This window comes from Pseudomonas sp. BE134, assembly GCF_031456105.1.
GTDB lineage: Bacteria > Pseudomonadota > Gammaproteobacteria > Pseudomonadales > Pseudomonadaceae > Aquipseudomonas.
This window is the reverse complement of record NZ_JAVDUA010000004.1, coordinates 57,672-115,342: the sequence shown is the minus strand read 5'-3', so window position 1 is coordinate 115,342 and position 57,671 is coordinate 57,672. Positions and strand designations below refer to the sequence as shown.

The 57,671-nt window shown below is 58.5% G+C and carries 51 protein-coding genes and 1 pseudogene (1 of these 52 only partly in view); 18 read left to right on the top strand and 34 right to left on the bottom strand.

The window, feature by feature from the left end; all coding sequences use genetic code 11:
- Positions 1-503 precede the first annotated feature (503 nt).
- Positions 504-1,082 carry a PadR family transcriptional regulator gene (locus J2Y56_RS05380; protein WP_007944899.1) on the top strand — a complete coding sequence of 193 codons (579 nt, stop codon included), beginning with the start codon at positions 504-506 and terminating at the stop codon, positions 1,080-1,082.
- Positions 1,079-1,864, top strand: coding sequence for a siderophore-interacting protein (locus J2Y56_RS05375; protein ID WP_007944897.1), 786 nt, complete (start codon positions 1,079-1,081; stop codon positions 1,862-1,864). Before J2Y56_RS05380 ends, J2Y56_RS05375 begins: the two co-directional genes overlap by 4 nt.
- A gap of 96 nt (positions 1,865-1,960) precedes the next feature.
- Here the strand turns inward: J2Y56_RS05375 and J2Y56_RS05370 are convergent, their stop codons facing one another.
- Positions 1,961-2,617, bottom strand: a complete 657-nt coding sequence (locus J2Y56_RS05370; protein WP_310349071.1) for a Pr6Pr family membrane protein — start codon at positions 2,615-2,617, stop codon at positions 1,961-1,963.
- A 2-nt stretch (positions 2,618-2,619) separates the two neighbouring features.
- Complete coding sequence (locus J2Y56_RS05365; protein WP_007944895.1) at positions 2,620-2,850, bottom strand: VF530 family DNA-binding protein; 231 nt, start codon at positions 2,848-2,850, stop codon at positions 2,620-2,622.
- Positions 2,851-3,133: 283 nt separating this feature from the next.
- On the opposite strand from J2Y56_RS05365, the gene J2Y56_RS05360 reads away from it, so the two are divergent.
- The 3 genes from J2Y56_RS05360 to J2Y56_RS05350 all read left to right on the top strand — a co-directional run bounded on the left by J2Y56_RS05360 (position 3,134) and on the right by J2Y56_RS05350 (position 8,018).
- Complete coding sequence (locus J2Y56_RS05360) at positions 3,134-4,516, top strand: carbohydrate porin (protein WP_310349068.1); 1,383 nt, start codon at positions 3,134-3,136, stop codon at positions 4,514-4,516.
- 213 nt (positions 4,517-4,729) lie between these two features.
- The gene (locus tag J2Y56_RS05355) at positions 4,730-7,138 is read left to right on the top strand and encodes a glucose/quinate/shikimate family membrane-bound PQQ-dependent dehydrogenase (protein ID WP_310349065.1); all 2,409 of its coding nucleotides are present in this window, start codon (positions 4,730-4,732) and stop codon (positions 7,136-7,138) included.
- A 502-nt stretch (positions 7,139-7,640) separates the two neighbouring features.
- Positions 7,641-8,018, top strand: a complete 378-nt coding sequence (locus J2Y56_RS05350; protein WP_310349063.1) for a DUF6124 family protein — start codon at positions 7,641-7,643, stop codon at positions 8,016-8,018.
- Positions 8,019-8,142: 124 nt separating this feature from the next.
- Here J2Y56_RS05350 and J2Y56_RS05345 read toward each other — a convergent pair whose 3' ends face one another.
- Positions 8,143-8,328: a hypothetical protein gene (locus J2Y56_RS05345; protein ID WP_007944891.1), complete on the bottom strand. Its 186-nt coding sequence runs from the start codon at positions 8,326-8,328 to the stop codon at positions 8,143-8,145.
- Between the two features lie 392 nt (positions 8,329-8,720).
- Between J2Y56_RS05345 and J2Y56_RS05340 the strand changes: the two genes are divergently transcribed.
- Positions 8,721-10,346, top strand: a complete 1,626-nt coding sequence (locus J2Y56_RS05340; protein ID WP_007944890.1) for a glucan biosynthesis protein D — start codon at positions 8,721-8,723, stop codon at positions 10,344-10,346.
- 209 nt (positions 10,347-10,555) lie between these two features.
- Here J2Y56_RS05340 and J2Y56_RS05335 read toward each other — a convergent pair whose 3' ends face one another.
- The 3 genes from J2Y56_RS05335 to J2Y56_RS05325 form a co-directional block, all read right to left on the bottom strand.
- Positions 10,556-11,662: an NADH:flavin oxidoreductase/NADH oxidase gene (locus tag J2Y56_RS05335; protein WP_007944889.1), complete on the bottom strand. Its 1,107-nt coding sequence runs from the start codon at positions 11,660-11,662 to the stop codon at positions 10,556-10,558.
- A gap of 200 nt (positions 11,663-11,862) precedes the next feature.
- Positions 11,863-13,572, bottom strand: coding sequence for a single-stranded-DNA-specific exonuclease RecJ (recJ, locus tag J2Y56_RS05330; protein ID WP_007944887.1), 1,710 nt, complete (start codon positions 13,570-13,572; stop codon positions 11,863-11,865).
- A 66-nt stretch (positions 13,573-13,638) separates the two neighbouring features.
- Positions 13,639-14,181: a YaeQ family protein gene (locus J2Y56_RS05325; protein WP_007944886.1), complete on the bottom strand. Its 543-nt coding sequence runs from the start codon at positions 14,179-14,181 to the stop codon at positions 13,639-13,641.
- A gap of 147 nt (positions 14,182-14,328) precedes the next feature.
- Here J2Y56_RS05325 and J2Y56_RS05320 point away from each other — a divergent pair, with 147 nt between their 5' ends.
- Positions 14,329-15,528: a CaiB/BaiF CoA-transferase family protein gene (locus J2Y56_RS05320; RefSeq protein ID WP_007944885.1), complete on the top strand. Its 1,200-nt coding sequence runs from the start codon at positions 14,329-14,331 to the stop codon at positions 15,526-15,528.
- A gap of 196 nt (positions 15,529-15,724) precedes the next feature.
- Here J2Y56_RS05320 and J2Y56_RS05315 read toward each other — a convergent pair whose 3' ends face one another.
- From J2Y56_RS05315 to ffh, 11 genes are all read right to left on the bottom strand, one after another.
- Positions 15,725-16,012: a DUF3509 domain-containing protein gene (locus tag J2Y56_RS05315; RefSeq protein WP_007944884.1), complete on the bottom strand. Its 288-nt coding sequence runs from the start codon at positions 16,010-16,012 to the stop codon at positions 15,725-15,727.
- A gap of 162 nt (positions 16,013-16,174) precedes the next feature.
- Complete coding sequence (locus J2Y56_RS05310; protein ID WP_310349059.1) at positions 16,175-17,527, bottom strand: transporter substrate-binding domain-containing protein; 1,353 nt, start codon at positions 17,525-17,527, stop codon at positions 16,175-16,177.
- A gap of 119 nt (positions 17,528-17,646) precedes the next feature.
- Positions 17,647-19,056, bottom strand: coding sequence for a threonine synthase (gene thrC, locus J2Y56_RS05305; protein WP_150781633.1), 1,410 nt, complete (start codon positions 19,054-19,056; stop codon positions 17,647-17,649).
- Positions 19,057-19,159: 103 nt separating this feature from the next.
- Complete coding sequence (locus J2Y56_RS05300) at positions 19,160-20,464, bottom strand: homoserine dehydrogenase (RefSeq protein ID WP_007944880.1); 1,305 nt, start codon at positions 20,462-20,464, stop codon at positions 19,160-19,162.
- Between the two features lie 133 nt (positions 20,465-20,597).
- Complete coding sequence (gene dsbC / locus J2Y56_RS05295; RefSeq protein ID WP_007944878.1) at positions 20,598-21,329, bottom strand: bifunctional protein-disulfide isomerase/oxidoreductase DsbC; 732 nt, start codon at positions 21,327-21,329, stop codon at positions 20,598-20,600.
- Positions 21,330-21,524: 195 nt separating this feature from the next.
- The gene (gene xerD, locus J2Y56_RS05290) at positions 21,525-22,421 is read right to left on the bottom strand and encodes a site-specific tyrosine recombinase XerD (protein ID WP_007944877.1); all 897 of its coding nucleotides are present in this window, start codon (positions 22,419-22,421) and stop codon (positions 21,525-21,527) included.
- A 144-nt stretch (positions 22,422-22,565) separates the two neighbouring features.
- Positions 22,566-22,916: a 50S ribosomal protein L19 gene (gene rplS, locus J2Y56_RS05285; RefSeq protein WP_003175895.1), complete on the bottom strand. Its 351-nt coding sequence runs from the start codon at positions 22,914-22,916 to the stop codon at positions 22,566-22,568.
- 45 nt (positions 22,917-22,961) lie between these two features.
- Positions 22,962-23,714, bottom strand: coding sequence for a tRNA (guanosine(37)-N1)-methyltransferase TrmD (gene trmD / locus J2Y56_RS05280; RefSeq protein ID WP_007944874.1), 753 nt, complete (start codon positions 23,712-23,714; stop codon positions 22,962-22,964).
- A 2-nt stretch (positions 23,715-23,716) separates the two neighbouring features.
- Entirely contained in the window at positions 23,717-24,253 is a 537-nt protein-coding gene (rimM, locus tag J2Y56_RS05275; protein WP_007944873.1) for a ribosome maturation factor RimM, read from the bottom strand.
- 5 nt (positions 24,254-24,258) lie between these two features.
- Positions 24,259-24,510, bottom strand: a complete 252-nt coding sequence (gene rpsP / locus J2Y56_RS05270) for a 30S ribosomal protein S16 (protein ID WP_007944872.1) — start codon at positions 24,508-24,510, stop codon at positions 24,259-24,261.
- A gap of 250 nt (positions 24,511-24,760) precedes the next feature.
- A complete protein-coding gene (ffh, locus tag J2Y56_RS05265) occupies positions 24,761-26,137 on the bottom strand; it encodes a signal recognition particle protein (protein WP_007944871.1) in 1,377 nt (458 codons plus the stop codon).
- Positions 26,138-26,332: 195 nt separating this feature from the next.
- Between ffh and J2Y56_RS05260 the strand changes: the two genes are divergently transcribed.
- The 3 genes from J2Y56_RS05260 (at position 26,333) to J2Y56_RS05250 (ending at position 29,871) form a co-directional block, all read left to right on the top strand.
- The gene (locus tag J2Y56_RS05260; RefSeq protein WP_310349054.1) at positions 26,333-27,145 is read left to right on the top strand and encodes a cytochrome c biogenesis protein CcsA; all 813 of its coding nucleotides are present in this window, start codon (positions 26,333-26,335) and stop codon (positions 27,143-27,145) included.
- 12 nt (positions 27,146-27,157) lie between these two features.
- Complete coding sequence (locus tag J2Y56_RS05255) at positions 27,158-28,393, top strand: transporter associated domain-containing protein (protein WP_007944868.1); 1,236 nt, start codon at positions 27,158-27,160, stop codon at positions 28,391-28,393.
- Between the two features lie 161 nt (positions 28,394-28,554).
- Positions 28,555-29,871, top strand: a complete 1,317-nt coding sequence (locus J2Y56_RS05250; RefSeq protein WP_310349052.1) for an MFS transporter — start codon at positions 28,555-28,557, stop codon at positions 29,869-29,871.
- Positions 29,872-29,977: 106 nt separating this feature from the next.
- Here the strand turns inward: J2Y56_RS05250 and purT are convergent, their stop codons facing one another.
- The 5 genes and pseudogenes from purT to J2Y56_RS05225 form a co-directional block, all read right to left on the bottom strand.
- On the bottom strand, positions 29,978-31,159 hold the full coding sequence (purT, locus tag J2Y56_RS05245; RefSeq protein WP_310349049.1) for a formate-dependent phosphoribosylglycinamide formyltransferase: 1,182 nt from the start codon (positions 31,157-31,159) through the stop codon (positions 29,978-29,980).
- A 99-nt stretch (positions 31,160-31,258) separates the two neighbouring features.
- Positions 31,259-31,721 (bottom strand): annotated as a pseudogene (locus J2Y56_RS05240) (preQ0 transporter).
- A 216-nt stretch (positions 31,722-31,937) separates the two neighbouring features.
- Positions 31,938-32,153 carry a DUF1289 domain-containing protein gene (locus J2Y56_RS05235; RefSeq protein ID WP_007944860.1) on the bottom strand — a complete coding sequence of 72 codons (216 nt, stop codon included), beginning with the start codon at positions 32,151-32,153 and terminating at the stop codon, positions 31,938-31,940.
- Positions 32,150-32,674, bottom strand: a complete 525-nt coding sequence (locus J2Y56_RS05230) for a gamma carbonic anhydrase family protein (protein ID WP_007944857.1) — start codon at positions 32,672-32,674, stop codon at positions 32,150-32,152. Before J2Y56_RS05230 ends, J2Y56_RS05235 begins: the two co-directional genes overlap by 4 nt.
- A 63-nt stretch (positions 32,675-32,737) precedes the next feature.
- A complete protein-coding gene (locus J2Y56_RS05225) occupies positions 32,738-33,337 on the bottom strand; it encodes a CoA pyrophosphatase (protein ID WP_007944856.1) in 600 nt (199 codons plus the stop codon).
- 146 nt (positions 33,338-33,483) lie between these two features.
- On the opposite strand from J2Y56_RS05225, the gene J2Y56_RS05220 reads away from it, so the two are divergent.
- Entirely contained in the window at positions 33,484-34,035 is a 552-nt protein-coding gene (locus J2Y56_RS05220; protein ID WP_007944855.1) for an NUDIX hydrolase, read from the top strand.
- Positions 34,036-34,081: 46 nt separating this feature from the next.
- On the top strand, positions 34,082-34,585 hold the full coding sequence (locus J2Y56_RS05215) for a murein L,D-transpeptidase family protein (RefSeq protein ID WP_007944854.1): 504 nt from the start codon (positions 34,082-34,084) through the stop codon (positions 34,583-34,585).
- A 90-nt stretch (positions 34,586-34,675) separates the two neighbouring features.
- On the opposite strand, the gene J2Y56_RS05210 is transcribed toward J2Y56_RS05215, so the two are convergent.
- On the bottom strand, positions 34,676-34,987 hold the full coding sequence (locus tag J2Y56_RS05210) for a YqfO family protein (RefSeq protein WP_310349047.1): 312 nt from the start codon (positions 34,985-34,987) through the stop codon (positions 34,676-34,678).
- 20 nt (positions 34,988-35,007) lie between these two features.
- On the bottom strand, positions 35,008-38,904 hold the full coding sequence (gene purL, locus J2Y56_RS05205) for a phosphoribosylformylglycinamidine synthase (RefSeq protein WP_310349044.1): 3,897 nt from the start codon (positions 38,902-38,904) through the stop codon (positions 35,008-35,010).
- A 274-nt stretch (positions 38,905-39,178) separates the two neighbouring features.
- Between purL and mltF the strand changes: the two genes are divergently transcribed.
- A complete protein-coding gene (gene mltF, locus J2Y56_RS05200) occupies positions 39,179-40,639 on the top strand; it encodes a membrane-bound lytic murein transglycosylase MltF (RefSeq protein ID WP_310349043.1) in 1,461 nt (486 codons plus the stop codon).
- Positions 40,640-40,771: 132 nt separating this feature from the next.
- Here mltF and pdxJ read toward each other — a convergent pair whose 3' ends face one another.
- The 8 genes from pdxJ to lptF form a co-directional block, all read right to left on the bottom strand.
- The gene (gene pdxJ, locus J2Y56_RS05195) at positions 40,772-41,515 is read right to left on the bottom strand and encodes a pyridoxine 5'-phosphate synthase (protein WP_007944849.1); all 744 of its coding nucleotides are present in this window, start codon (positions 41,513-41,515) and stop codon (positions 40,772-40,774) included.
- A gap of 47 nt (positions 41,516-41,562) precedes the next feature.
- Positions 41,563-42,252, bottom strand: coding sequence for a DNA repair protein RecO (gene recO, locus J2Y56_RS05190; protein WP_310349040.1), 690 nt, complete (start codon positions 42,250-42,252; stop codon positions 41,563-41,565).
- A 171-nt stretch (positions 42,253-42,423) separates the two neighbouring features.
- Positions 42,424-43,326, bottom strand: coding sequence for a GTPase Era (gene era / locus J2Y56_RS05185; protein WP_007944847.1), 903 nt, complete (start codon positions 43,324-43,326; stop codon positions 42,424-42,426).
- Complete coding sequence (gene rnc, locus J2Y56_RS05180; RefSeq protein WP_027924885.1) at positions 43,319-44,008, bottom strand: ribonuclease III; 690 nt, start codon at positions 44,006-44,008, stop codon at positions 43,319-43,321. Before rnc ends, era begins: the two co-directional genes overlap by 8 nt.
- 184 nt (positions 44,009-44,192) lie before the next feature.
- Positions 44,193-45,047, bottom strand: coding sequence for a signal peptidase I (gene lepB / locus J2Y56_RS05175; protein WP_007944845.1), 855 nt, complete (start codon positions 45,045-45,047; stop codon positions 44,193-44,195).
- A 5-nt stretch (positions 45,048-45,052) separates the two neighbouring features.
- Positions 45,053-46,852, bottom strand: coding sequence for a translation elongation factor 4 (gene lepA / locus J2Y56_RS05170; protein ID WP_007944844.1), 1,800 nt, complete (start codon positions 46,850-46,852; stop codon positions 45,053-45,055).
- A gap of 170 nt (positions 46,853-47,022) precedes the next feature.
- A complete protein-coding gene (gene lptG, locus J2Y56_RS05165) occupies positions 47,023-48,084 on the bottom strand; it encodes an LPS export ABC transporter permease LptG (protein WP_310349037.1) in 1,062 nt (353 codons plus the stop codon).
- Positions 48,077-49,195, bottom strand: coding sequence for an LPS export ABC transporter permease LptF (lptF, locus tag J2Y56_RS05160; RefSeq protein ID WP_310349035.1), 1,119 nt, complete (start codon positions 49,193-49,195; stop codon positions 48,077-48,079). The genes lptG and lptF overlap by 8 nt, the downstream gene beginning before the upstream one ends.
- 308 nt (positions 49,196-49,503) lie before the next feature.
- Here lptF and J2Y56_RS05155 point away from each other — a divergent pair, with 308 nt between their 5' ends.
- The 4 genes from J2Y56_RS05155 to J2Y56_RS05140 all read left to right on the top strand — a co-directional run bounded on the left by J2Y56_RS05155 (position 49,504) and on the right by J2Y56_RS05140 (position 52,621).
- Entirely contained in the window at positions 49,504-50,994 is a 1,491-nt protein-coding gene (locus J2Y56_RS05155; RefSeq protein WP_007944840.1) for a leucyl aminopeptidase, read from the top strand.
- 60 nt (positions 50,995-51,054) lie between these two features.
- Positions 51,055-51,483 carry a DNA polymerase III subunit chi gene (locus tag J2Y56_RS05150; protein ID WP_007944839.1) on the top strand — a complete coding sequence of 143 codons (429 nt, stop codon included), beginning with the start codon at positions 51,055-51,057 and terminating at the stop codon, positions 51,481-51,483.
- Between the two features lie 8 nt (positions 51,484-51,491).
- On the top strand, positions 51,492-51,881 hold the full coding sequence (locus J2Y56_RS05145; protein ID WP_007944838.1) for a hypothetical protein: 390 nt from the start codon (positions 51,492-51,494) through the stop codon (positions 51,879-51,881).
- A 512-nt stretch (positions 51,882-52,393) separates the two neighbouring features.
- Positions 52,394-52,621 (top strand): hypothetical protein, encoded by a 228-nt coding sequence (locus tag J2Y56_RS05140; protein ID WP_310349031.1) that lies wholly within the window; start codon positions 52,394-52,396, stop codon positions 52,619-52,621.
- A gap of 615 nt (positions 52,622-53,236) precedes the next feature.
- Here J2Y56_RS05140 and J2Y56_RS05135 read toward each other — a convergent pair.
- Positions 53,237-53,533 (bottom strand): hypothetical protein, encoded by a 297-nt coding sequence (locus J2Y56_RS05135; protein ID WP_310349029.1) that lies wholly within the window; start codon positions 53,531-53,533, stop codon positions 53,237-53,239.
- A gap of 566 nt (positions 53,534-54,099) precedes the next feature.
- On the opposite strand from J2Y56_RS05135, the gene J2Y56_RS05130 reads away from it, so the two are divergent.
- Positions 54,100-56,946 (top strand): valine--tRNA ligase, encoded by a 2,847-nt coding sequence (locus tag J2Y56_RS05130; protein WP_007944837.1) that lies wholly within the window; start codon positions 54,100-54,102, stop codon positions 56,944-56,946.
- A 238-nt stretch (positions 56,947-57,184) separates the two neighbouring features.
- Here J2Y56_RS05130 and J2Y56_RS05125 read toward each other — a convergent pair whose 3' ends face one another.
- Positions 57,185-57,671, bottom strand: the final stretch of a protein-coding gene (locus J2Y56_RS05125; RefSeq protein ID WP_310349025.1) for an RHS repeat-associated core domain-containing protein. It continues 2,888 nt past the right edge of the window; 487 of the gene's 3,375 nt are visible here — the last part of the coding sequence; its start codon lies off the right edge, out of view; its stop codon occupies positions 57,185-57,187.

Genomic DNA, 57,671 nt, shown 5'->3' with positions numbered 1-57,671 from the left:
TGAGTACCTGTCTTTTCAAAGGATTGGGCGCGGGAAAGTTAGAACAAGCGAATACCATACAGTGAGGCGATGCTGAATTCGCTTAACTTTCAACGCCAGAGAATGATCGGCCAATCGCCAGAGAAAGTAAGTACGTAAGTTCCGAAGCACATGTAGTAACAATGACTTTCTAACAGCAGGAAAAAAGACAGAAAAACACTAATTACGCTGTATAGCCCTCAGATAAATACTACACACAGTTCTAGCTAAAAAGACACACAGACGATAAACCATCAACTTTCCGTAAGATCAATACTACTAACACACTCAAAGCCCCATGATAAGTATAGAAACTTACAGAGTTAGTTTTATTACTCTAAAAGAGTGACATTCTTGTCCGTCCAATCCTCACGTGCTGCTTCCCTTCAGGCCCTCCTCGACCCTCGACCGTTCGTCCAGCTCCCTTGCTTTCGCCTTAAGATATATCTTAAGTTGTATCTAAACACGACGAGAGAAGACACAAAATGAGAGACCATCATTCCCATCGAGAGCACAACGACAACCGCGATGGCTTCGAAAAACGCCCAAGCCCCGGCCGTGAACGCGGCGGACGCGGACCACGGGTGTTCGCCCCCGGCGACCTGAAACTACTGCTGTTGGCACTGATCGCCGAACAGCCCTGCCATGGCTATGACCTGATTCGCCAGATCGAAAGCATGTTCGACGGCGCGTACAGCCCCAGCCCTGGCGTGATCTACCCGACCCTGACCTTTCTTGAAGAAAGTGAAATGATTCTGGGCGACGCCGAGGGCGGCAAAAAACGCTACAGCGTCACCGACGCCGGACGTCTGTCGCTGACCGAGCAAGCCATTGCGCTGGACGGCGTGCGAATGCGCATCGAAGTCAGCAAGCGCTCGCTACGCGGTCATGACCGTCCGGCCGAGATCCACGAGGCGGTGCACAACTTGCGTCACGCCTTGCAGATGCATCACGGGCGCTGGAGCCCGGAAGAAATCCTGCGGGTCCGCGACCTGCTCAACAACACTGCAAAAGCCATTGTCGACGGCCCTGCCGTTCAACCTTTTCAGGAGAAAGCCGAATGACTGAAGTGATCGTGCAATCCATCCACCGAGTCATGCATGAGATCAAACGCCGGCGCCTGGAAGTATTGCGCGTGGTAGACCTGACGCCGCGCATGCGCCGGATCACCTTGGGCGGGCCGGAATTGGCCGGCTTCGTCAGCCTCGGCACCGACGACCACGTCAAACTGCTGTTCCCGCAAAACGCGGCGGAACAAGCGGCGCTGGAAACCTTGGTGCTCGGCGCGGGCAAAGACAACGGGCCGATACCGACGATGCGCGATTACACACCGCGTCGCTACGACCTCGACACCCTGGAACTGGACATCGATTTCGTGTTGCACGGCGACGGCCCTGCCTCAACCTGGGCCGAGCAAGCCAGGCCAGGTCAGTTCCTGCACATCGGCGGACCACGCGGCTCGATGATCGTGCCGGACATGTTCGACAGCTACCTGCTGATCGGCGACGAAACCGCCCTGCCCGCCATCGCCCGGCGGCTTGAAGGACTCGCGGCGAATCGCCGTGCGCTGGTGATTGTGGAAGTGGAGAACGGCGCCGAGCAGCAGCTTCTGGAAAGCGCGGCGCAGATCGATGTTATCTGGGTACTGCGCGAAGGGGGCAAGGACAACCTGCTGACCACCGTCAAGCAACTGCAAGTGCCGAGCGGCAATCTGTACGCGTGGATAGCGACCGAGAGCAAGGTGTCGCGGCAGATACGTCGGGTATTGCTCGATGAGCACAATCTGAATGAGCAGTTCGTCAAAGCCGTCGGCTACTGGCGGCTGGATGACAGCGAAGAGGAGTGACAGGCCCCAAGGCCCCTTCGCGAGCAGGCTCACTCCCACAGTTAATCGCGGTCTAATGTGGGAGCGAGCCTGCTCGCGATGGCGATAGCTCAGCCGCTACAAACCTGAAGTATTTACACGTCGTCCAAGCCACTGATCCAGCCCGATCAACACAAGAGCAATGAGAATAAACCCCGCCAACAATCCCCCCGCATTCACAAACACCTGTGGATAACCCAGCTTGTCGACATCCATGAATGGATAGGGATAAACCGCCAGCTGATGCCCACGCCACAACACAAACGCGAAGTACACCAGTGGATAAATGACCCACAGGCCAACGTGACGTACCTGTAACGTGCCTTTGGGCACACACACCCACCAATACGCCAGAAACAGCAGCGGCGTGATGTCGTGCATCAACTCGTCAGCCAGAAACTGCCAGCCTTCGGGATGCCATAAATGTCGCAGCAACACGCTGTACGCCAGCCCCACCACGGTGATGCTCACGGCAATCGCGCTGCTGACCCACGGTTTTAGAAAAAAGCGTCGCGCCGCTGATTCGCGGGATGTCCACTCACAGGTCAATACCGTCGCCACCAACGTGTTGGTCAGCACCGTGAAATAACTGAAAAAGCTCACCACTCCACCGATCAGACTGGCTTCCAGGCTCCAGCGCGAATAGAGAATCAAGTACAGCTGAATGGCCAGTCCGAACCAGCCCAGCAGCGCCGCAACGGCAACAAAGCGACGCCTCGCAGCCGAGCCCGGCATGTTCAGACCGGTCGCTTGGTGCGCATCAATTTGACGTACAAGCGCTCGACCTTTTCCCGGGCCCACGGGGTTTTACGCAGGAACGTCAGGCTCGACTTGATGCTCGGGTCGCTCTTGAAGCAGCGGATATCAATGCGTTCGGCCAGCCCCGACCATTCGTAATGTTCAACCAGGGCGTTGAGGATCTGTTCCAGCGTCACGCCGTGCAGCGGGTTGTTGTTCTGTTCGGTCATGCAGGGCCTTCGAGCGATGTAAGGAGTGGGAAGCCGCGCACCTTAGCCGAGGGTGTGATCGGGTGGAAGCGCTCTGTGCGCTATCTCTTACTGTAGGCGACCTTGATAAGACTGGCGCCCGGCACTGTTACCGAATCTGAAATGAACCATGTCAGTAAAAGCCCTTTCTCTATTTGTAACAGAACATTATCCTTGCGCCCGCCAAGCTGAAACGCTTCCGCACACTGCTTCACGCCTGCTGCAATCCGTTTTATTTCCTGAAAAAGACCCGAATTTCTTCTCTATGCCTTACTTTCAAACTTCGCGAGACAGCGCTGTCTGCACGACTGTTGCCAGCCGAAAATTCCTGGCCCTGATCGGTGGGTTCGCCACACTGGGCCTCGCCACCTGCACCCACGCGGCTCCCGCTTTCAATAGCGAGTCACCGTGGATGCTCGGCGACTGGAACGGCACACGTACTGAACTCGCGGAAAAAGGCTACGACTTCAATGTCGATTACACCGGCGAAATGGGCAGCAATCTGCACGGTGGCTACGACCACGACCGCACCGCGCGCTACAGCGACCAGTTCGCCTTCGGCACACACCTGGACTTGCAGAAAATCCTCGATTGGGACGATGCCGAATTTCAGCTGACCATCACCGAACGCAATGGCAATAACATCAGCAACGACCGCATCAACGATCCGCGTGTGGGCGGCTTTACCTCGGCCCAGGAAGTGTGGGGCCGTGGACAGACCTGGCGCCTGACGCAGATGTGGTATCAGCAGAAATTCTTCGATCAGCAACTCGACATCAAGGTCGGTCGCTTCGGTGAAGGCGAAGACTTCAACAGCTTCCCCTGCGACTTCCAGAACCTGGCGTTCTGTGGCTCTCAGGTCGGTAACTGGGTCGGTGGCATCTGGTACAACTGGCCCGTCAGCCAGTGGGCGATGCGGGTCAAATATCACCTCACACCGCAGTTGTATGCGCAGGTCGGCGCCTATGAGCAAAACCCGTCGAACCTGGATCGCGACAATGGCTTCAAGCTCAGCGGCAGCGGCACCCAGGGCGCGATTTTGCCGGTGGAACTGGTGTGGTCGCCGAAGGTTCATGACCTGCCCGGCGAATACCGCGTCGGCTATTACTACAGCAACGCCAACGCCACCGATGTCTACAAGGACAACAACGGCCAGCCTGCCGCGCTGAGTGGCGAGGCGTATCGCAGTGCATCGAGCAAGCACGGCGAGTGGCTGGTTATTCAGCAGCAAGTGACCAACATCGCCAGCGATCACTCCCGTGGCTTGAACGTGTTTGCCAACGCCACGATGCACGACAAGAAGACCAACGCCATCGACAACTACGTTCAGGCTGGCGTGGTCTACAAAGGCTGGTTCGATGCGCGCGCCAAAGACGACATCGGCTTCGCCCTGGCCCGGGTTCACGTCAACCCGGCCTATCGAAAAAACGCCGAAGCGACCAATCAGGCGCACGCCGTTTACGACTACGACGACCCGTCGTTCCTGCCACCGCAAGACACCGAATACAGCGCCGAACTCTATTACGGCGTGCACGTGACGAACTGGCTGACCGTGCGCCCGAACCTGCAATACATCCGCCACCCCGGTGGCGTGGACCAGGTCGATGACGCACTGATTGGCGGGATCAAGATCACCTCGTCTTTCTGAAGCAAACACAAAACCTGTGGGAGCGAGCCTGCTCGCGATAGCGATATATCAATCGACATCAATGTTGAATGTTAAGCCGCCATCGCGAGCAGGCTCGCTCCCACAAGGGACTGCACCAACCGAACACTTTTTTATATGAACCATGCCCGCACAGGATCGTCATCTACAGTGACCTTGCACGGGACAACTTGAAACGTCACGGAGAACCACACTATGAGCACTGATGGTGCTTTGAGTCGAAGCCGCCTGTTACCGACCCTGCTCGGCATCCTGCTTCTGCTAATGGGCCTGGCCATGTTGGCAGGCGGGATCAAGCTGAGCATGCTCGGCGGCTCGCTGTATTACCTGCTGGCCGGTATCGGCCTGACGCTGACCGGCGTGCTGCTGATACTCGCCCGCCGCGCCGCGTTGGGCCTGTACGCACTGGTGCTGTTCGCCAGCACCGTGTGGGCTTTGTGGGAAGTCGGCCTCGATTGGTGGCAACTGGTGCCGCGCCTGGCGATGTTGTTTGCGCTGGGCCTGGTCATGCTGCTGCCGTGGTTCCGTCGTCCGCTGCTGCGCGAAGGCGCTGCCCCGATCGGCACCGGCGCCTTGAGCGTCGCCGTGGTAGTGGCAGGCGTGGCCGCGTTGGCCAGCCAGTTCACCAACCCCGGTGAAATCAAAGGCCAACTGGACCGCGACAGCGTGCCGGGCATGACCAACACCGCACCGGCCATGCCCGACGGTGACTGGAACTCCTACGGCCGCAGCGCTCATGGCGATCGTTACTCGCCCCTGGCGCAGATCACTCCAGAAAACGTTCACAAGCTGGTTCCGGCCTGGACCTACCGTACCGGCGACCTGCCGGGCCCGAACGATCCGGGCGAGACCACCGCAGAAAACACCCCGTTGAAAGTCAACGGCATGCTCTATGTGTGCACGCCGCACAGCCAGGTGATCGCGCTGGATCCGGACACGGGCAAGGAAATCTGGCGTTTCGATCCGAAGCTCTCCACGCAAAACGCGGCGAACTTCAAGGGTTGGGCACACATGACCTGCCGTGGCGTGTCGTATCACGATGACGCCGCCTACGCCTCCGAGCAAAGCCCGACCGGCAGCGCCAGCGCCGCCGTCGAGAATGCCTGCCCACGCCGTATCTTCCTGCCAACCGCCGACACCCGCCTGATCGCCCTCAACGCCGACACCGGCAAGATGTGCGAAGACTTCGGCGACAAGGGCCAGGTTGATCTGCGCGCCAACATTGGCGGCTTCACGGCCGGCGGTTACTACTCCACCTCGCCTCCAGCGGTCACCAAAGACCTGGTGGTGATTGGCGGTCACGTCACCGATAACGTGTCCACCGACGAGCCAAGCGGCGTGATCCGCGCGTTCGACGTGCACACCGGCAAACTGGTGTGGAACTGGGACAGCGGCAAGCCGGACGACACCACACCGATTGCCGAAGGCCAGACCTACACCCGCAACTCGCCGAACATGTGGTCCATGTTCGCCGTCGATGAAAAACTCGGCATGCTCTACCTGCCGATGGGCAACCAGACCCCGGACCAGTTCGGTGGCGATCGCACCCCTGAATCGGAACTGCACGCCGCCGGCCTGACCGCGCTGGACATCGCCACCGGTAAAGTGCGCTGGCACTTCCAGTTCACCCACCATGACCTGTGGGACATGGACGTCGGCGGCCAGCCCACCCTGATGGACCTGAAAACCGCTGACGGCGTGAAGCCGGCGGTGCTGGCGTCCACCAAGCAAGGCAGCATTTACGTGCTGGACCGCAGCACCGGCGAAGCCATCGTGCCGATCAACGAAGTGCCGGTGCCACAAGGCGCTGTCGCCGGGGATCACACCTCGCCAACCCAACCCAAGTCCGACCTCAACCTGATGCCGCCTCCACTGCAAGAACGCGACATGTGGGGCGTCACACCGTTTGATCAACTGATCTGCCGGATCGACTTCAAATCCATGCGCTACGACGGCCCGTTCACGCCGCCATCGCTGCAAGGCTCCATCGTTTACCCAGGCAACTTCGGCGTGTTCGACTGGGGCGGTATCTCGGTTGACCCGGTGCGTCAGATTGCTTTCGTGAACCCGAGCTACATGGCGTTCAAATCGAAGATGATCCCGGCCGCCGAAATCGCCGCCCAAGGCCCGCGCAAAAGCGAGACCGAAGGCGTACAGCCAAACAAAGGCGCACCTTATGGCGTCGTCCTCGAAGCCCTGCTGTCGCCAATGGGCCTGCCGTGCCAGGCGCCGGCCTGGGGCTACGTGGCAGCGGTTGACCTGACCAACGCCAAAGTCCTGTGGAAACACAAGAACGGCACCGTGCGCGACAGCTCACCGGTTCCGATCCCGTTGAGCATGGGCGTACCGAGCCTGGGTGGCACCTTCACTACAGCTTCTGGCGTTGGCTTCCTGAGCGGCACTCTGGACCAGTACCTGCGCGCCTACGACGTGAAAAACGGCAAGCAGCTGTGGGAAGGACGCCTGCCGGCCGGCGCGCAAACCACACCGATGACCTACACCGGCAAGGACGGCAAGCAATACGTGCTGGTTGTTGCGGGCGGTCACGGATCGCTGGGCACCAAGCAAGGTGACTACGTGATTGCTTACAAACTGTCCGAGTAAGATTTAGCGGCGGTTAAAGCAAAGGCGACGCCTGCGAGGGGGTCGCCTTTTTTGTGGCCACTGGATTTCCCGCCACACCACCCGTCCCCTGTGGGAGCGAGCCTGCTCGCGAAAGCGGTGTGCCAGCCACCATTCATGTTGAATGTTAAACAGCCTTCGCGAGCAGGCTCGCTCCCACAATTTGATCGAGGTCGGCCTGAAAATTCGGTGGATGTCCTACAGCCGTGGCGATTTTTGAGGAGGATTCCGACAGGTACTGTCGGTTGTTGTGTCAGAAGGCCAAGAGCTAGGCTTTGCCCGTCGCTGCAAATTCAGCGACCGGGTTTGGTCGCCCAGGTTTAGAATGGCGCACTTTTCGTGCTTGCTTCATGGCGAGCTGTGCGTGGGAGGGCTTCGGCCCTGCCGGGTTCCATTCCCTGGTCGACCAACCCGCGTACGGTTTGCCACCCAACTGCTTGGTCGCAGTCGTGGCGAACTCTCTACCTTCGAATGGAGCTTCACCATGATCAAAGAAACACCAAATCCCCCGGAAACCGACGACGTTTCCCCCTACGAATCCATCGATTCCAAAAAATTCCACGACGCCGCCGAGCGCGCACTGAATCACTACCTCAATCCCGCCGCGCTCAAATCACCGCCCACCCGCAAACCCAGCACGATGTTCATGCTCGCACCGGATCTCAAAGACGAAGACCTGTTGGCCCACACCTGCGAATCGCTGGCCCAGGCCAGTGTGATGGCCAGCAACTTCGCCGCTTATCTGGAAGGCCCGCATCGCAACACCGCCATGGCGATCCAGCAGATCGTCATGCTGGCCGAACTGGCGGTGAACCGGATGCTGGATAACCTGGAATTGCCGAAAGCTACGCCACACCGCTAATCCCTCAGCAGCATTTACCATTCAAGATCATGGGCACTTGCAGTTGAAGGCAGGGTAAAAGATGAAAAAGGGGCAGACTTCACAGTCCGCCCCCGGCTTTCCAACAAGACTTGATCTCAAACCCTCAAAACCGCGAAACACTGCGCATCGCATCCACCAGATACCGCATCGCAATCCGGTCGCTCTCCGACAGCTCTCGATACCTTTCCAACAACTTCATTTCGTCTGGATTGAGTCGGCGCCTTCGCCGGCCGCTTGCCAGGCAAGGTAAGAGGCCTAACATTTCGGTGATGCCTTGTACTTTCGTCATCGACGATGTCCTTTTATACGTTCGAGAAAACTTCAAAAACCGCATCGCCCTCTCCTTTTTGTTTGTCGCCGGCCTTAAGGGCAGAAGCCGGTCATGAGCACAGGATAGAAACTATCCGCGCGCTGAAAAGCGGTTTTTAGAGTAATTAGTCAAAAAAAGCAGAAATGCCCTATAAATCAGAAAGTACTGTCGGAAAAATTAACCGAAATGTCTTGTTTCATTGCCGCACTGCCAAAGTGCTACCAATCATTTTTTGTCAGCAACCGAACGGTTTAAGCTAATTGGCATCTCTTTAAAGTCCGTTGCGTTTGGTCGAAGGCATGTCCGAACCGTTATTTTTGATCCAGCACGTGCCAGGAACGGCGCGGGATTGCTCACGACAGGTTGTACTTATGCATCGCAGGAATTTGCTCAAAGCGTCCATGGCTATTGCGGCCTACACCGGTTTGTCGGCCACCGGCCTGCTGGCCGCCCGTGCCTGGGCGGGCAACGATACTGCGGATGGCGAGGCCCAGGCGTTCGATTTTGAAGCGCTGAAGATTCAAGCCAGGCAACTAGCCGGCAACCGCTATCAGGACACCAAACAGGTGCTGCCGCCGACGCTGGCGACCATGACGCCGCAGAATTTCAACGCCATCCGCTACGATGCGAATCACTCGCTGTGGAAGGATTTGAACGGTCAGCTGGACGTGCAGTTTTTCCACGTCGGCATGGGGTTCAAGCAGCCGGTGCGCATGTACAGCGTCAATCCCAAGACGCGTCAGGCGCGGGAGGTGCATTTCCGCCCTTCCCTGTTCAACTATGAAAGAACCACGGTCGACACCAAGCAGCTCGCGGGTGATCTTGGATTTTCCGGATTCAAGTTGTTCAAGGCCCCGGAGCTGGACCGGCACGATGTGTTGTCCTTCCTCGGCGCCAGTTATTTCCGTGCGGTGGATAACACCGGGCAATACGGGCTGTCGGCACGCGGGCTGGCGATTGATACGTACGGCAAGAAGCGCGAGGAGTTTCCAGACTTCACCAAGTTCTGGTTCGAGACACCGGACAAGGACAGCACCCGCTTTGTGGTCTATGCCCTGCTGGATTCGCCGAGTGCCACCGGCGCTTACCGCTTCGACATCGATTGCCAGGCCAACCAGGTTGTCATGGGTGTCGATGCCCATATCAACGCGCGTACCGCCATAGAGCAATTGGGCATCGCGCCGATGACCAGCATGTTCAGCTGCGGTACCCATGAGCGGCGCATGTGCGACACCATTCACCCGCAGATCCACGATTCGGATCGTCTGGCGATGTGGCGCGGTAACGGTGAATGGATCTGCCGCCCGCTGAACAACCCGGCGACCCTGCAATTCAATGCCTTCGCCGACACCGATCCAAAGGGTTTCGGCCTGGTCCAGACCGACCATGAGTTCGCCAGCTATCAGGACACTGTCGACTGGTACAGCAAGCGCCCGAGCCTGTGGGTAGAACCTACAACCGCGTGGGGCGAAGGCTCTATCGATCTGCTGGAAATTCCTACAACCGGCGAGACGCTGGATAACATCGTCGCATTCTGGACCCCGAAAAAACCGGTGCTGGCCGGGGATTCCCTGAATTACGGCTACAAGCTCTACTGGAGCGCGCTGCCACCAGTCGGCACGCCGCTGGCGCGGGTCAACGCGACCCGTTCGGGCATGGGCGGCTTCACTGAGGGCTGGGCGCCGGGCGAGCATTACCCTGAGGTATGGGCGCGGCGCTTTGCGGTGGACTTCACCGGTGGTGGTCTGGATCGCTTACCGGAAGGTGCCGGGATTGAGCCGGTGGTGACGTGCTCCAACGGACAGGTGAAGGACTTCAACGTGTTGGTGCTGGATGACATCAAGGGTTACCGCATTACCTTTGACTGGTTCCCGACCAATGATAGCGTCGAGCCGGTGGAGCTGAGGTTGTTCATTCGGACCAATGACCGCACATTGAGCGAGACCTGGTTGTACCAGTATTTTCCGCCGGCGCCGGACAAGCGTAAGTACACCTGATAGTCATTGGGTGCCTGGGCTGGCCCCTTCGCCAGCAGGCTAGCTCCCACAGTGGATCGCCATAAGACACAGATTTTGTGTATGACAAAGATCAACTGTGGGAGCTAGCCTGCTGGCGATGGGGCCGGTCCAGTATTACAAAAATACCGGCCAAAAATCACAAAAGCCCCGATCACAACGATCGGGGCTTTTTGTTTTCAGAGCCTCACTCAGTCACGCAAATCCGACTCATGAATCGGCTGTTCCCGGTGCGTCGCCCGCTGGTACTGCGCCGGCCAGATCGCCTTGCGCCCTCCCAGATCATCATCGGCATGCAGCGGCCAATACGGATCACGCAACAGTTCCCGCGCCAGGAAGATGATGTCCGCCTGGCACGTGCGCAAGATATGCTCGGCCTGGGCCGGTTCGGTAATCATGCCGACCGTGCCTGTGGCAATCCCCGACTCCTTGCGCACGCGCTCGGCGAAGCGGGTTTGATAACCGGGGCCTGTCGGAATTTCGGCATTGGCCGCCGTACCGCCTGACGAAACGTCGATCAGGTCCACGCCCAACGCCTGGAGGCGTCGCGCCAGCTCAACGGTTTCGTCCGGGTTCCAGCCGTCTTCCACCCAATCGGTAGCCGACACCCGCACGAACAGCGGCAGCTCTTCAGGCCACACCGCACGCACCGCTTCGGTGACTTGCAGCACCAGCCGAATGCGATTCTCGAACGAACCGCCATATTGATCGCGTCGCTGATTGCTCAGCGGTGATAGAAATTGATGCAACAGGTAACCGTGGGCGGCGTGTATTTCGACCACTTTGAAACCGGCTGTCAGTGCGCGCTTGGCCGAATCAACAAAGGCCTGAACGACCTCAGCGATCTCGCTTTCATCGAGTTGTCGTGGGTGGGTGTGCTGCGGGTCAAAGGCAATCGTCGACGGGCCCACCGGCACCCAGCCGCCGTCTTCGGGTTTGACGCTGCCATGGTTGCCGAGCCACGGCCGATGGGTGCTGGCTTTACGCCCGGCATGTGCCAACTGGATACCGGCCACGGCGCCCTGTGCAGCGATAAAGCGCGTAATGCGTTGCAGGGGTTCGATCTGTTCGTCGTTCCACAGGCCGAGGTCCTGGGCGGTGATGCGCCCGTCGGCGGTGACTGCCGTGGCTTCGGTAAACACCAGGCCGGCGCCGCCGACCGCGCGACTGCCGAGGTGAACGAGGTGCCAGTCATTGGCCAGCCCATCGACGCTGGAGTACTGGCACATTGGGGAAACCGCGATACGGTTGAGCAGGGTCAATTGACGCAGGGTATAGGGTTCAAGCAGCAGACTCATGGGTCACCTCTCGTATCAGTGGGCAGGCTCCAGGGTTCTGTTTGAAAAGTCGACGAGTGACAGGAAAAAGACGCAGCACCCGCCCCCGCGGGCAAAAAATTCGACAAGACGTCACAAGGATAATCAAGCAGTGATTAGAGCCTAGTCGACATCGGGGAGATGAGGGAGGGTTCCTGGGATATTTGGCGTCAGGGAGATCGCTATCGCGGTTCGATGTGGGCAATCATTAGCTGCACGGTTTCGTTACCGCGAAACTCGTTGAGGTCGAGTTTGTAGGCCAGTTCCACCCACTTGATGGTCGGGTTCGGCCAGATTTCGCGGTCGATGCCGAAGGCGATACCGTCTAGTTTCACCGAACCGCATTCGCTTTTTAGCACCACTTTCAGGTGACGTTCGCCGACGACACGCTGCTCGACCAACTGGAACACGCCATGGAACAACGGCTCGGGAAAGTGCTGCCCCCATGGACCGGCATGACGCAGGGCGCGGGCCAGTTCGAGGTGGAACTCTTCGACCGCCAGCGTGCCGTCCGACAGCAGGCGCCCGGTCAGGTCTTCTTCGCGCAATTGCCGGCGCACTTCCGCGTCGAAGGCCTCGGCGAACAGCGGAAAATTCGCTTCCGGCAGAGTCAAGCCAGCCGCCATGGCGTGGCCGCCGTATTTGCTGATCAGGTTGGGATGCTGCGCCGCCACCACGCTCAACGCATCGCGAATGTGGAAACCCTGTACCGAACGCCCCGAGCCCTTGAGCAAGCCATCGCCGGCATCGGCAAAGGCGATGGTCGGACGGAAATAGCGCTCTTTCATACGCGAAGCGAGGATACCGATGACACCCTGGTGCCACTCGGGATCAAACAGACACAAACCGAACGGCATCGACTCGACCGGCAAATCCTTCAGTTGCGCCAGCGCTTCACGCTGCATGCCCTGCTCGATGGATTTGCGGTCCTGGTTCATGCCGTCGAGTTGCACGGCCATTTCCCGCGCCATCCCCGTGTCGTCGGTGAGCAGGCACTCGATGCCCAGGCTCATGTCGTCCAGGCGCCCTGCTGCGTTCAGGCGCGGGCCGACAATGAAGCCCAAATCCGTGGAAGTGATACGGGCATGATCACGCTTGGCCACTTCAAGGATGGCCTTGATTCCCGGCCGGGCACGTCCGGCGCGAATCCGCTCCAGGCCCTGGTGCACCAGAATCCGGTTGTTGGCATCCAGCGGCACCACATCTGCAACACTGCCCAGCGCGACCAGATCCAGCAACTCGCCGATGTTCGGTTGCGGCTTGCTTTCGTACCAGCCGAGGCTGCGCAGTCGGGCGCGAAGGGCCATCAGCACATAGAAAATCACCCCGACGCCGGCCAGCGCCTTGCTCGGGAAGTCGCACCCTGGCTGGTTTGGATTGACGATGGCATCGGCCAGCGGCAATTCATCGCCGGGCAAGTGGTGGTCGGTGACCAACACGTTGAGGCCGGCCTTTTTCGCCGCCGCCACGCCTTCGACACTGGAGATGCCGTTGTCCACGGTGATCAGCAATTGCGGCGTGCGGGTCAAGGCCACTTCGACGATTTCAGGCGTCAGGCCGTAGCCGTACTCAAACCGGTTCGGCACCAGATAATCGACGTGAGCCGCGCCCAGCAGGCGCAAACCCAATACGCCCACGGTACTGGCCGTCGCACCATCGGCGTCAAAGTCGCCGACGATCAGAATGCGCTGGCGCTGCTCCAGCGCCGTCACCAGCAAATCCACGGCGGCTTCAATGCCCTTGAGCTGCTGAAACGGAATCAGCCGCGCCAGGCTCTTGTCCAGTTCCGCCTCGGTCAGCACGCCCCGCGCCGCGTACAGGCGGGTCAGCAGCGGCGGCAGATCACCGAGAAATGGCAGGGTGTCGGGCAACAGGCGAGGTTCGATGCGCATGGGGTGACAGGTGCTTCTCTTGAATACGTTGGATAAAACCGAGTGAAACGGGACTGCAGCGATTGATCAGCCGCGTTCGCCGCTCAACCATTGCAACTGGACTTCGTGCTGACCACGATCGTCGGTGACGAAAATCGTCCCTTCACTGATCATCACGTCCCACTTGATTACCCGTGGCATGTCTTTGGCCAGGGTTTCCAGCACTTCCTGCGGCACGGCAGCAATGTGCACGTTTTTCAGGTTTTTGATGGCCGGGATCACTTTGGTTTCCCAGACGCGCAAGCTGCCGTAAGCCAGCAGGCTGGTGCGTTCGGTGCGACGCGAGCACCAGGTCAGGCGATCGGCGTCTGGCTGGCCGACTTCGATCCAGTGCAGGACGCGGTCGTCCAGGCTCTTTTCCCACAAGGCGGGTTCATCCACGTCCGACAGACCACGGCCGAATGACAGCTGCTCGTTGTACCAGAAGGCGTAGGCCAGCAGCCGCACGGTCATGCGTTCTTCGGTTTCCGAAGGGTGACGGGCGATGGTCTGCTTCACGGTCTCGTAAACGCTGCGGTCGAGGTCGGTGAGGTTCAGTTCAAACTTGTAGGTCGTGGACGGCTGGGCCATGAACGGGCTTCTTGATACGGGGAAAGGCGGCAAGTCTAACCGATGCTGTAGGTAATCATCGAACTGAAGGCGATTCTGCTTGCTCGTCTGACGTTCGGCTATGTTAAAACGGCGTATTCGCCCAGCCTTTGTCCTACAGGATCCCGCATGCCGCTCTCCGGAAAACCACTCTCAGGTCTGAAAGTCATTGAATTGGGTACCCTGATCGCCGGGCCGTTTGCCTCGCGCATTTGCGGTGAGTTTGGCGCCGAAGTGATCAAGATCGAATCCCCCGACGGTGGCGATCCGTTGCGCAAATGGCGAAAGCTGTACGAAGGCACCTCGCTGTGGTGGTTCGTTCAGGCGCGTAACAAAAAGTCCCTGACCCTGAACCTGAAACACCCCGACGGCCTGGCGATTCTGAAAAAGCTGCTCAGCGAAGCGGACATCCTGATCGAGAACTTTCGCCCTGGCGTCCTGGAAAAGCTCGGCCTGGGCTGGGAAGTCCTGCATGCATTGAACCCGAAGCTGGTGATGGTGCGCCTCTCCGGTTTCGGTCAGACCGGGCCGATGAAAGATCAACCCGGTTTTGGCGCGGTCGGTGAATCCATGGGTGGCCTGCGCTACATCACCGGGTTCGAGGACCGGCCACCGGTGCGCACCGGAATTTCCATCGGCGACTCGATTGCGGCGCTCTGGGGTGTGATCGGCGCACTGATGGCCCTGCGTCATCGCGAAGTGAACGGCGGTCTCGGCCAAGTGGTCGACGTGGCGCTGTACGAAGCAATCTTCGCGATGATGGAAAGCATGGTGCCGGAGTTCGATGTGTTTGGTTTTATTCGCGAACGCACCGGTAACATCATGCCGGGCATCACGCCCTCCTCGATCCACACCAGCGCCGACGGCAAACATGTGCAGATCGGCGCCAATGGCGATGCGATTTTCAAACGTTTCATGCTGATCATCGGCCGCGACGACCTGGCCAATGACCCAGTGCTGGCCAGCAATGACGGGCGTGATGGCCGTCGCGACGAGATTTATGGGGTGATCGACCGCTGGGTCAATTCGCTGCCACTGGACACGGTCATCGAACGGCTGAATCAAGCGGACGTCCCGGCCAGCCGGATCTTCAGCGCCGAAGACATGTTCAGCGATCCGCAGTACCTGGCCCGGGAAATGTTCCTGCAGGCCAAGCTTCCGGATGGCAAGGATTTCAAGATGCCGGGTATTGTGCCGAAACTCTCTGAAACACCTGGCACTTCAGAATGGGTCGGGCCGCAACTCGGTGAGCACAACGCACAAGTGCTCCAGGAACTTGGCTATGACGCGCTGCAAATTGCACAATTGCGCAAAGATGGGGCTATCTAAGCTCAAGCGCTGATTCTGCGTTACGGCCAATCGCAGGCAAAAAGAAACCCCGAGAAGTGGGGAGACGACTCGGGGTCAAACGTGGCCTACATAAAGACCCGTAGCAGCAAGCTACAAGCACCGGAGCACAATGCTTGATCCTGCTGTTGTAGGGTCTGACTGACTTTGTCGCGGGATGGTTCCCACAAAAATCACTTCAATTTCGGCTGGCCAGGATTTTGTCCTGAGCCGCATTACGCAATGCCGCGATGACACAGGGCTCCAGCCGTCCTTCGGCAATGAGTACGTCGCGGTGCAATCCGTCGACGACGTCGGTCAGCAGACGTTTGTCGGTCAGCTGCGCTTGATTGAATGCGCGTTCGACGACAATCGCGCCCGTCGTATTCTTCAATGTCACCAGGCATTCACCCTGGGCGCCCGACGGAGTCAGCGTGACCTGATAGGGGCTCAGCGCCTCTACGAGCAATAGACTAATACTTTCCATCTCGATCACCACTCAATAGTCCGAAAACAAAGTGCCTGGGGTCTGCTCACCATTAATGACCACTGGCCCGAGAAGAAAGTTCTGGATTTCAGGTGCAGGCGCGTCGGCGCCTCTGGTTGATAGAGCATGCACGGCGAAGATGACAAGGAGAAAACAAAGGCTTCACTCTCCTCGTCGCCGACTTCTGTCGGTCCAGCCTCCCAATAAACCTCGCAATTGGCCGTCGGCGCTGTAGAACGGCACAGTCCATTGGTAAACGTTCCTGACGCCATTGTGAAACAACAAATGACGCTCAATGAACCGGGGTTGGCGCGTGGCGAGCTGGACGGTAAATTCGGCATGCAGAAGTTCGGCGGTCGCCTTGGGCAGAAGGTCGAGCTCGATCAGCTGTCGCCCCTGAACCTGATCAAAACGGGTCGACAAGCCTTCCTCATAACTCTTGTTGCAAATGACCATCCGCCCTTCCAGGTCACGTACAAACATCGGGTCGGGCATCGCGTCCATCATCGCCTGCTGGAAGGCCAGTTGATCGCTGAGACTTTTCTCGGCCTTCAGGCGATGCTGGATCAGTACCGTCAGACGTCGATTCCAGAGCAAGGACAGCAGGCCGAACACGCTGACTATACAAATGCCCCAACACCCCCACTGGGTGAACCGTTGCCATCCAGTCGGCTCACGCACCGGGCCGATCCCGTTGAGCCACTTCGAGCGAATGGCACGCAACTCGGCAGGCGGAAACGCCTCGAGCGCCTTGTTGAGGACGCTGAGCAACTGCGGCTGACCTTTGCGTATTGTCAGGTAGTCCGCTTCCCATTTGCCCTCCACCGTACGCCCCACCTTGAGTTGTCCCGACGGGTAGAGCTGCGCGCCGGTTTCATTTTCGATGGTGGCGTAGGCATCTCCGCTCTCGACCAAGGCCCTGGCCTCGGCGTACGTTTTGACCGAGCGTAGCTCGATGGAGGGAAAGTCACGACGAATCACCGGCTCCAGCGCATGCCTGGCCGGCAGCACCACCACCCTTTTCATCAGTTGCTCCAGAGACTGGATCTCAGGCAAACCCGCCCGTCCGACAAATACCCACCCCGCTCCTCCGAATGCATGACTGAAATCCAGGAACGTCTTGCGTTCGTCGTTCATCGCCAGCGTCGTGCTCATGTCCGCCGCGCCACTCTCCAGCCTCTCAAGCAATTGGGCGGTGGAAAACGACTCCTCATGAATAAACTGCAACCCCGTCATCTCACCGATGCGATTGAGGAGGTCATTGTTCAAACCGCTCCATTGACCGTGCTCATCCTTGAACAGATACAGCGGATATTGAGTCGACGCGACGATGATTTGCGGGTTTTCGGCCATCCATTTTTTTTCTTCGGCATTCAGCTCAATCATCACGCCAATGACAGAGCCCTTTGCCTCGGAAATCGCCAATTGTGCCGACAGCGCCGTTTGAATAAAGCCGATGGCGCTGACTAAAAACACCCAGCACACAGCTGGTTTGAACCCTCTACAAAACCACATTGCCACTTCCTTCGTGATCAACTCACCCTTTCCTCACGGGCGAAAACGCTACAAGTGTGGCACGCAGAAATGAGAAAGCCCGTCAGGAGACGGGCTTCAAAATGTGACAGCTTTTACGGTTACAGCGGCTTGCCGCGGTTGCCATGCTGACTGACAAAGGCCTGCACGGCTTTCAGGTCGTTTGGCAACACGGTGCAACGCTCATCTCTCTCAAACAAATCAGAAAGATGTGCAGGGAGCTCAAGCGCTTTTCCTACGCCAGCCTTCTCCACTGCGTCCGGGAATTTGACTGGATGCGCGGTGCCGAGAATCACCATTGGAATATCCAGGCTGCGACGGCACTCGCGTGCAGCTTTCACGCCGATGGCCGTGTGAGGGTCCAGCAGCTCGCCGGTTTGCTCGTACACCTCGGCGATGGTTTCGCAGGTTTGCACGTCGTCCACGGACAGCGAATCAAACAGTTTGCGGGCTTCGGTCCAGCGCTCCTCTTCGACGCTGAAACCACCACCCTGTTTGAAGCTGTCCATTAGCCCGGCAATCGCCGCGCCATTGCGACCGTGCAAGTCGAACAGCAGGCGTTCGAAGTTCGACGACACCATGATGTCCATCGACGGCGACAGCGTGGCGTGCAGGGTTTCCTTGACGTACTGGTTGCCGCTCATGAAGCGGTGCAGGATGTCGTTGCGGTTAGTGGCGACGATCAACTGGTTGATCGGCAGGCCCATGTTGCGCGCCAGGTAACCGGCGAAGATGTCGCCGAAGTTGCCGGTTGGCACCGAGAACGATACCGAACGCGCCGGGCCTCCGAGCTGCAGGGCGGCGTGGAAGTAGTAGACGATCTGGGCCATGATCCGCGCCCAGTTGATCGAGTTCACCGCGACCAGACGCGTACCTTTGAGGAAGCTCTGGTCAGCGAAGCTCGCCTTGACCATTTCCTGGCAGTCATCGAAGTTGCCATCGATGGCGATGTTGTGGATGTTCTCGCCGAAAATGGTGGTCATCTGCCGACGCTGCACTTCGGACACGCGGTTGTGCGGGTGCAGGATGAAGATGTCGACGTTTTCGCAATGCTTGCAGCCTTCGATGGCGGCCGAACCGGTATCACCGGAAGTCGCGCCGACAATCACCACACGCTCGCCGCGCTTTTCCAGCACGTAGTCGAGCAGGCGACCGAGCAGTTGCAGGGCGAAGTCTTTAAACGCCAAGGTTGGGCCGTGGAACAGTTCCAGCACCCACTCGTTGCCGTTCAACTGACGCAGTGGCGCTACGGCGTTGTGCGAGAACACACCGTACGTTTCTTCGAGAATCTTTTTGAAATCGGCATCAGGGATGCTGCCGGTCACGAACGGGCGCATCACCCGGAAGGCCAGCTCGTGATATGGCAGGCCGGCCCAGGAAGCGATTTCTTCCTGGGTGAAACGTGGCAGGTTTTCCGGGACGTACAGACCGCCGTCTGTGGCGAGACCGGCCAGCAGGACGTCTTCGAAATTCAGGGCCGGTGCCTGGCCGCGGGTACTGATATAGCGCATTTTTTCAAACCTTCGGTTTGAGCCTCAAGATTCAAGCTTCAAGCTGCAAGCTGAGCAACACTGGTCTCTAGCTTGCAACTTTCAGCTTGCAGCTTGCAGCTGCTTAGTTAAGGTGTTCGACACGGATCCGTACAACCGGACCGACAACACCGGTCAACGCTTCAAGGGCGGCAATCGCGTCGTTCATGTGCTGTTCCAGCACACGGTGAGTCAGCATGATCATCGGCACCAGACCGTCATGCTCTTCCACTTCTTTCTGCATGATCGATTCGATGTTGATGCCACGCTCCGACAGGATGCTCGCCACCTGAGCCAACACGCCCGGATGGTCCTTGGCCTGAATGCGCAGGTAGTAGGCGCTTTCGCAGGATTCGATCGGCAGGATCGGATGCGCCGACAGCGAGTCCGGCTGGAAGGCCAGATGCGGTACGCGGTTTTCCGGGTCGGAGGTCATGGCGCGAACCACGTCCACCAGGTCGGCGATCACCGACGAAGCGGTTGGCTCCATGCCCGCACCTGCGCCGTAGAACAGCGTCGAACCGGCCGCATCGCCGTTGACCATGACCGCGTTCATCACGCCGTTGACGTTGGCGATCAGGCGATCAGCCGGGATCAGCGTCGGGTGTACGCGCAGTTCGATACCGGCAGGCGTGCTGCGTGCCACACCGAGGTGCTTGATGCGGTAGCCCAACGCTTCGGCGTAGTTCACGTCAGCGGTGGTCAGCTTGGTGATGCCTTCGGTGTAGGCCTTGTCGAATTGCAGCGGGATACCGAACGCGATGGAGGCCAGAATCGTCAGCTTGTGGGCTGCGTCGATGCCTTCAACGTCGAAAGTCGGATCGGCTTCGGCGTAACCCAGGGCTTGCGCCTCGGCCAACACGTCTTCGAAGGTTCGGCCCTTTTCACGCATTTCGGTGAGGATGAAGTTGCCGGTGCCGTTGATGATCCCGGCGACCCAGTTGATGCGGTTGGCGGACAGGCCTTCACGGATCGCCTTGATCACCGGAATGCCGCCGGCCACAGCCGCTTCGAACGCCACAATCACGCCTTTCTCGCGAGCCTTGGCGAAAATTTCATTACCGTGAACGGCAATCAGTGCCTTGTTCGCGGTGACCACATGCTTGCCATTCTCGATGGCCTTGAGTACCAGCTCGCGGGCAACGGTGTAGCCGCCCACCAACTCTATAACGATGTCGATCTCAGGGTTCGTGGCCACTTCGAAGACATCGTTGGTAATCGCAATACCGGTCGTTTGGAACTGAGGCTTTGGCGTGCGCGTGGCAATTTGTGCCACTTCGATTCCACGCCCGGCACGACGAGCAATTTCCTCGGCGTTGCGCTGAAGTACGTTGAAGGTACCGCCACCGACGGTTCCTAACCCACAGATGCCTACTTTGACCGGTTTCACTGTGAACTCCCCATAAAACGGCCGACTCAAGGTCGGCCGTGAAAACAACCGCGTACTCGCGGTTCCCTATTAATGACCCGGCAATGTTGCTGCCGGACCATGATCGTCAATGGCTGACCGTGACGATTCGAATTTACTTCGCGCTCAGTGCCAGTTTGGCGACTTGTGGCGCTGGCTGGTAGCCCGGAATGACCTGACCGTCGGCCAAAACGATGGCCGGTGTACCATTCACGCCAATCGACTGACCGAGGGCGAACTGTTTGGAAACCGGGTTATCGCACTTGGCGGCCTTGATTTCCTTGCCGTCGACCATTTTGTCCATGGCGGCTTTCTTGTCTTTCGAGCACCAGACCGCTTGCAGCTGTTCGTCACCCGGCGATCCCAGACCCTGGCGCGGGAATGCGACATAACGCACTTCGATGCCACGTTTATTCAGCTCAGGCACTTCGGCGTGCAGTTTGTGACAGTACGGGCAGGTGGTGTCGGTAAACACCGTGATGTGCGACTTGGTTTCACCGATGGCCGGATACACCACGGTGTCCGCGACAGGAATTTCATTGACCAGTTTGGAAACGCCCAGGCGCTCGGTCTTCTCGGTCAGGTTGACCGGTTTGCCGTCCTTGAGCTGAAACATGTAGCCCTGAACCACGTACTGGCCATCGGCGCTGGCGTACAACACGCGGCTACCTTTGAGTTTGACTTCGTACAGACCTGGCAGCGGGCTGGCCGTGATGGTTTCGACGGGCACGTCGAGCTGGAGGTTTTCCAGACTTTTACGAATGGCTTTGTCGGCCGCGTCATCAGCGACGGCAAAGGTGCTGACCAACGCAATGGCGGCGGCGGCGAAAATCTGGGTCAGACGCATGAGAACTCCTGAAGGCGGACAAATGGGACGATCAGAACGCCCGTGCGATACACCGGGTCATAAACGCCCATCGTGCAAACCGGCAAAGCCTACCACATAAGGCTCGCGTGGCCGAATGCGCCTGATGCACGACATCTCGCTCACGCTGCACGACGCATTTATGCAGCTGGCGAAGCCTGCGTCGGCCGGTCCGCGCTAACCGCGCGGGTGGTGTTTGGCGTGCAAGTCCTGCAAGCGTGCACGGGCGACATGGGTGTAGATCTGCGTGGTGGACAAATCGCTGTGGCCAAGCAGCATTTGCACCACACGCAGGTCGGCGCCGTGGTTGAGCAGGTGCGTCGCAAAAGCGTGGCGAAGGGTGTGTGGTGACAACGACTTGCCGATTCCGGCGACCTTGGCCTGGTGCTTGATGCGATGCCAAAAGGTCTGGCGGGTCATCTGTTCGCCGCGCAGGCTGGGGAACAGCACATCACTGGGACGCCCGCCGAGCAACTCGCCACGGGCGTCGCGCATGTAGCGCTCGACCCAGACAATCGCTTCCTCGCCCATCGGCACCAAGCGCTCCTTGCTGCCCTTGCCCATGACCCGGAGCACACCCTGGCGCAAATTGACCTGCTCCAGCGTCAGGCTTATCAGCTCTGTCACCCGCAAACCACACGCATAAAGCACTTCGAGCATGGCGCGGTCACGTTGGCCGATGGCTTCGCTCAGATCCGGCGCCTTGAGCAAGGCTTCGACGTCGGCTTCCGACAGGGATTTCGGCAAGGGCCTGCCCAGCTGCGGCATGTCGACGCGCAAGGTGGGGTCAACCGCGATCAGTTTTTCCCGCAGCAAATAACGATAAAAGCCACGCACACCCGAGAGGAATCGCGCCGTGGATCGGGGTTTGTAGTTTTGCTCCAGTCGCCAGGCCAAGTGATCGAGGATCAACTCACGGCCAGCGTTGATCAACTCCAGTCCTTTCTCCTGCAACCAGCCGTTGAACAGCGCGAGGTCGCTGCGATAGGCATCGCGGGTGTTATCGGCAAGACCTTTTTCCAGCCACAGGGCGTCGAGAAATTGGTCTATCAGCGGATGATCAATGGCAGGCATAAAGGCTCAGGCAAGACAGGTAACGACTGGAAAGTGACGAACAGTCTTTCATAGCACGCGCACTCGCGGAACCATTGCCGGCATAAATCGCAGGCAACAAAAAAGCAGCCCGTAGGCTGCTTTTTTCTGCATCGGAAGCTGGACTTAAGCCAGTTTTTCCTTGATGCGAGCTGCTTTACCAGACAGGTCACGCAGGTAGTACAGCTTGGCTTTACGTACGTCACCGCGACGTTTAACGGCCATGCTGTCGATTTGCGGGCTGTAGGTCTGGAAAGTACGCTCTACGCCAACACCGTTGGAGATTTTACGAACGGTGAAAGCACTGTTTACGCCGCGGTTACGCTTGGCGATAACAACACCTTCGAACGCTTGCAGACGCGAACGGTCGCCTTCCTTCACTTTCACCTGAACGACAATGGTGTCGCCCGGGGCAAAGGTAGGGATCTCTTTGGTCATCTGCTCTGCTTCGAGTGCAAGGATGATTTTGTTAGTCATGCTGTGCTCCTAAGGTAAATCGTCGGATCTACCATCGATACGTTGTTAACTATCGTCCCGCTCGCGGATGTATTCCTCGAGCAGCTTCTTCTCTTCTCCAGAAAGCGAGCGGCTTTCCAGAAGATCGGCGCGTCGTTCAAAGGTCCTACCAAGGGACTGCTGTAAACGCCAACGCCGGATATGCGCGTGATTGCCACTTAGCAACACGTCGGGAACACGCTGATCCGCATACACCTCCGGTCGGGTGTAGTGCGGGCAATCCAGCAGACCATCCGTAAAGGAATCTTCCTCGGCGGAGTCCGCATGCCCTAAAGCTCCAGGCAGCAGTCGTGTAACCGCATCGATCAGGACCATCGCCGGCAGCTCGCCGCCAGACAGTACATAGTCGCCAATCGACCACTCTTCATCGACATGAGTATCTATAAAACGCTCGTCAATGCCTTCATAGCGGCCGGCAATCAGGATCAATGCATCCAGATTCGCCAACTCGCGCACCGCCGACTGAGTCAGTTGACGGCCTTGGGGGGACAGGTAAATTACCTTCGCCGCCTCCCCGGCTGCTGCCTTGGCCTGAACCAGTGCATCTTCCAGGGGCTTGATCTTCATCACCATGCCCGGACCACCGCCAAATGGGCGATCATCCACAGTGTGATGTCGATCCGTCGTGTAGTCTCGCGGGTTCCAACAGGTGAGCTGCAACAGCCCCTGTTTCACCGCCCGACTGGTGATGCCGTACTCGCTGATGGCGGAGAACATCTCGGGAAACAAACTGATCACTTCTACGCGCAAGTTAGCCACGCTTAGAAGTCCGCGTCCCAATCCACCTTCATCTCGCCTGCGGCCAGATCGACAGCCAACACGCATTGTTCCGTATAGGGCAACAGGCGTTCGCGATCATCCAGGCTGCCAGCGCAAGGCTTGACCACCATTACATCATTGGCGCCGGTTTCCAGAAGATGATCGATTTTCCCGAGCAATTGCCCGAGTTGATCAATAACCTTCAGACCTTCCAGCTGGTACCAGTAGTACTCGCCGTCGGTCAATTCAGGGAACAGGTTGCGCGGCACGCAGATCTCATAACCGGCCAGAAGACGGGCTTCTTCACGATCATCAAGACCCTTGAGCTTTGCGACCAGGAACTTGTCGTTCCCACGTCCGCTGACCAGCTCGACCTGTTTCACATTGCCTTCGCGCTTGAGCGTCCAGGTTTTGTACTGCAACAGGTTTTCTGTCGGATCAGTAAAGGAATACACCTTCACTTCGCCGCGAACGCCATGAACCGAATAAATTTTGCCAATAACGATCAAATCATCAGCAACAGCTGGCGTCGCGTTCATATTGCTCAGGCCGCAGCCTTAGCCGCGTCCTTCAACAACTGAGCAACACGCTCAGAAGGTTGTGCACCAACGCTCAGCCAGTAGGCTACGCGCTCTTGGTTCACGGACAGACGGACTTCTTGACCACGAGCAACAGGGTTGAAGAAACCAACCTGTTCCTTGTGCGAACCGTCGCGCGGGTTGCGGCTGTCGGTTACGGTCAAGTGGTAAAACGGGCGCTTTTTGGAGCCGCCAAGGGCAAGACGGATTGTTAGCATGTGAACATCGTTCCTGTAGTCGGTGCTGCAAATCTAAAGGCACAGCGGGCATAGGTGCCCGAAAGGCCGCATATTCTAAGGAATATCCGGACTTTTGCAAATGTCTTTTTCCGGCGGCCTATCGGACGCCATCCAGATTTGCTATAGAGCCGTCGTTGAAAACGGCCAGTCAGCTCCCGCCAAGTGCGGGTTTGCTGGAGTTCCCACTTCCTTGTGGGGTTGCGCAAGAGCAAGCCCTTGCGCGAATTCTTTACATCTTTGGCATGCCGCCGCCGGGCAACATACCGCCCATGCCGCGCATCATTTTGGCCATTCCGCCCTTGGCGGAGAATTTCTTCATCATCTTCTGCATCTGCTTGTGTTGCTTGATCAAGCGACCGATGTCCTGCACCTGAGTGCCGGAACCCATGGCGATCCGGCGTTTGCGCGAACCGCTGATCACATCAGGGTCGCGGCGCTCGGCCGGGGTCATGGAGTTGATGATGGCTTCCATCTGCTTGAATTGCTTTTCTGCCGCACCCTGGGCATTGCCCATCTGCGCCAGGTTCACGCCGCCCATGTTGGGCAGTTTGTCCATGAGACCGCCGAGGCCGCCCATGTTCTTCATTTGTTGCAACTGATCGCGGAAGTCTTCGAGATCGAAACCCTTGCCCTTCTTCAGTTTCTTGGCCAGTTTGTCGGCCTTGTCCTTGTCGAGGGTCGCTTCGGCCTGTTCGATCAGGCTGAGCACGTCGCCCATGCCGAGGATGCGCGAAGCAATACGCTCAGGATGGAACGGATCGAGCGCTTCGCTCTTCTCGCCCATACCGATGAACTTGATCGGCTTGCCGGTGATGGCTCGAACCGACAGGGCGGCACCGCCACGGGCATCGCCGTCGACCTTGGTCAGGATCACCCCGGTCAGCGGCAGTGCATCACCAAACGCCTTGGCGGTGTTGGCGGCGTCCTGGCCGGTCATGGCGTCAACCACGAACAGGGTTTCGACCGGGTTGATCGCGGCGTGCAGCGCCTTGATCTCGCCCATCATCTCTTCGTCGATGTGTAAACGACCGGCGGTATCGACGATGACCACATCAATGAACTTAAGCTTTGCTTCTTTAATAGCCGCTTGCGCGATGTCGACCGGCTTCTGGCTCAGGTCGGACGGGAAGAAGGTAACACCGACTTCACCCGCAAGCATTTCCAGCTGTTTGATTGCCGCCGGACGGTAAACGTCCGCGGACACGACCATGACCGACTTTTTCTTGCGCTCTTTAAGGAAGCGCGCAAGTTTGCCGGCGGTGGTGGTTTTACCCGCGCCCTGCAAACCGGCCATCAGGATCACGGCAGGTGGAACGGCGCTCAGGTTCAGGTCTTCGTTGGCCGCGCCCATCAGGCTTTCGAGCTCGGCCTGGACGATCTTCACAAAGGCCTGGCCCGGTGTCAGGCTGCGCGACACCTCGGTGCCGACAGCGCGTTCCTTGACCGAATTGACGAAGTCTTTGACCACGGGCAAGGCGACGTCGGCTTCGAGCAACGCCATGCGCACTTCACGCAGGGTGTCTTTGATGTTGTCTTCGGTCAGCTTGGCCTTGCCGGTGACATGGCGCAGCGTCTGCGAGAGACGGTCGGTTAAGTTTTCAAACATTGCGCGATCCTTTCAGGCCCTGTGTAGACCGGGATAATGGCGGCCCAGACCGGAATAAACATGTGCTCGGCGAGCCTGCGGCGTGGGCAGGTCGCGGATTATAGCGAAGACTGCGTCTGGCGGACACCTCACACTTTCGTGCGGCGGGGGTTCTATGCCAAACTCAGCCCCTTTCGGGCTTGCCTAACAGGATTTATGCTCCCCTTGTCACCCAGTTTGCTTACCACTCTCGCCGCCGCCTGCTTATATGCCGCTGCGACTCTTTATCAGGGCTCTCGTCTGGCCACCGGCGCCAAGGCGAACAAGCGCCTGCTGGTCACGCTCGGCGTATTGGCGGTCCTGGCTCACAGCGCCAGCCTGCTTACCCACCTGCTGACGCCGATCGGCCTGGGCCTGGATTTTTTCAGCGCCGCCAGCCTGATTGCCGCCGCGGTCATTGCCTTGACCTTGCTGGCCTGCTCGCGGATCCCGGTGGAAAACCTGCTGATATTGCTGTTCCCGCTGGGGGCCGCGACCGTGCTGCTGGCGCAGTTCGCGCCGGCCGGCACCGTACAGATCATCGACGAAGCACCGGGCATCCTCGCCCATATCCTGCTGTCGATCCTCGCCTACGGCATGTTCACCATTGCGGTGTTCCAGTCCTTGCTACTGCTGGTTCAAGACCATCAGCTCAAGCACAAACATCCGTCAGGGCTGATCAGGAATTTCCCGCCGCTGCAAACCATGGAAAGCCTGCTGTTCGGTTTCCTGTGGGCCGGCTGGACGCTGCTATCGTTGTCGTTGATCTCCGGCTGGTTGTTTGTCGACAACCTGTTCGCCCAGCACCTGGTGCATAAAACCTTGCTGGCGTGCCTGGCCTGGATTGTCTTCAGTGTGCTGCTGTGGGGCCGCAATCGCCTCGGCTGGCGCGGACACAAGGCAATTCGCTGGACTCTGGCTGGTTTCTGCCTGCTGATGCTGGCGTATTTCGGCAGCAAGCTGGTTCGTGAATACATCCTGCATATCTGACGGGCGGCATTAATGGACGACTTGCCCATAGGGCCGATGCTCGCGGTATTGGCCCTGCTGATTTTATGGTCGGGGCTGTTTACCGCCATCGAAGCAGCACAACAGCAGTTGCTGGCCCAGCGGACTGCCTCGCGTTCGAGCGACAAACCGGTGGCGAAGCTGAGCTTCCCGCTCAACAGCCTGATCTTCTGCAACACCCTGTGCCGTGCGCTGGTCATGGTCATCAGCACGTTGCTGGCGATTTTCACCTGGGCCGGGAACGGCCCATGGGTCGCCTGTCTCGGCGCTGGCGCCGCACTCCTGGTGTTCGCCGACTACCTGCCGCGCACACTCGCCTATCGCCACCCTGACGCGGTGCTGAACCTGGGCAACACCTTGCTCGGCGCGCCACTGAAAATCATCTACCCGGCCGCCTGGATGCTCAATGGCTTGAGCCAGTTGTTGATGCGACCGTTCGCTCGCAAAGTCAAAGTCGTGCAGCAGAGCGAAGACGAAGCGCCGACGGATCGGCACGAAGATCAGGACCATAGCGTCTGCCGCCCGCACCCGCTGTCCGGCATCCACGCGCTGGACAACATCACGGTCAACGACATTCTGGTGCCGCGCAGTGACGTCGACGGCATCAACCTCGACGACCCGATTGAAGAAATCATCGAGCAATTGCGCCACAACAAGCGCACGCGCCTGCCGGTGTTCCACAGCGACATCAACCAGGTCGAAGCGGTGCTCAACACCCGGCACATCCGTCATTTGCTGGCCGATGCCAGCCTGACGATGGAAGCGCTGATGGCGGCCAGCCATGACCCTTATTTCGTCCCGGAAAGCACCCCGCTGCAGCTGCAGCTGCTGAACTTCCACAAGCAGCAGCGGCGCTTGGGCATGGTGGTCGACGAGTACGGCGAAGTGCTGGGTATCGTGACCCTGGAGGACATTCTTGAAGAAATCGTCGGTGAGTTCGAAAGCCAGCACAGCCTGGACAACCCGCACATCCATCCTCAGGCCGATGGACGCCTGGTGATTGATGGTGCGGCGTCGATTCGCGACTTGAACAAGAGCCTGGGCTGGCACCTGCCCAGCGATGGTCCGAAAACCCTTAACGGATTGGTGACCGAAGCCCTTGAGACCATTCCGGACAGCGCGGTATGCCTGAAGATCGGGCGCTATCGCCTGGAAATTCTGGAGACCGAAGACAATCGCGTCACGCGGGTGCTGATCTGGCATACCAGTTCAGTTCCAGTCGTTATTTAATCCCCTTGTTGAATCGTTAGGCTCCTTCCTATAATCGGGGCGCTTACCCAAGCCCCGCCTCACTCCAGTGCTACCCGCACTCTGCAACAAAACCCACATCCCTGGGTGTTCGACCATAATAATTCGCTCCACTGGGGCACATGACTGTCAGGGATAACCGCATGACGACCAGCACGACTTATACCGAAACCACGTCCGCACAACCGACGAACTCCGCCACCCGGGTGGCCACCGCGAGTTTCATCGGCACCGCCATCGAGTTTTACGACTTCTACGTCTATGCCACCGCAGCAGCGTTGGTGATCGGGCCGGTGTTCTTTCCACAGACCTCCGGCACCGCGCAAATGTTGTCGGCGTTTCTCACCTTCGGTATCGCCTTTCTTGCGCGACCGCTGGGTTCTGCCCTGTTCGGCCACTTCGGTGATCGCATCGGGCGAAAATCAACACTCGTCGCTTCGCTGCTGCTGATGGGCGTCTGCACGACGCTGATCGGCGTGTTGCCGGGTTACGACAGCATTGGCGCCTGGGCGCCGATCCTGCTTTGCGTGCTGCGCTTCGGCCAAGGCTTGGGGCTGGGCGGTGAATGGGGCGGTGCGGCGCTGCTGGCCACGGAGAACGCGCCCAAAGGCAAACGCGCCTGGTTCGGCATGTTCCCGCAGCTGGGTCCTTCGATTGGCTTTCTGGCGGCAAACGGTCTGTTCCTGACCCTTGCAATGACGCTGAACGATGAACAATTCCGCTCATGGGGCTGGCGGATTCCATTCCTGCTCAGTGCCGTACTGGTGATGGTCGGGTTGTACGTGCGCCTCAAGCTCCACGAAACCCCGGTGTTCGCCAATGCCATGGCTCGCCAGGAACGGGTGAAAATCCCGCTGGTCGAGCTGTTCAGCCAATACTGGGCACCGATGCTGCTGGGCGCCGGCTCGATGGTGGTGTGCTATGCGCTGTTCTACATCTCGACGGTGTTTTCGCTGAGTTACGGCGTGTCGACCCTCGGCTACACCCGTGAAACCTTCCTCGCCTTACTGTGCTTCGCGGTGCTGTTCATGGCCGCCGCGACGCCACTGTCGGCGTGGGCCAGCGACCGTTACGGGCGCAAACCGGTGCTGATCATCGGTGGCGTGCTGGCGATTTTGTCCGGGTTCTTGATGGAACCGCTGCTGACCCAAGGTTCAACCTGGGGCGTGGCGCTGTTCCTGTGCATCGAATTGTTTCTGATGGGCGTGACGTTTGCGCCGATGGGTGCGTTGCTGCCTGAGCTGTTTCCGACTCACGTTCGCTATACCGGAGCCTCGGCGGCGTACAACCTGGGCGGGATCGTCGGGGCCTCGGCGGCGCCATTCTTCGCGCAGAAGCTGGTGGCGATGGGCGGTCTGAGTTATGTCGGCGGGTATGTGTCGGTGGCGGCGGTGTTGAGCTTGATTGCGGTGCTGTGCCTGAAGGAGACGCGTAACAACGATTTGAATCGGGTAACCTGATAGATCGCCATCGCGGGCAAGCCCGGCTCCCACAGGGAACGCATTCGGCCAGAAAGAATGCAATTCCTGTGGGAGCCGGACTTGCCCGCGATAGGCGCGACTCGGTTTACAGCTCTACCGCGACAGCCTGAGAAGCACGGGTGGCCTTGGCACGAGCCAATTCAATCGACTCATCCCGCGCCAATGCCACGCCCATCCGGCGCTGACCATTCACTTCTGGCTTGCCAAACAGACGCAACGCCGTGTCCGGCTCGCTCAACGCAGCCCCCAGGTTGGCGAAAGCGGTCTGGGTCGACTGCCCTTCCACCAGAATCACCGCTGAAGCCGAAGGGCCGAACTGACGGATCAGCGGAATCGGCAGGCCCAGAATCGCCCGTGCGTGCAGCGCGAACTGCGACAGGTCCTGGGAAATCAGGGTCACCAGGCCAGTGTCATGCGGGCGCGGCGAGACTTCGCTGAACCACACCTGATCGCCTTTGATGAACAACTCGACGCCAAACAGGCCACGACCGCCCAGCGCCTCGGTGACCGCTTTGGCCACACGCTCGGACTCAGCCAAAGCAACCGGGCTCATGGCTTGTGGCTGCCAGGATTCCTGATAGTCGCCCTTCTCCTGACGGTGACCGACCGGCGCGCAGAAGGTGGTACCGCCGACGTGACGCACGGTCAGCAGGGTGATTTCGTAGTCGAAGTCGATGAAACCTTCAACGATCACGCGACCTTTGCCGGCGCGGCCGCCTTCTTGCGCGTAGTCCCACGCGGTTTTGACGTCATCGGCGCTACGCAACAGGCTCTGGCCTTTGCCCGAGGAACTCATCACCGGCTTGACCACGCATGGGAAGCCGAGGTCTTCGACGGCTTTGCTGTAATCCTCGAAAGTATCGGCGAAATGGTACGGCGAGGTCGGCAGGTCCAGCTCTTCGGCGGCCAGGCGACGGATGCCTTCACGGTTCATGGTCAGCTGCGCGGCACGCGCGGTCGGAATCACGGTGAAGCCTTCGGCTTCCAGTTCGACCAGAGTGGCGGTCGCGATGGCTTCGATTTCCGGCACGATGAAGTGCGGCTTCTCGGCTTCGATCACCGCACGCAGGGCGGCGCCATCGAGCATATTAATCACGTGGCTGCGATGGGCGACCTGCATGGCCGGGGCGTCGGCATAACGATCCACGGCAATCACTTCAACGCCCAGGCGTTGCAGCTCGATTACCACTTCCTTGCCCAACTCACCACAGCCACACAGCAATACGCGGGTCGCGGTTGGCGACAATGGAGTTCCGATACGGGTCATCTCAGGTCCTCAAGAAGCGGATCATCGAGGGATGCAACGCCATGCGCGCTTCCCATGGGGAGAAAGCGCGGCATTTTACATGAACCGAAGGGTTTGGCTTCAGCTGACGAGGGCCTGTTTGCGCAAGCGCCAGGCCATGATCAGCCAAACAACGGTCACGCCAGCGAACTTCGAACCCATGGCTGTGAGGATCACACCGGGAGTAAACGCGTCGATCATGCCGAAAAAAATGAAGGTATCGAGGGGAATGCTCAGCGCCGAACTTATCCAAAGGCGATCGTGCAACGGGCGTTTGGTGATGCTGAACACCAGCCAGTCGATGCACTCGGACACCGCAAACGCCGTGGCGCTGGCCAATGCGATAGATGGATCGGAGGTGACGTAGGACAGCACCAGCGCGGCCAGCATTGCGGCGATGGCGCCGTGACCGAAGCGGATCTGCACCATGTCGCGCAGTACGAACACCAATCCACCCCAGGCCGACCAGATGATGTCAAGGTGCGGTGGAAAAGGCGTAGTTGATCAGCACGACGCTGCTGATGTAGGCGATCAGAAAGAACATGGGACGGGGGAATACCTGTCAATTTGGTGCATAGATTACTTCAGCCCCGCCCCAACCATCAAACCCGGACACGAACCCTGTAGCAGCTGCCGAAGGCTGCGTCCGGCTGCGCAGCAGTCGTAAACCCTGAGAACGCGATTTGACTGAATAACCGAAGTGCCTGATTTTGCGACTGCTGCGCAGCCGGACGCAGCCGGACGCAGGCTGCGCCAGCTGCTACAGGTCCGGGGTTTTGCCGATCATCCACAGCAACCCGCTGGATTTGGCCCGCTCATGACACAACCCCAACACCGCGCGGCGCTCTTCGTTGTTCATACGGCTCCAGCGCGTGATCTCTTCCACCGTCCGCTGACACCCGGTGCAAATGTCGTCGTCATCCAACGCGCAAATATTCACGCAGGGCGATGGCACCGGTCGTTCAGTGGCGCTCATTCTTCCTGCTCGACCAGATCACGGGCATAGCGCTGCGAGTTATGCACATAGTGGGCAGCGCTGGCCTCCAGCATCTTCTTCTGCTGCTCGGTCAGCTCACGCACCACTTTGCCTGGGGAACCCATGACTAGCGACCCATCGGGAATTTCCTTGCCTTCGCCAATCAGCGAATTGGCGCCGATGATGCAGTTTTTGCCAATTTTCGCGCCATTCAGAATGACCGCATTAATGCCGATCAAGCTGTAATCACCCACGGTGCAGCCATGCAGCATGGCGTTATGACCAATGGTCACGCCAGTGCCGATGGTCAGCGGGTAGCCCATGTCGGTGTGCATCACGGTACCGTCCTGGACATTGCTGTTCTTGCCGATCAGGATCAGTTCGTTGTCGCCCCGCAGTACGGCGTTGAACCAGACGTTGGCGCCCTCTTCCAGTTTGACCTTGCCCACCAGCACGGCATTGGGCGCGACCCAGCTCTGCGGATGGGTTTCGACGCGGGCATCGCCCAGGCGATATTTCATCTTGTTGTCCTCAAGGCCAGGCAGGCTCATACAAAGCACGGTTGACGCCATACGAACGATGGCTCAGGTGTTGATAAAACTCTTGGGCGGTTGATGCAGGCTGATTTTCGCGTCATAGAGCAAATTGATCAACTCGACGATCATAATCGCCGTCAAGCCCCAGATCTTGTATTCGCCATAACGGTAGCTCGGCACGTACCAGCTACGGCCCTGGTAATCGATGCGATGGGTGTGTTCGCGCGGGTCCTTGCGGAAGAATTCGAGCGGTACGCTGAAGACAGCAGCGATCTCGGCATCGTTGGCCCGATATTCGACAAAATCCGGAATCACCCCGACATAAGGCGTGACCTTGATGCCGTGCAGGGAGATCAGCGGGCTAAGCGGGCCGATCACTTCAACCAGGCCCGGTGGCAGGCCGATTTCTTCTTCGGCCTCACGTAGCGCGGTGAAAATCAGGTCGGGGTCCTCGGGGTCGCGACGACCACCGGGAAAGGCCACTTCACCGCCATGGGTCGAGAGCCCGCTGGCGCGCAGGGTCAGAACCAGTTCTGGTTCATCACTGCGAGTGATGGGCACCAGTACCGCAGCCTCTGGGAAACGCTTGTCGGTTTCCAGTGTGCGTGGAGTGTGGTTGCTTACTCGATGCAGTAGCTCGTCCAGCATGAGACTTCTCGATTTATTCTCTACTTTGCATCATGCACCAATCGAACCGACCGCCCAACCCCATAACCACTGCATGTCGCTAAACGACAACTTGCCGACAGACACCGCCGCACGCCAAGATAGGCGCAGCATTCAGGAACCCAAGCATGAAATTTTGCAGTCAGTGCGGCAACCCGGTGACCCAGCGTATTCCCGAAGGCGATTCGCGTCTGCGATTTGTCTGCGACAGCTGCCATACGATTCACTACCAGAACCCCAACATCGTCGCCGGTTGCGTCGCGACCTGGGGCTCGAAAGTGTTGCTGTGTCGGCGTGCCATCGAGCCACGGCTCGGTTACTGGACCCTGCCTGCCGGTTTCATGGAGAACGGTGAAACCATCGAGCAGGCGGCCATTCGCGAAACCGCCGAAGAAGCCTGTGCCCGGGTGCGCAACCTGAGTATCTATACATTGATCGACGTGCCGCACATCAGCCAGGTGCATGTATTCTTTCGCGCCGAGCTGGCAGACCTGGACTTTTGTGCCGGCCCCGAGAGCCTGGAAGTGCAGCTTTTCGAGGAAGCCGACATCCCTTGGTCCGACCTGGCTTTCCGCACAGTGGGCCGTACCCTAGAATGCTTCTTCGCTGACCGGCGGACCGAGGCCTACCCTGTGCGGTCCGAATCGATCCCGCCACTTGCTCAGCTTGCCATCACTTAAAACATCTATAACTAAAATAGCCGACACCTCTAGGGATATCGTTTCAATGCGCTGGTTGCTTGTCGTTTTATGCTTGTCGTTCGTTGCCATGTCACAGGCTTCCGTTGCGGAACCCCTGAATGGCAGAGTCATCGAAAAAATTCTGGTCCTGAAATCCGCTCACCAACTGCAATTGATCAATAATGGCAAGCCGCTCAAGACCTATCGCATATCCTTGGGCAAGCATCCCCAAGGCCCAAAACTGATGGAGGGTGACAAACGCACGCCAGAAGGTCTCTATTGGGTGGACTGGCGCAAGGTCAGCGATCGCTTCAACCTGGCAATGCACATCTCCTACCCGAACATCAGCGACTCTGCCCGTTCGCGCAGAGAGGGTGTCGATCCCGGTGGCATGATCATGATCCACGGAACGCCGGACACTGAGGAAAACCCTGAATCCCTGTTCCACACCCTGGACTGGACGGACGGCTGCATCGCCATGCGCAACATGGACATGCGCGAAGTCTGGAACCTGGTACCGGACGGCACGATGATCGAGATCCGCCCGTAACCCCATTCTGGCTGGATCCTTGTAATTCAGAGCAACAAAAAACCCGCTGAACGCGAATTCAGCGGGTTTTTCATTTCAGCGGCAAGAGAATCAAAAATCCTCCAACCGCCACACCTCGTAAGCCGGCGCCTCATAGGGATGGCTCTGCTTCAGAGCCACCACCACCGCCCGAATCAACTCATCGCTGACCACCAGCTCAACCTTCCATTCCTCAACCTGTTCGACCTGTCCCGCTTCACCAATGAACGGCTGACTGCCGTCCAACGGGCGAAACTGGCCGAGGCCGAGCACTTGCCAGGCGCATTGGTCGTAAGCGCCGATCCGTCCGCCACCAGCGGCGAATACGGCACTTTTGACTTGCTCCACATGACTGGCCGGAACAAAAAAGCTGAGCTTGTACACGACGCTTAGTTCACCCGCTTTTAGTTTACCCAGACCCGAGCGTTACGGAACATACGCATCCAAGGTGCGTCTTCGTTCCAGTCTTCCGAACGCCACGAGTTCTGCACGGCGCGGAACACACGTTCCGGGTGCGGCATCATGATCGTTACGCGACCGTCGCGGCTGGTCAAACCGGTGATCCCGCGCGGCGAGCCGTTCGGGTTGGCCGGGTATTTTTCGGTGACCTTGCCGTGGTTGTCGACGAAGCGCATTGCCACGCAGCCCGACAGATCGGCTTCCAGCAACGCTTCTTCGCTGGCGAATTCGGCATGGCCTTCACCGTGAGCGATGGCGATTGGCATGCGCGAACCGGCCATGCCTTGCAGGAAGATCGAGTTCGACTCCTGGACCTGAACCATGGCCACGCGCGCTTCGAACTGCTCGGAGCGGTTACGCACGAAGTGCGGCCAGAACTCGCTGCCCGGGATCAGCTCGTGCAGGTTGGACATCATCTGGCAACCGTTGCACACGCCGAGGGTGAAGCTGTCGTTGCGTTCGAAGAAGCCCTGGAACGCATCGCGAGCACGGCTATTGAACAGCGCGGACTTGGCCCAGCCTTCGCCGGCACCGAGTACGTCGCCGTAGGAGAAACCACCGCACGCCACCAGACCTTTGAACTCGTTCAGGTCGACACGGCCGGCCAGAATGTCGCTCATGTGCACGTCGATCGCATTGAAACCGGCGCGGTCGAACGCGGCCGCCATTTCCACCTGACCGTTGACGCCCTGCTCACGCAGAACGGCAACCTGTGGGCGGATGCCTTTTTTGATGTAAGGCGCGGCAACGTCCTGGTTGACGTCGAAGCTGAGCTTGACGCTCAGGCCCGGGTTGTCTTCTTCCAGCAGCACGTCGAACTCTTGTTCGGCGCAATCGGCGTTGTCACGCAGACGCTGGATCTGGTAGCTGGTTTCAGCCCACTGACGCTGCAGCAGACGACGCTGACCTTCGAACACGGTTTCGCCGTTGAAGGTGATGTTGATCTGACCGTTGTTCATCGGCTGACCGATCACCGACACGCACTCGCCCAAACCGGCAGCGCTGAACTGCGCGAGGATGTCCGGTGTGGAGTCCTGACGAACCTGAATCACGGCGCCCAGTTCTTCGTTGAACAGGATCGCAGCGATGTCGGCGGAGGTTTCTGCCAGACCGTCGAGGTTCAGGCTCAGACCGCAGTGGCCGGCGAAGGCCATTTCCACCACGCTGGTCAGCAGACCACCGTCGGAACGGTCGTGGTACGCCAGCAGGTGACCGTCGGCATTCAGGCCCTGGATCACCGCAAAGAAGGCTTTGAGGTCTTCGGAATCATCTACGTCCGGCGCTTGCGAGCCGAGCTTGCCGTGCACCTGTGCCAGGATCGAGGCGCCCATGCGGTTTTGACCACGGCCCAGATCGATCAGGATCAGGTCGGTGGTGCCCTTGTCCATGCGCAGTTCCGGGGTCAGGGTCTGACGGATGTCAGCCACTGGCGCGAAACCGGTCACGATCAGGGACATTGGCGAAGTCACGGTCTTGTCGACGCCTTCGTCGTTCCAGCGCGTGGCCATGGACATGGAGTCCTTGCCCACCGGAATGGTGATGCCAAGCTCAGGACACAGTTCCATGCCGACCGCTTTCACGGTGTCGTACAGGCGCGCGTCTTCACCCGGGTGACCGGCAGCGGACATCCAGTTCGCCGATAGTTTGATGTCGGAGATCTTATTGATGCGCGAAGCGGCGATGTTGGTCAGGGTTTCGCCGATAGCCATACGGCCCGACGCCGGAGCGTCCAGCAGCGCCAGCGGAGTGCGCTCGCCCATGGCCATGGCTTCACCGGTGTAGACGTCGAAGCTGGTGGCGGTGACGGCAACGTCGGCCACCGGAACCTGCCACGGGCCAACCATTTGGTCACGGGCCACGAGGCCGGTGATGGTGCGGTCGCCGATGGTGATCAGGAAGCTTTTGCTCGCCACGGCCGGGTGATGCAGAACGCGCTCGACGCAATCTGCAATTTCAAGCGTCGACGGATCGAAATCGTCGCCCAGTTCGTTTTCACGAACGGCCGAACGGTGCATGCGCGGGGCTTTGCCCAGCAGCACTTCCAGCGGCATGTCCACCGGGCTGTTGCCGAAGTGGCTGTCGGTGACCGTCAGTTGCGGTTCGGCAGTGGCTTCGCCGACCACGGCGAACGGGCAGCGCTCGCGCTCGCAGATCGCCTGGAAGCGTTCGAAGTCAGCCGGGCCGACCGCCAGAACATAGCGTTCCTGGGATTCGTTACTCCAGATTTCGTGCGGGGCCATGCCCGGCTCGTCGTTTGGAATGTTGCGCAGTTCGAAGCGGCCACCACGGTTGCCGTCGTTGACCAGTTCCGGGAAGGCGTTGGACAGACCGCCCGCGCCGACGTCGTGAATGAAGCTGATCGGGTTCTTGTCACCCAACTGCCAGCAACGGTCGATGACTTCCTGGCAGCGACGCTCCATCTCAGGGTTTTCGCGTTGTACCGAAGCGAAGTCCAGGTCAGCCGAGCTGGTGCCGGTGGCCATGGAGGAAGCCGCGCCGCCGCCCAGACCGATCAGCATCGCCGGGCCGCCGAGCACGATCAGCTTGGAGCCGACGGTGATCTCGCCTTTCTGTACGTGTTCGGCACGGATGTTACCCATGCCGCCGGCCAGCATGATCGGCTTGTGGTAACCACGAACTTCGTCGCCACGCGGGGTGGTGATCGACTGTTCGAAGGTACGGAAGTAGCCGGTCAGGGCTGGACGACCGAATTCGTTGTTGAACGCGGCACCACCCAGTGGGCCTTCGATCATGATGTCCAGCGCGGTCACGATGCGCTCAGGCTTGCCGTACGGCACTTCCCACGGCTGTTCGAAGCCCGGGATTTGCAGGTTGGATACGGTGAAACCGGTCAGGCCAGCCTTTGGCTTGGCGCCACGGCCGGTCGCGCCTTCGTCCCGGATCTCACCGCCACTGCCGGTGGATGCGCCCGGGAACGGGGCAATCGCGGTCGGGTGGTTGTGGGTTTCGACTTTCATCAGGATGTGCACCGGTTCCTGCACCGCGCGGTACTGGCGGGTTTCAGGGTCCGGGAAGAAACGACCGGCGACGTTACCGACGATCACCGAAGCGTTGTCCTTATAAGCCGACAAGACACCTTCGCTGTGCATCTGGTAGGTGTTCTTGATCATGCCGAACAGGCTTTTTTCCTGGCTCTGACCGTCGATGTCCCAACTGGCGTTGAAAATCTTGTGACGGCAGTGCTCGGAGTTCGCCTGGGCGAACATCATCAGTTCGATGTCGTGCGGGTTGCGCTTCAAGCCGACGAAGGCGTTGACCAGGTAGTCGATTTCGTCTTCGGCCAGGGCCAGGCCCAGCTCGGTGTTGGCTTTTTCCAGCGCGGCGCGACCGCCACCCAGCACGTCGATCGCAGTCAGCGGCTTGGGTTCGGCGTGGCTGAACAGGCCGGCGGCCTGTTCGAGGTTGGCCAGAACGATCTGCGTCATGCGATCGTGCAGTACGTCAGCGATAAGCTGTGCTTGGGCGTCGCTGAACTGGCCAGCCACGTAGAACGCGATGCCGCGCTCCAGGCGCTGGATCTTGCTCAGGCCACAGTTGCGGGCGATGTCACTCGCTTTACTGGACCACGGCGAGATGGTGCCGAAACGCGGCAACACCAGGAACAGACGACCGGTCGGCTCTTGTACCGGAACACTTGGGCCGTACTTCAGAAGGCGCGCGAGCACCTGCTGTTCGTCGCCGGTCAGGACGCCGGTAACTTCGGCGAAGTGAGCGAATTCAGCATACAAGCCGCTGACAGCCGGGACCTTCTGGCTCAGTTGCTCAAGGAGTTTGCTGTGGCGAAAGGCAGAAAGGGCAGGAGCGCCGCGCAGGATCAACATCTTCGGGACAGCCTCGGGAGGGGTGTGCTTTGAGGCCGTGCATTCTAGCCTAAACCGCCCGCGACATCACCCGAAACGGTACGGGCGGCTGCACCTGGGTGTCGGACCGCAGATACGGGCCTCGAAAAGACACTCAAAAAGGGTTATTTTTTCCACTCGGAAAATGCTGTCCGGGCCCATTCCTGCGGGCTCCGGAGGCCTTTTCAATTGCCTAGCAGACAACCCCTTTGCTGTCGAGATATGGCGCTCGTGGTCCTTTGCGTATACTGCGCAGATGTTTTCCCCAACGGCTTTGCGTCCGCGGTACGCCAAATGGCTGATCGCAACCGGACTCTTCCTGCTGCTCAATGGCTGTGTTGATAAACCCAACACGCTGGAGCGCGTAAAGGAGGATGGCGTGCTGCGCGTGGTTACCCGCAACAGCCCCGCCACCTACTTCCAGGATCGCAACGGTGAAACCGGCTTCGAATACGAGCTGGTGAAGCGCTTCGCCGACGATCTGGGGGTGGAACTCAAGATCGAGACCGCCGACAACCTCGACGACCTGTACAGCCAGGTCGGCAAGCCTAACGGCCCGGTGCTGGCTGCGGCCGGTCTGGTCGGCAGCGAAGAACGTAAAAAACAGGTCAGGTTTTCCCACTCCTACCTGGATGTCACCCCACAGATTATCTACCGCAACGGCCAATCGCGGCCGACCGACGCCGGTGATCTGGTCGGCAAGAAGATCATGGTGCTCAAAGGAAGCACCCACGCCGAACAATTGGCTGCGCTGAAAAAGAAATACCCCGGCATTGAGTATGAAGAATCCGACGCGGTTGAAGTCGTCGACCTGCTGCGCATGGTCGATGAAGGCCAGATCGATCTGACCCTGGTCGACTCCAACGAAGTCGCTATGAACCAGGTGTACTTCACCAACATTCGGGTCGCCTTCGATCTCGGCGATGCCAGCAACCAGAGTTGGGCCGTGGCCGCTGGCGAAGACAACAGCCTGCTCAACGAAATCAACGACTACCTCGACAAGGTGCAGAAAAACGGCACCCTGCAACGCCTCAAAGACCGCTACTACGGGCATGTCGACGTTCTTGGCTACATGGGCGCCACCACCTTCGCCCAGCACTTGCAGCAGCGCCTGCCCAAGTACGAACAGCACTTCAAGGCATACGCCAAGAAAGAAAAAGTCGACTGGCGTCTGCTGGCCGCCATCGGTTATCAGGAGTCGTTGTGGCAACCGGCGGTCACGTCCAAGACCGGCGTGCGCGGCCTGATGATGCTGACCCAGAACACCGCGCAAGCAATGGGCGTGTCCAACCGCCTCGACCCCAAGCAAAGCATCATGGGTGGGGCCAAGTACCTGGCCTATATCAAGGATCAACTGGACGCGTCGATTCAGGAGCCGGATCGCACCTGGTTTGCCCTGGCGGCCTACAACGTCGGCACCGGCCACCTGGATGACGCGCGCAAACTGGCGAAGAAGGAAGGGTTGAACCCGGACAAGTGGCTGGATGTGAAGAAAATGCTGCCGCGCCTGTCAGAGAAGAAGTGGTACAGCAAGACGCGTTATGGCTACGCCCGGGGCGGCGAGCCGGTGCATTTCGTGGCGAACATCCGTCGTTACTACGACATCCTTACGTGGGTCACGCAGCCACAGCTTGAAGGTGATCAGGTGGCCGAAGGTAACCTGCATGTGCCGGGGATCGACAAATCGAAGCCTGCTCAAGAGCCTGCACCGCTCTGACCCCAACGACACAAATCAAATAATGTGGGAGCGAGCCTGCTCGCGATAGCTTTCTTGCAGTCAACATCTTCGTTGAATGTTAAGACGCCATCGCGAGCAGGCTCGCTCCCACAGTTGTTTTGCGTTTGGCTTTTAGGCTTTTGCGGCGGCCAGGATCAGCGCTTTCATCTCCGACACCGCCGACTTGAAGCCGACAAACAACGCATGCGCCACCAGCGCATGGCCGATGTTCAGTTCGTTGATGCCTTTGATCGCCGCCACCGCTTCAACGTTGTGGTAGTGCAAACCGTGCCCGGCATTGACGATCAGCCCTTGAGCCAAACCAAACGCGACGCCATCGGCCACACGCTTGAGCTCCTCAGCCACGTCGGTCGGCGTCTCGGCATCGGCGTAACGACCGGTATGCAGTTCGATGGCCGGCGCACCAACACGGCGGGACGCTTCAATCTGCCGCTCATCCGCGTCGATGAACAGCGACACTTCGCAGCCAAGCTTCGACAAGCGATCCACGGCGGCCTTGATCCGCGCCTCCTGCCCTGCCACGTCCAGGCCACCTTCAGTAGTCAGTTCCTGACGGGTTTCCGGGACCAGGCAAATGTGCGCCGGGCGGATGCGTTCGGCGAACACCATCATTTCTTCGGTGACGCCCATTTCGAAGTTCATGCGGGTTTGCAGCACGTCCTTGAGTAGCAAAACGTCGCGCTCCTGGATGTGCCGACGGTCTTCGCGCAAATGCACGGTGATGCCGTCAGCGCCCGCCTCTTCCGCGTCCAGTGCAGCCTTGACCGGGTCCGGGTAGCGAGTTCCCCGGGCCTGACGCAGGGTGGCAACGTGGTCGATGTTCACGCCAAGAAGAATGCGATTGCTGGTGGTCACGGAAGCGCTCCTGAATTGAAAGATTCGGCGCACAGCATACGGGGAGACTACGGCTTGCGAAACAGCTCGCGGCTGACTAAAGGACGGCCGCCCAGATGCACGGCCAATGCCTGACGCATCAGACGCTTGGCGGCGGACAGCGCCCCGGGCGCAGTCCAGTCGGCATCCGCCATGGCCAACAGTTCGGTGCCATTGAACAGCCCGGGTTGCAGCAGGTAGACCTGCTCCAGGCCAGCATCCACCTGTAAGCGGTAGAGACCGTCCGGGGCGATGGGCTCGCCGTGGATGTCCGAGGTCAGCGCAAAGCCGTAACCGAGGTCGTCGAGCAGGCGCCATTCGAAAGAGCGCAGCAACGGCTCCAGCGGACGGCCTTCGGCCAGGGCGAGCAACGTGTCGGCGTAGTGATCGAATACCGCGGGATGAGGGTCTTCGGCGGGCAGCAGGCGAATCAACAGCTCATTCAGGTAGAGGCCGCTGAACAGCGCCTCACCACTGAGCCAGGTTGAAACACCGGCGGCTTCCATCCGCCCGACGTTCTTTAACTCACCGCGCCCCCGAAACTCGACTTCCAGCGGCACGAACGGCCGCGCCAACGTCCCGGCCTTGCCCCGCGCACTGCGCAACACCGCCCGCAGCCGACCTTGCGGCGTGAGGAAATCCACCAATGCGCTGTTTTCGCGGTAAGCGCGGGAGTGGAGGACGTAGGCGGGTTGGGCGATGGGAGGGGTTGAGGACATGGAAGTCGCACTTCTCAATGAGCAAACACAGTTTTACTGACCACCACAAACCACTGTGGGAGCGAGCCTGCTCGCGATGGGGGCATCACATTCAGCATCAATGTTGAATGTCAGACCGCTATCGCGAGCAGGCTCGCTCCCACACGGGAATTATGCATCCAGGATCAGGCGTTACAGGTCGCCATAACCCAGCGAACGCAACGCGCGCTCGTCATCGGACCAGCCGCCTTTCACTTTGACCCAGAGGTTGAGCATGATCTTGGAGTCGAACAGCAGCTCCATGTCCTTGCGCGCCTCGGTGCCGATGCGCTTGATGCGCTCACCCTTGTCGCCAATGATGATTTTCTTCTGGCCGTCACGCTCAACGAGGATCAAGGCATGGATGTGCAGGGTTTTGCCCTGCTGCTTGAACTCTTCGATTTCCACGGTGATCTGGTACGGCAGCTCGGCGCCCATCTGGCGCATGATTTTCTCGCGCACCAGTTCAGCGGCGAGGAAGCGGCTGCTGCGGTCGGTGATCTGGTCTTCCGGGAAAAAGTGATCGTTTTCCGGCAGGTAACCGGCAATCACACGCTCCAGTGCTTCGAGGTTGTGCCCGTGCTGGGCCGAGATCGGCATGATCTGCGCGTTCGGCAGCTGTTCCTGCAACCAGGTCAGGTGCGGCATCAGTTCAGCTTTGTCTTCGATACGGTCAGTCTTGTTCAGCGCCACGATCAACGGACCGGTCACGTACTGGACGCGCTCGAGGACCATCTGGTCTTCGTCGGTCCACTTGGTGCGGTCAACGACGAAGATCACTACGTCGACGTCTTTCAACGCCGCCGATGCGGTCTTGTTCATGTAGCGGTTCAGCGCTTTTTCGCCACCCTTGTGCATGCCTGGGGTGTCGACGTAGATCGCCTGCACGGCGCCTTCGGTCTTGATACCCAGCATGTTGTGGCGGGTGGTTTGCGGTTTACGCGAGGTGATCGCCAGTTTCTGACCCAGGATGTGGTTCAGCAGCGTGGACTTGCCCACGTTGGGACGGCCGACGATGGCAACATAGCCACAGCGAGTTGCAGTTGAATCAGTCATTGCCATTCTCCACACCCAGGGCAATCAGTGCTGCGGCGGCCGCTACCTGTTCGGCAATACGACGACTCACACCCTGACCTCGGCTTTTTTCATTCAGTAAGGTGATTTCACATTCGACGAAGAACGTCCGGCAATGTGGCTCACCCTGGATATCCACCACTTCGTAACGTGGCAGCTCACAACCACGAGACTGCAGGAATTCCTGCAGGCGGGTTTTTGGATCTTTGTTGGTGTCGACCAATGTCAGGCCTTCGAACTCACCGGCCAGCCAGGCCAGCACGCGCTCGCGCGCCATGTCCATGCCGGCGTCGAGATAGATCGCACCAATCAGCGCTTCCAGGGCATCAGCCAAAATCGACTCGCGACGAAAACCGCCGCTTTTCAATTCACCGGAGCCCAGGCGCAGGTAATCGCCCAGATCGAAACCACGGGCCAGTACGGCCAGGGTCTCGCCTTTCACCAGGCGCGCACGCAAACGTGACAACTGGCCTTCACGCGCCAGCGGGAAGCGATCGAACAGCGCCTCGCCAGCGACGAAGTTAAGGATGGCATCACCGAGGAATTCCAGGCGTTCATTGTTACGCCCGGCAAAGCTGCGGTGAGTCAGGGCCAGGACCATCAGTTCCTGATCCTTGAAGGTGTAGCCGAGCTGACGCTCGAGACGACTTAAGGAGACGCTCACGGTTTACCCACGCTGAGTTCGTGGTTGGATTCCACCGCCATCGCCGAGAGTCGGCGCAGGCCTGGGACAATTAACGCTGTGTTCAAAAATAACGTCCTGAATATCATTGGCTTCATGCTGACGGCGCCGATTGTGTCGACTCCAGAAAAGCATTCGGCGCTGTGTTCAACAGCGCCGTGTGTGATTACTTGATCAGGCCAACCCGCGAAAAATTCGGCAGGTGACTGAGTTTAGGTTCCGGCCAGCTCATCCAGACTGCGAAGGCCTTGCCGACGATATTCTTGTCGGGAACCATGCCCAGCAGATCCTTGGGAATGCTTGGATCATCCCAAAAGCGACTGTCGTTTGAGTTGTCGCGGTTGTCGCCCATCATGAAGTAGTGCCCGGCTGGCACGGTCCACGAATGATCCGGCGCAGCACGATAGCGGCTCATTTCCTTGCGGATCAGGTGCTCGGCAGCGCCGAGTTTTTCCTTGTAGAGCTCAGCACTCCCCAGCGTGCCCGGTTCGGAGCCGACCATTTGTTCGGCAATCGACTCGCCGTTGACGAACAGACGCTTGTCAGCGGTATAACGAATCTTGTCACCCGGCAGGCCAACGACTCGCTTGATGTAGTTGACGTTCGGATCGCTCGGGTAGCGGAACACCATCACATCGCCGCGTTGTGGATCACCCACTTCGATGACTTTCTTGTCGATCACCGGCAGGCGGATCCCGTAAGAAAACTTGTTCACCAAAATGAAGTCGCCAACATCCAGGGTCGGTTTCATCGAACCGGAAGGAATCTGGAACGGTTCCACCAGGAACGAACGCAGGACCAGCACGATGAACAACACCGGAAAGAACGACTTGCCGTATTCGACCAGCAGCGGCTCTTTGTTCAGTTTCTCGACCACCACCACATCAGGCTGGCTGACGCTGCCCTGATAGGAGGCAATGGCAGCACGCCGACGCGGTGCCAGGAAAACCAGATCGAGCAACGCCAACAGACCGCAGACGAACACGGCGATGACCAGCAACAGCGGGAAATTTAGTGACATAGGACCTAACTATCCAACCTGAGCACTGCAAGGAAGGCTTCTTGTGGAATTTCCACGTTACCGACTTGCTTCATGCGTTTTTTACCGGCCTTTTGCTTTTCCAGCAGCTTTTTCTTACGGCTGACGTCGCCGCCGTAGCATTTGGCCAATACGTTCTTTCTGAGGGCCTTGACGGTTGTCCGCGCCACAATCTGCCCGCCAATGGCGGCCTGGATTGCCACGTCGAACATCTGTCGAGGAATCAGCTCCTTCATCTTCTCGGTCAACTGGCGACCTTTATAGTGCGAGTTGTCACGGTGCACGATCAGCGCCAGGGCGTCGACTTTGTCACCGTTGATCAGCACGTCCAGTTTCACCAGGCTAGCCGATTGATAACGATCGAAATGGTAGTCCAGCGAAGCATAGCCGCGACTGGTGGACTTCAGACGGTCAAAGAAGTCCAGCACCACTTCGTTCATCGGCAGGTCGTAGGTCACTTGTACCTGAGAGCCAAGGAACAGCATGTCGACCTGTACACCACGTTTTTCGATGCACAGGGTGATGACGTTGCCCAGGTGTTCTTGCGGCACAAGAATATTGGCCCGCACGATCGGCTCACGCATGTCTTCGATCGAGGACAGGTCCGGAAGCTTCGACGGGTTATCGACGTAGATCGTCTCGCCGGTCTTGAGCAGCAGCTCGAAGATTACCGTCGGCGCCGTGGTGATCAGGTCCAGGTTGTACTCGCGCTCCAGGCGCTCCTGGATGATTTCCATGTGCAGCATGCCGAGGAACCCGCAACGGAAACCGAAGCCCAGGGCGTCGGAACTTTCCGGGGTGTACTGCAGGGACGAATCGTTCAGCGTGAGCTTTTGCAGGGCTTCACGGAAATCTTCGAAGTCGTCGGAGCTGACCGGAAACAGACCGGCGTAGACCTGCGGCTGAATGCGTTTGAAACCCGGCAGCACGTCGACGTCTGGCGTCGTGCTCAACGTCAGGGTGTCGCCCACTGGCGCACCATGGATGTCCTTGATGCTGGCAATGATGAAGCCCACTTCACCGGCCTTCAGGTCAGCGGTTGGGGTGTGTTTCGGATTGAATACACCGACGCTGTCCACCAGGTGGATCTTGCCGGTGGATTTGACCAGGATCTTGTCGCCTTTCTTCACACGACCGTGACGCACGCGTACCAGGGAAACAACGCCAAGGTAGTTGTCAAACCAGGAGTCGATGATCAACGCTTGCAGCGGATCTTCGTAGTTGCCGGTGGGCGCAGGAATGGTGGCGACCAGGCGCTCGAGCACTTCGTCGACGCCCAGGCCGGTCTTGGCAGAGCACTCGACCGCGTCGGTGGCATCGATGCCGATGATTTTTTCGATTTCTTCTTTAACACGGTCCGGATCGGCCTGTGGCAGGTCGATCTTGTTCAGGACCGGCATGACTTCCAGACCCTGCTCGATCGCCGTGTAGCAGTTGGCAACCGACTGCGCTTCAACGCCCTGACCGGCATCGACCACCAGCAACGCACCTTCACAGGCCGCCAGCGACCGGCTGACTTCGTAGGTGAAGTCAACGTGGCCCGGGGTGTCAATGAAGTTCAGCTGGTACTTGATGCCATCCCGAGCGGTGTAATAAAGGGTGACGCTGTGGGCCTTGATGGTGATCCCGCGTTCACGCTCCAGGTCCATGGAGTCCAGCACCTGGGCTTCCATTTCGCGCTCGGCAAGGCCGCCGCACATCTGGATGAATCGATCAGCCAGCGTCGACTTGCCATGGTCAATGTGGGCGATGATGGAGAAATTGCGGATATGACTCAAATCACTCACGGATCAACACTCAAAAAGGCTGCAGGCATAGCCCGCCGAAAAATAGCCGGGAATTGTACCTGATCCACGGCGCAAGCGTCACGTTTGCAGGTCAGACGGCAGGTACAAAAACGCCCCGGTCTTGCGACAGGGGCGTTTTAAGCGTCCGCCAAGGGCTGTAGAACCCTTGATCAGCCGGCCCGGCGCAACAACCAGAAACCGGCCAGAGCACAGACACCGGCCGGAATGAGCACCGCAAACAGCGGCGAGAAACCGAACACCAGGCTCGAAGGCCCCAGCAAATCCTGGACGATACGGAAGGTAAAACCCACCAGAACGCCTGTGAACACACGCTGACCGAGGGTCACGGAGCGCAAAGGACCAAAAATGAAGGAAATCGCCATCAGTACCAGCGCGGCAGTCACCAGCGGCTGCAACACCTTGACCCAAAACGCCAGCCAGTAGCGGCCATTGCTCAGGCCCTGGTCAGCCAGATAGTGGATGTAATTCCACAGACCACTGATCGAGAGCGACTCAGGCGCCATTACCACGGTGTCCAGCAACTGCGGGCTCAGAGCAATATCCCAGCGTTCGACGGGGACAGCGACCACTTCGGTGCTCTTGTCATGGAACACCGTGGTCGTGACGTCGCTGAGTTGCCAGTGATCCTTGTCGAACTCGGCACGCTTGGCAAAGCTTGACGACAGCATGTGTCGCTCTTTATCGAAGCGATAGCGGGTCACACCGTAAAGAAGGCCATTGGGTTGCACCGAGTTGACGTGAATGAACTCGTCACCCTGGCGGTGCCACAGGCCGTGTTTGGCGCTTTGCGCATCGCCGCCGCCCTGAGCCAGCGAGCGATTGGCCTGAGCAGTGACCTCGGTGGCTGGCGCGACGTATTCGCCGATCAGCACACCCACCAACATCAGGACCAGCATTGGCTTCATGACCGCCCAGACGATTCGACCGATCGACACGCCAGCGGCGCGCATGATGGTCAGCTCACTGTTGCTGGCCAGACTGCCTAGGCCAATCAGGCATCCGATGAGTGCCGCCATGGGCAACATGTCGTAAAGACGGCGCGGAGCCGTCAGCAAGACGTAACTGGACGCGTCCAACAGGGTATAGGACTCGCCGACGTCGCTCATCTCATCGATGAAGGAAAAAAGCGTCGCCAGGCCGAGAATAATCCCCAATACCGCCAGGATCGCCATAAATACGCTGCTACCGATGTAGCGATCGAGCTTAACCACGAGCCACCTCCAGTGCACTGCGGCGACTCGCCATCTTCAAGCGCAACGGCTCCCAGTAAAGCAACCCGAGACCGATAACCAGGAACATCCCATGAACCCACCATAACCCCAGGGCAGGCGGAATCTTGCCCTTATCGAGGGCGCCGCGAGCGGCGATCAGGATGGTCAGGTAAGCCATATAAAGAAGAATCGCCGGCAGCAGCTTGAGGAAACGCCCCTGGCGCGGGTTGACGCGTGACAGCGGCACCGCCATCAGGGTCACGATGAACACCAGCAACGGCAGGGACAAACGCCATTGCAGCTCGCCGTGCGAACGAGGGTCTTCGTTGTCTATCAACGAACGGGTGCTCATTGCATCACGATCAGTCACTTCTTCACTGACCTCCGGCTTTGGCAGCAATACCCCGTACTCGTCGTATTTGATCGCCCGATAGTCGGCCTGCCCTGGATTACCGTCATAGCGATAGCCGTTGTCGAGAATCAGGTAGCGGTTGCCGTCCGGACGAATTTCCTGACGGCCCTTCTCGGCCACCAGTACGGAAATCCCGCGATCCTTCTGGTCGGAGTTGGTGTTTTTCTGCGAAATGAACACACCCGCCAGATTGACGCGGTCATCGGTCAGTTGCTCGGTATAGGTCACCCGAGTCCCGTCACGCAACGCCTGGAAGCGCCCAGGCTCCAGGGTATCGAATTCGGTGAGTGCATCCTGTTTGTTCAGCAGCAACTGAAACTGATTGGCACCTTGTGGTGCCAGGCTCAGGCTCAGCCAAGCCACTACCAGCGCGACGAGCGTGGCCGGAAACAGGGTAATGACAAACAAACGCTGCTGACTCATACCGGTGGCCGACAGCACGGTCATTTCGCTTTCGAGGTACAGGCGACCATAGGCCAGCAGGATCCCGAGAAACAGGCCCAGTGGCAGGATCAGTTGCAGGAAACCCGGCAGACGGAAGCCCATGATCAGAAACAGCGAGCCCGGATCCAGCAGGCCTGCGGCCGCTTGGGCAAGGTATTTGATGAAGCGACCGCTCATGATGATGACCAGCAGCACGGCGCTGACTGCGCTCAAGGTCAACAGGACTTCGCGGGACAGATATCGGAAGACGATCAAACCAGAGACTCCAGGGTTGTCAGGCTAAGGCGGCCAAACAAGCAAACGTATCAGACAGCCCACAGGGCAGAGCTGCCGAAAAAGATCGCGCATTATCCTGTGATTGGGTGCGCCTGTCACTGCGCATGCTCAAGCTGGCGGTCAATGCGCGGAAGATCGTACAACCGAGGGTTGTCAGGCGCACGGAGCGAGGTTCAAACTGCGGCCTTTATCGCGGGCCGTGACCTGCGTTTTTCCATCTATATAAGCAAGCGTCTGTGCGTCGCCGTTTTGCCCACGCACGTTGACCATTATTCAGGGACCCGGACATGGAACTGGTTGTAAAAAGCGTTAGCCCAGAAACGTTGAAGACCGCCACTCTGGTCGTCGCCGTCGGCGAAGGCCGCAAGCTTGGCGCTGTGGCCAGACAATTGGACGAACTGAGTGGCGGCACCCTGAGTGCAGTGCTCAAGCGCGGCGATATCGCCGGCAAGGTTGGCCAGAGCCTGTTGCTGCATAGCCTGCCAAACCTCAAGGCTGAACGCGTTCTGCTGGTAGGCGTGGGCAAGGACGAAGAGCTCGGCGACCGCCCGTTCCGCAAAATCATTGCCGGCGTACTCAACACCCTCAAAGGCCTGGGCGGCAGTGATGCGGTACTGGCGCTGGATGAAGTCGTGGTCAAAGGCCGAGACAGCTACGGCAAAACCCGCCTGCTGGCAGAAACCCTGGTGGACGGCGAATACACCTTCGACCAGTTCAAGAGCCAGAAAGCCGAACCTCGCGCCCTGAAAAAAATCACCCTGCTGACCATCAAGGCTGCACAGGCTGAAGTCCAGCGTGCCGTGACCCACGCCACCGCAATTGCCAACGGCATGGCTTTCACCCGCAACCTGGGCAACCTGCCGCCGAACATCTGCCACCCCACGTTCCTCGGCGAGCAAGCCAAGAACCTTGGTAAAGAATTCAAAAGCCTGAAAGTCGAAGTCCTTGACGAGAAGAAGATCAAGGACCTGGGCATGGGCTCGTTCTACGCCGTAGGCCAGGGCAGCGCCCAGCCGCCGCGCCTGATCGTCATGCAATACAACGGCGGCAAAAAATCCGAGAAACCCTACGCCTTGGTCGGCAAAGGCATCACCTTCGACACTGGCGGCATCAGCCTGAAGCCGGGCGCCGGCATGGATGAAATGAAGTACGACATGGGTGGCGCCGCCAGCGTGTTTGGCACCCTGCGTGCCGTGCTTGAGCTCAGCCTGCCGATCAATCTGGTGTGCATCCTGGCCTGCGCCGAGAACATGCCGAGCGGCAACGCTTCGCGCCCGGGCGACATCGTCACCACCATGAGCGGCCAGACTGTGGAGATCCTCAACACCGACGCCGAAGGTCGTCTGGTGCTGTGCGATGCCCTGACCTACTCCGAGCGTTTCAAGCCGCAAGCCGTGATTGATATCGCGACCCTGACCGGCGCTTGCGTCGTGGCCTTGGGCTCCCACACTTCGGGCCTGCTGGGTAACAACGACGAATTGATCGGCCAATTGCTGAGCGCCGGCCAGACGGCTGACGACCGCGCCTGGCAATTGCCGTTGTTCGACGAATACCAGGAGCAACTGGACAGCCCGTTCGCCGACATCGCCAACATTGGCGGCCCGAAAGCCGGCACCATCACCGCTGCCTGCTTCCTGTCGCGCTTCACCAAAAACCTGAATTGGGCGCACCTGGACATCGCCGGCACCGCATGGACCAGCGGTGGCAAGGACAAGGGCGCCACTGGCCGTCCTGTGCCATTGCTGACCCAATACCTGCTGGACCGCGCCAAAGCCTGAAACCGATGACCTGGGTCGGCGTTGCTTTCCAGTAGCGCCGCCCTTGGCTCAGGAACCGCAATGACCAAAGTCGACTTCTATATCCTGCCCAGCGCCGATCCGTCGGCACGGCTGGATTTCGCCTGCAAGCTCACCGAAAAAGCCTGGCGCATGGGCCACCGCATTTACCTGCATTGCAGCGATGCCGCCCAGCGCGAGGAACTCGATGCCCGTTTGTGGGCTTTCAAGGGCGAAAGCTTCGTGCCTCATGGTCCTGTCGAAAGCGAGCCGGACGGTCTGATTGTGCTGGGACTGGGTGATGACTGTGGTCAGCACCAGGATTTGCTGGTCAATCTCGACCTGAAAGTGCCGGCATTCGCCAACAAGTTCGCCCGCGTGGCGGAAGTAGTAGTGGAAGATCCGACGATTCGTGCGGCTGCGCGGGAGAGTTTCCGTTTCTACCGCGAACAGGGCTATCCTCTGCAAGACCACCGTTTACAGCGACTCTGAGCATTCCGATGGACACTCCGAAACCGCAACAACAGTCCGCGCACTTACTGGACGACCTCGAGTCGATCCGCCAACTGCTCGGCGATGACAACCTGCAACCACCGCTGCTGACCGACACGGTCATTGACAGTGACCAGGAACAGATTCCCATGTTGTTCGAGGCTGTCGGCAATGCGCCGCAGCCGGTCGAACCGACACCGCCACCGGCTCCTGTCGCGCAACCTTCGTCGGAACCCAGCAAGGGCAATGATGCCTTGCTGCATCTGGACAGCGAACTGCGCGCTGCCGCGATGCTGATCATGCAAGACGTGATCGACGACTTCGCCCCGCATATTGAAACCGAGATCAAGCGCCGGCTGGATGCGCGGATGGAGCGGTTATTAAGTCAGTACGAATAACCCCTAAATCACCCACGGCAGTTCGCTGCCGTGCTTGCCACGTACAGCTTTCCCGTAGCTCGCAAGGACGATGGAATACCTGACCGCTTATCTGAACTGTTATTTCTGACAGTAGGCGCGCTCCTGAAAAACCGTAAGCGTGAACACCTCACACTTACTGCAGGAGACATTGAAATGAGCGCCCCAACAATCTTCCAACCGATAACTAAACTCCCCCCCCAAGACAAGCCTGTTTTTTTAGGCAAAGCGGCACCGGGGGGCGGTCGTTATCGCCTGCCAAACCGGGACCGGACTTGTTCTGGCCAGGACGACCGCAGATAACAATGGCTCCTGGCTAGCGCGATGCTCCATCAATTTGCCAGAAGGCCCATACTCCATTTCGGCCTACCCCGAAGGCACTTCGGAATATGCTGAAAACTTCCCTTTCATCGTAGAGGCATCCAACGGCAGTACAGCCATGCCCTACGGCAGCAAACCCATCATCAGCCAACCGACGCCCGACAACCGTCTCGGTGCCGTTCTGGATCAAAGGCACGGCAGCCCCCAACACCAAGTTGCGCGTGGCTCGCTCCGGTGGCGGGCCGGAACTGGGCACCGCCTATGTCCGGCCTGATGGCAGTTGGGAACTTCAGGTAACCCAGCAGCTCGCAGCCGGCAACTTCTCCGCAGCCACGGCACAGGTTGAAAACGGGACAGAGGTTTCCCTTTGGGAAATCGTCGACTTCAATGTTTCAAGCTAACCAACTGTTCGTGAAATGCTCTATCGAACAAAAAACAAGAGTGCCTTTTCGCTGATACAGGTCGATGAAGGCACATCTAATCCTAATCATAGGACACTCACAATGACTACCTCTTACGCTATCGCGCTCCCACCACGGTGACTTCCCTCCCCCCTCGCTCAAGGTCCAGGACGCCGCGCACGCCATTGTTTATGTATATAAAACACACGGCAGTATTTTTTCGGCAAGCTAACAGTCAACAAATATGGGGATTGGGTTCAACGCGGCGGGCGAGCGGGTATCGGGCTGGACGAGTGTCATACTGACCGTACATGCATAATAGATACCTGCAGAAATCACTCAAAAAGGTGGACAAAAACCGATGATCACCAGGCCTTTCCCATCGATATAGGAGACCAGTTAAAAAGTATCAACATCATCGGAAAATGCGCTTGAAGTGACGATAGTATTATGCGCACTCTAAGTGCCCGAGGCGGGCTGACATCGAAAACCAGCCATACAAAGCGCCAACTGTAAAAAACCTGAAACACTCCAATTAACAACCGAAAAAAGGGGAGACCAAAGTCTCCCCATTAAATAAACGCCTTCTATATGCGTACAATTTGATCATTAATCCTACCAACTAGGAGGAGGAACGCTTGCTACACCACTTTCCGGGTTATACGTATTGTTAGACGAAAGGCGCCACTTAGCGTCCCCATTGGCTGCGGTAAACTCCAGATTGTTCCCCCCTGAAATTTGAGTCTCTGTACCGTCAACATTAATGACTTTCGAAAATTTGATCGTGAGGTTTTTTACAACAATCCTATTTGCAGCCGGCGTAACCTTACTCGTGCTTGGCAATTTCACTCCTTGCTCTGCCGCATAATCGTCATAAATATTTATTTCATACAAAACACCTGAATTGCTCATCTTAAATACCTTTTATAGACCGGGCATCAATAACATTCATCACAAGCATGAACTCGCTCATGCTAAAAACGGCCACTTATGCGAAATGTTTTTTGCACCAATATAGTTTATTTTAACTCCCGACTCATCTGACTCGAAAGTTCAACAACCATAGCAACCCAGAAATACGACATCAACTGCTATAAATGACAGTTGACAAAATCAATTAACCAACCACCTTTAAACATCAAATCCAGCAATACTTATAATCAGACGCGCCATCCGCTCAGTCGCCTTTAAAAACAGCCATTTACTTTGGACACCACTTCAAATCTGCAATTTTATGGCCCTATTCTAAATTACAGTTCAATATAAAAATAAAGAATAGGCGCACTTCGTTTTATAACAAACTCATCTCACCGTTCTCCAAACTCTTCTCTACGACCCGCCAGAAAATAAAATCATGCACAGACAGAATGCCCGATGAAGGGATTGCCGGCGGGGCGTTGCGTCACTCGCCCTGCGCCCCATGCCCCGCTATACTTGCCGGCTTTTCCTGAATAAATGCCAATAGGGTCCCGCCGCGCATGGATAAGACCTACCAGCCGCACGCCATTGAAACTTCCTGGTACAACACCTGGGAGTCAGAGAATTACTTCGCCCCGCAAGGCGCGGGCGAGTCCTACACCATCATGATCCCGCCGCCGAACGTCACTGGCAGCCTGCACATGGGTCACGGTTTTAACAACGCGATCATGGACGCCCTGATCCGTTTCCGCCGCATGCAGGGTCGCAACACCCTGTGGCAGCCGGGCACCGACCACGCAGGTATCGCCACGCAAATGCTGGTGGAACGCCAACTCGAAGCCAAAGGCCAGAGCCGCCACGACTTGGGTCGCGAGAAATTCCTGGAGAAAATCTGGGAATGGAAGGATGAATCCGGCGGCAACATCAGCCGTCAGATCCGTCGCCTCGGCTCGTCCGTAGACTGGAGCCGTGAGCGCTTCACCATGGATGACGGCCTCTCGGAATCCGTAAAAGAAGCCTTCGTGCGCCTGCACGAAGACGGCCTGATCTACCGCGGCAAGCGTCTGGTCAACTGGGACACCAAGCTGCACACAGCGATTTCCGACCTTGAAGTGGAAAACCACGACGAGAAGGGTTTCCTGTGGAACCTCAAGTATCCGCTGGCCGACGGCGTAAAAACCGCTGAAGGCAATGACTACCTGATCGTCGCGACCACTCGTCCGGAAACCATGCTCGGCGACGCCGCCGTGGCGGTTAACCCGAACGATGAACGCTACAAAGCCCTGATCGGCAAATTTGTCGAGCTGCCGCTGGTCGGCCGCCGCATCCCGATCATCGCCGACGATTACTGCGACCCTGAATTCGGCACCGGCTGCGTGAAAATCACCCCGGCCCACGATTTCAACGACTACGAAGTCGGCAAACGCCACAACCTGCCTCTGCTGAACATCTTCGACAAGAACGCCGCCGTACTGCCGGCCTGCCAGGTGTTCAACCTCGACGGCACCTTGAACGAAAGCATCGACGGCAAGATCCCGGCCGAATACGCCGGCCTCGACCGTTTCGAAGCCCGCAAGCAGATTGTTGCTGCGTTCGACGCCGCCGGCCTGCTGGTCAGCGTCAATGATCACGCGCTGAAAGTGCCGAAAGGCGACCGCTCCGGCACAATCATCGAACCGTGGCTGACCGACCAGTGGTACGTATCGACCAAACCATTGGCCGAACCCGCGATTGCTGCCGTAGAAGACGGCCGCATCCAGTTCGTACCCAAGCAATACGAAAACATGTACTTCTCGTGGATGCGCGACATCCAGGATTGGTGCATCAGCCGTCAGTTGTGGTGGGGCCACCGGATCCCGGCCTGGTACGACGAGTCGGGCAAAGTCTACGTCGGTCGCGACGAAGCCGAAGTGCGCGCCAAGAACAACCTCGGTCCGGACGTTGCGCTGCAACAGGACAACGACGTTCTCGACACCTGGTTCAGTTCGGGCCTGTGGACCTTCTCCACGCTCGGCTGGCCTGAGCAGACCGAATTCCTCAAGAAATTCCACTCCACTGACGTGCTGGTAACCGGTTTCGACATCATTTTCTTCTGGGTCGCCCGGATGATCATGCTCACCATGCATTTGGTGAAGAACGAAGACGGCACACCGCAGGTTCCGTTCAAGACCGTTTATGTGCACGGTCTGGTACGCGACGGCCAAGGCCAGAAGATGTCCAAGTCCAAGGGCAACGTCCTGGACCCGCTGGACATCATCGACGGCATCGAACTGGAAGAACTGGTGCAGAAACGCACGTCCGGCCTGATGCAGCCGAAACTGGCGAAGAAGATCGAGAAGCAGACCCGCGACGAGTTCGCCGACGGTATCGCCAGCTATGGCACCGACGCCCTGCGCTTCACCTTCTGCTCGCTGGCGTCCACCGGCCGTGACATCAAGTTCGACATGGGCCGCGTTGAAGGCTATCGCAACTTCTGCAACAAGATCTGGAACGCCGCGCGTTATGTTCTGGACAAGGGCGAAGACTGTGGCCAAAACGGCGAAGCCTACGAGCTGTCCCTGGCGGATCGCTGGATCATCTCGCAACTGCAACGCACCGAAGCCGAAGTGACCCGTCAACTCGACCAGTTCCGTTTCGACCTGGCGGCACAAGCCTTGTACGAGTTCATCTGGAACCAGTATTGCGACTGGTACCTGGAACTGTCCAAGCCTGTGCTGTGGGACGAAAACGCGCCGGTCGAACGTCAGCGCGGCACCCGCCGTACGCTGGTTCGCGTGCTGGAAGTTGCGCTGCGTCTGGCGCACCCGTTCATGCCGTTCATCACCGAAGAAATCTGGCAGCGCATCGCGCCGCTGGCCGGTATCGAAGGCAAGACGATCATGCTGCAACCTTGGCCAGTGGCCAATGAAGAGCGCATCGATCCGGCCGCCGAAGACGACATCGAATGGCTCAAGGAACTGATGCTCGGCACGCGTAACATCCGTGGCGAAATGAACATTGGCCCTGGCAAACCCCTGCCGATTTACCTGAAGAACGTCAGCACTGAAGATCAGCGTCGTCTCACCGAGAACGAAGCCTTGCTGAAGAAGCTGGCTCGCCTCGAATCGATCACGGTGTTAGCTGCCGGCGAAGAAGCACCACTGTCCGCCACGGCACTGGTTGGCGAGATGGAAGTGCTGGTGCCAATGGCCGGCCTCATAGACAAAGGTGCGGAACTGGCGCGTCTGGACAAGGAAATCCAGCGTCTGCAAGGTGAAGTTCAGCGCGTCGGTGGCAAGCTGTCGAACGCCGGTTTCGTGGACAAGGCCCCGGCTGAAGTCATCGAGAAAGAACGCGCCAAACTGGCTGAAGCTGAACAGGCTTTGGGCAAGTTGGCTGAGCAGCATGCGCGGATTGCCAGTTTGTAAAAGGGTAATGGCGTAAAGGAAAATGCCAGTCAGCTAAGTTGACTGGCATTTTTTGCTTCTGATCTGAGAATTCGAAGATTGGAACTTCATAACGCCCGGCTAAATATAATCCTCGCTTAGACGGGACAAGACGTCTGTAGTCACGCCCTACGCAAATTCGGCACTGTGGGAGCACTCGCCCAAGACGAGCGCCCCCAGGTTGTCGACGAACCATACGCCGACGACTTAAGTGTCTAAATCAACGGCGCCCTATATTGAATTCCCCCCAAGCCAGCCATGTGGCGTTATTGATGTTTCCATTGATGAAATTGTCCCGGTCAGACTCAAACACCCCGGCATTCGCGAGCACGCCAGTGACGAAGCAAATGACCGTATTCAAATCACCGACGTTAAAGAGCTGAGCGGCTCCTCCCTCCCTTATCAAGGACTTGCCATCGAAGGGGAAGTTTTTGATCGGATGGAGCGCATCGTCAACCAGATTTCTGACGGTTTTATCCAGTCCATTTATACCGCTTTTAATGAGCTGAGCAGGCTGCGCATACAATTTTGCGTAACCATTGAACAATCTTAACTGCCTCAGGGTAGGTACCATGCTAGACGTAGCTTTATGGATGAGGTTCCTGGCCACGGCCATGCCGGAGCGGGCCAGGTAAAGAGCAAATTGCCCGACTTTCTTGAGCAATGTCGCCACGCCACCAAAGACCGTCAACGCTAGTGACACCCAG

Excerpts from the sequence above, each read along its gene's own strand:
- J2Y56_RS05370 (WP_310349071.1), bottom strand. The coding sequence starts at position 2,617 with ATGCCGGGCTCGGCTGCGAGGCGTCGCTTTGTTGCCGTTGCGGCGCTG.
- J2Y56_RS05260 (WP_310349054.1), top strand. The coding sequence starts at position 26,333 with ATGCTCCCCTTGTCACCCAGTTTGCTTACCACTCTCGCCGCCGCCTGC.
- rimM (WP_007944873.1), bottom strand. The coding sequence starts at position 24,253 with ATGAACGCGACGCCAGCTGTTGCTGATGATTTGATCGTTATTGGCAAA.
- J2Y56_RS05365 (WP_007944895.1), bottom strand. The coding sequence starts at position 2,850 with ATGACCGAACAGAACAACAACCCGCTGCACGGCGTGACGCTGGAACAG.
- purL (WP_310349044.1), bottom strand. The coding sequence starts at position 38,904 with ATGTTGATCCTGCGCGGCGCTCCTGCCCTTTCTGCCTTTCGCCACAGC.
- J2Y56_RS05325 (WP_007944886.1), bottom strand. The coding sequence starts at position 14,181 with ATGGCCCAGCCGTCCACGACCTACAAGTTTGAACTGAACCTCACCGAC.
- J2Y56_RS05235 (WP_007944860.1), bottom strand. The coding sequence starts at position 32,153 with ATGAGCGCCACTGAACGACCGGTGCCATCGCCCTGCGTGAATATTTGC.
- J2Y56_RS05145 (WP_007944838.1), top strand. The coding sequence starts at position 51,492 with ATGGACACTCCGAAACCGCAACAACAGTCCGCGCACTTACTGGACGAC.
- J2Y56_RS05345 (WP_007944891.1), bottom strand. The coding sequence starts at position 8,328 with ATGACGAAAGTACAAGGCATCACCGAAATGTTAGGCCTCTTACCTTGC.
- era (WP_007944847.1), bottom strand. The coding sequence starts at position 43,326 with ATGACTGATTCAACTGCAACTCGCTGTGGCTATGTTGCCATCGTCGGC.
- J2Y56_RS05150 (WP_007944839.1), top strand. The coding sequence starts at position 51,055 with ATGACCAAAGTCGACTTCTATATCCTGCCCAGCGCCGATCCGTCGGCA.
- lepB (WP_007944845.1), bottom strand. The coding sequence starts at position 45,047 with ATGTCACTAAATTTCCCGCTGTTGCTGGTCATCGCCGTGTTCGTCTGC.
- J2Y56_RS05135 (WP_310349029.1), bottom strand. The coding sequence starts at position 53,533 with ATGAGCAATTCAGGTGTTTTGTATGAAATAAATATTTATGACGATTAT.
- J2Y56_RS05225 (WP_007944856.1), bottom strand. The coding sequence starts at position 33,337 with ATGCTGGACGAGCTACTGCATCGAGTAAGCAACCACACTCCACGCACA.
- xerD (WP_007944877.1), bottom strand. The coding sequence starts at position 22,421 with ATGCCTGCCATTGATCATCCGCTGATAGACCAATTTCTCGACGCCCTG.
- rplS (WP_003175895.1), bottom strand. The coding sequence starts at position 22,916 with ATGACTAACAAAATCATCCTTGCACTCGAAGCAGAGCAGATGACCAAA.
- J2Y56_RS05340 (WP_007944890.1), top strand. The coding sequence starts at position 8,721 with ATGCATCGCAGGAATTTGCTCAAAGCGTCCATGGCTATTGCGGCCTAC.
- J2Y56_RS05250 (WP_310349052.1), top strand. The coding sequence starts at position 28,555 with ATGACGACCAGCACGACTTATACCGAAACCACGTCCGCACAACCGACG.
- purT (WP_310349049.1), bottom strand. The coding sequence starts at position 31,159 with ATGACCCGTATCGGAACTCCATTGTCGCCAACCGCGACCCGCGTATTG.
- J2Y56_RS05335 (WP_007944889.1), bottom strand. The coding sequence starts at position 11,662 with ATGAGTCTGCTGCTTGAACCCTATACCCTGCGTCAATTGACCCTGCTC.
- J2Y56_RS05215 (WP_007944854.1), top strand. The coding sequence starts at position 34,082 with ATGCGCTGGTTGCTTGTCGTTTTATGCTTGTCGTTCGTTGCCATGTCA.
- J2Y56_RS05155 (WP_007944840.1), top strand. The coding sequence starts at position 49,504 with ATGGAACTGGTTGTAAAAAGCGTTAGCCCAGAAACGTTGAAGACCGCC.
- recJ (WP_007944887.1), bottom strand. The coding sequence starts at position 13,572 with ATGCGCATCGAACCTCGCCTGTTGCCCGACACCCTGCCATTTCTCGGT.
- J2Y56_RS05320 (WP_007944885.1), top strand. The coding sequence starts at position 14,329 with ATGCCGCTCTCCGGAAAACCACTCTCAGGTCTGAAAGTCATTGAATTG.
- J2Y56_RS05255 (WP_007944868.1), top strand. The coding sequence starts at position 27,158 with ATGGACGACTTGCCCATAGGGCCGATGCTCGCGGTATTGGCCCTGCTG.
- J2Y56_RS05375 (WP_007944897.1), top strand. The coding sequence starts at position 1,079 with ATGACTGAAGTGATCGTGCAATCCATCCACCGAGTCATGCATGAGATC.
- J2Y56_RS05350 (WP_310349063.1), top strand. The coding sequence starts at position 7,641 with ATGATCAAAGAAACACCAAATCCCCCGGAAACCGACGACGTTTCCCCC.
- J2Y56_RS05130 (WP_007944837.1), top strand. The coding sequence starts at position 54,100 with ATGGATAAGACCTACCAGCCGCACGCCATTGAAACTTCCTGGTACAAC.
- thrC (WP_150781633.1), bottom strand. The coding sequence starts at position 19,056 with ATGCGCTATATCAGTACCCGCGGCCAGGCACCGGCCCTGAATTTCGAA.
- recO (WP_310349040.1), bottom strand. The coding sequence starts at position 42,252 with ATGTCCTCAACCCCTCCCATCGCCCAACCCGCCTACGTCCTCCACTCC.
- J2Y56_RS05315 (WP_007944884.1), bottom strand. The coding sequence starts at position 16,012 with ATGGAAAGTATTAGTCTATTGCTCGTAGAGGCGCTGAGCCCCTATCAG.
- J2Y56_RS05220 (WP_007944855.1), top strand. The coding sequence starts at position 33,484 with ATGAAATTTTGCAGTCAGTGCGGCAACCCGGTGACCCAGCGTATTCCC.
- ffh (WP_007944871.1), bottom strand. The coding sequence starts at position 26,137 with ATGTTTGAAAACTTAACCGACCGTCTCTCGCAGACGCTGCGCCATGTC.
- J2Y56_RS05230 (WP_007944857.1), bottom strand. The coding sequence starts at position 32,674 with ATGAAATATCGCCTGGGCGATGCCCGCGTCGAAACCCATCCGCAGAGC.
- J2Y56_RS05380 (WP_007944899.1), top strand. The coding sequence starts at position 504 with ATGAGAGACCATCATTCCCATCGAGAGCACAACGACAACCGCGATGGC.
- mltF (WP_310349043.1), top strand. The coding sequence starts at position 39,179 with ATGTTTTCCCCAACGGCTTTGCGTCCGCGGTACGCCAAATGGCTGATC.
- J2Y56_RS05355 (WP_310349065.1), top strand. The coding sequence starts at position 4,730 with ATGAGCACTGATGGTGCTTTGAGTCGAAGCCGCCTGTTACCGACCCTG.
- J2Y56_RS05310 (WP_310349059.1), bottom strand. The coding sequence starts at position 17,527 with ATGTGGTTTTGTAGAGGGTTCAAACCAGCTGTGTGCTGGGTGTTTTTA.
- dsbC (WP_007944878.1), bottom strand. The coding sequence starts at position 21,329 with ATGCGTCTGACCCAGATTTTCGCCGCCGCCGCCATTGCGTTGGTCAGC.
- rpsP (WP_007944872.1), bottom strand. The coding sequence starts at position 24,510 with ATGCTAACAATCCGTCTTGCCCTTGGCGGCTCCAAAAAGCGCCCGTTT.
- J2Y56_RS05360 (WP_310349068.1), top strand. The coding sequence starts at position 3,134 with ATGCCTTACTTTCAAACTTCGCGAGACAGCGCTGTCTGCACGACTGTT.